Below are 41,012 nucleotides of genomic sequence, written 5' to 3'. Positions count from 1 at the left end.
GTGCGCCGTGCAAAGGCACGGTTTCTCAGCGGGTGCGAATCCCGCCCGGCAACTCTCGCTCCAGCCGGTAGCAATCGGAGCAGTCGTGGAGGTAACGAAGCGGCTGAAGCCTTCGATGTAGAGGGTCATGTAAGTGACTTGGCGAGTATGCAGGCCGTAACGTGAGTGAACGCTGAGCAGGCCTCGAAAGACGCAATGCGGAAGCCGACCCGTCGGAATATCGGGGAAGGCTGCCACCGTGGGGGAAGAGAGCGAAACATGCACCCCGCGGTTCCGCCGGGGTAGTGGCGACAGCATGCATACAAGAGGGAAACCGATGCAACACGGGAAGCCCCGTGCGTGGTCGAGCGCAACGACCAACCGGAAGCCGGTGACGGACAGGCCGGGCGCATAGGGGTGGCGGAGAGGCCCGTATTACCGAGGAAGCTGGGTAATGCCAGTGGAGGAAAGGGGCCTCAGTTCAGAACCAACGTTGAAAGTGGGAAAGGACAGGAGATTGGGAAACCTAGCAACTCCGATTAGCGTTCAGGGACTACGGACGGCGTTACATGCGAAAGCGAAGGAAGAACCCGAGTTTCGCTTCTATGCCTTGTACGACAAGATCTATCGAATGGACGTGCTAAGGCACGCCTATGCGTGTTGCCGCGCCAACAAGGGGGCACCGGGTGTAGACGGCCTGACGTTCGATGATGTTGAGCAGTATGGGCAGGAGCGATGGCTTGGGGAATTGGCGCAGCAGCTTCGGGATGGAACGTATCGTCCGGAAGCGGTAAGAAGGGTCTATATTCCAAAGCCGAACGGCAAACTCAGGCCGCTTGGCATTCCGCGACTGGCGGAAAGGGTGTGTCAGACGGCGGCGATGCTGGTCTTGGAGCCAATCTTCGAGGCCGATCTGCCGCCAGAACAGCATGCCTACCGACAAAACCGGAGTGCACAAAGCGCTGTGCGCGAGGTACACGGGCTACTGGCCAGTGGCCACAAGGATGTTGTGGACGCCGACCTGTCCGGGTACTTCGACACGATCCCGCACGTCGAACTCATGAAATCGGTAGCACGCCGGGTTGTTGATAGGCGTGTTCTGCATCTGGTGAAGCTCTGGCTGGATGCCCCGGTGGAAGAGGAGGATGAGCGAGGTCGCAAGAAGCGCACGACGTCCAATCGGGATACCAAGCGGGGCATTCCGCAGGGCTCGCCGATCTCACCCCTACTGTCCAATCTGTACATGCGACGATTTATCTTGGGGTGGAAGAAGGCTGGCTTGGAACAGCGGCTTGGTGCTCGGATCGTCAATTATGCCGACGATCTGGTCATCTGCTGTAAGGGCAGCAATGCCCAGAAGGCGCTCGCCGCCATGCGGCAGATGATGGGCCTGCTTAAGCTTACGGTGAACGAAGAAAAGACCCGGATTTGCCGCCTTCCGGATGGCGAGTTCGACTTCCTGGGGTACACCTTTGGTCGGCGCTACTCGGTCAAGACTCGGCGGCCGTACATCGCCGCTCGACCGTCGCGAAAGAGCATAAAGCGCATGACTGAAACGGTGCGTATCCAGACAGGCCGAAACATGGCATGGATGGATGCCGGGGAAATGGTGAAGCGTCTGAATCAGAAACTTGGCGGATGGGCCAACTACTTTAGCCTCGGCCCGGTCACTCCTGCCTATCGGTTCCTCGACAAGTACACCACAAACCGGCTCCGCCGATGGTTGTGCAAGAAGCACAAGCAGCGCAGTGGGGGAGTAGCGCGCTACCCCGATGAGTATCTCTACCAGCAGCTTGGACTCATCCGCCTGCCAAAGCTTCCGCAGAACCTTCCGTGGGCGAAGGCATGATGTTCTGTCCGAGAGCCGGATGCGTTAGTAGCGCACGTCCGGTTCGATGAGCGGGATGTGAAAACGGAGCCACGGTTCGGCTAATGAGGCACCGCCAAACGAAAGGGGCGGCTACTGATATGCAGAACCTAACGCCACCGCGTCACATCTCGACTCTACCCGTTTTCTGAAGCGACCCCACAAAGGGCGAACTGCTATTCGACGCGATGGAAGAGCGGACGTATCAGACGCTCATGAAAGCACAAGCCGCAAGCTTGGCGATGCAGACAGAGGCGAGCGACCCACGTCGCCCGGACGATCTGATTGATCGGGAACGAATGACTGTCCTGATTGTGACGGCCCATGTGGCAAAGGACGGTGAAATACCCCCCTCGTCAGTCAAGAACGTTGAGTTTGTTTCACGGCGCCCGGGCATGGAAACGAAGCACTTCTTCGACTACTGGCAAGATGTCCACGGCCCGATCGCAAGACAGATCGAGTACATCCGGCGCTACGAGCAGAATCACGCACGCCCCGAGTACTCTCCTGTTCGCCAGCCATATGACGGGCTGGCGATCACATGGTTCGCGTCAACTGCCGACATGCGCGCCGGTACACAGACCGATGCCTACCAGGTGACGAGAGCAGACGAGCCCAACTTTCTTCCTGACGGCCACTTACCGATAATTGTTTCGCGCGAGATTCTGGATTCGCGCGCATCGGCATAGTCATGTGAAGCAGCTTCGCACCTGGCGACAATTTCGACATCTGTGGCCAGGTGCTTCCGGCTGGGGCGTTAATCCTTACTTGTACTGCGCGCGATAGCCCCAAGATGTTCGAACGACTCATCCTGCTGCCTGGCGCGTCGCTTCAGCCACCAGCCATGCTGTTCAACCCAAGCCTCCCATCCCGAATTACCCTGCTCAAATAGGGCGGCATGGCTTGCCCAATTTGGGTTGAACAAAGCTTCGCGAGCAATCGCAATCAAGTCAGCGCTCTCGTCGTCCAGGACTTGTTGCGCGTGCGACGGATCACGAATCAGTCCAACCGCAACGGTCCGCACCCCGACTTCCTCACGAATTCGACGCGCGTACGGCACATGATATCCGGGCGTTCGACCCACTAGCTGCTTGTCCTTGGGAAGGACCATTCCCCCGGATGAACAGTCGACGGCGTCGACTCCAAGCTTGCGCAGTTCCGTGGCAAAACTCACGCTGTCTTCCACACCCCACCCTGCATCCAGGCCGTCTACACTCGATATACGAACGAACAGAGGCTTGCTTGCAGGCCATACCTTGCGCACCGCCTCAACGACTTCCAGGGGAAAGCGCATGCGGTTTTCCAGCGAACCGCCAAACCGATCCAACCTATGGTTACTTAGTGGCGATAGAAATGAGTGCAAAAGGTATCCGTGCGCGCAATGGAGCTCCAGCACGTCAAAGCCTGCAGCGTTGGCGCGTTCCGTGCTGGCCACAAATTCACTGATAATCTGATGCAGATCCGCCTCGGTAAGAGGTTGAGCGTCAGACGCTGTATTGCCCTCCTCGCTGACCGACACCCCAACGGTCGCCCAGCCTTGCTCGACAGCGTGAGCCGACTCACTAGCACTCAATGGCCCCCCACCCTCCCAGGGCCGCTGCGACGCTCCCTTGTCGCCGCTATGAGAGAGCTGGATGCCAACTGCAGCATCGAAACGATGCACAAAATCTGTAATGCGTTTAAGCGGCGCGACTTGTTCGTCAGACCATAGACCGAGACAACCGGGGGTAATACGCCCCTGCGCACTGACCGCCGTAGCCTCCACGAACACTAAACCGGCGCCGCCTAGCGCAAACCGGCCCAGATGTACAAGGTGCAAGTCATCTGCCATTCCCTCCTGCGCGCTGTACATGCACATCGGCGAAATCACAACACGGTTCTTGAGCTCCACAGTACGGAATTTGATTGGGGACCATAGAAGCGTTTTGTCCATGTGCACTCCGGAAACGTTTAGAGATATAGTCGCTTTAAGGGAAATGTCATTTCTCTTCGGGTGGTCGCCCCACAAGCCCGTAGAGAACAAACTTCATATAGGCATCCGCTGCCAAACGAGGAAGTTCGACGCTGCGGCCATCGGGGGACATATAGCGTTGAGACAGATAGCTACGGGCCGCCATCAACATGTAGGCAACGACTTCGAGTTCACCCTCCGAGTAATCCTGCAACTCACCGTTTTTCATGGAACGCTGCAGGAAACGGATGTACCGCTTCGATACGTTGTCGAGGTGCTTCTGAAACCCTGCCGGGGCGAAGCTTTCCGCTTCATTCAGAATGCGGGGAAACTGGGGAGTACTTTTAAGAAATCCGAAAAAGGCGCGGAAGCTCTTCTCCTCGAGATCACGGAATCCGCTTCCGCCCACAGCTTCATCGCGGACGTAGTCGAGCATCTGCTCGCCAAGATCTGGAAGAAGGGAGTCCAGCAAATCTTGTCGCGACTTGAAATAGTTGTAGAACGTGCCCTGGCCCACCCCGGCACGCTGCGTGATCATTGTTACGGAAGCTTCCGCATAGCCCACCTCGCCCACCACCTCGGCTGCGGCAGACAATAGAGCGCTTCGAATGCGCTCTGACCGCTCCGAACGGGAACTCGCGGTTTTCCAAGACGCTGCCCGCGCCACATTCGTCATGTGTTTCATAGTGCTACGCGTGCTTCAAGGCCGCCGCCTTGAAGAATCGTGAATCGTGAATCACTGTAGCACAATATTGTCGACTGTGAGGACTAAAGACCTAGAGGTTGTTGGCGGAACGCGAGAATACGCCTAAAAATGCACACGCCACGGCGATACCAAATTTCTGCTGCACTTCAGGTCGCATCAGTTTCTAAGCCGCCATGCGATCAGGGCGGCTTAGACCGGCAAATAAGGGTCGGCAAGAGACATTAGCAACCGGCGTAGAGCGGTCAAACGAATTTGCGTTTCCCTGATCGTGCTGCGGATCCTTGAAACTGTGAGTTCACGTCGACAGCAACCTTAGGAACTCCCAGTCAATCCCGGAGGCGCAGCGTGGTGAGGGCGAACAACTCACAGTGAGTACCGTTCAGAAGGTGTGCGTGCTGGACGACATTGGCCGCAGCGACTTCGAGCGGCTACAATCCCGTGCTCGGCGCCGGGGTTGGTACCGCGGCGCAGAACCGGTCGTCTACTGCGTATTCGACATACTGGTCGGCAACGGGAAGGACCTGCGCGGACAGCCGCTCCAGCGGCGCAAGGCCGCGCTGCGGAAGCTGCTGGGATCGCAGCGGGATGGGCTGCTGTATGTGGACAGCATCGAGGATGGCGCCTGGCTATACGGGCATGCGCTGGCGCTTGGACTGGAGGGAGTGGTGGGCAAGCGCACCGGATCGACGTACCAGGCTGGTGAGCGCTCGAGCGACTGGGCGAAGATTAAGCGACCCGGTGCGGTTCCTTATAAGAGGTTCACGCGGTAGCCCGGCTTCCATCGGTCCTATTTCCCGGCTTGTGATAGGCATCACCTGGTCAAGCAGTGGCAACTTGCATACTTCGATCCGCTAACGATGACCCCGTTGGCGTTCCCTTCTTGCCGAGCCGGTCCCCGCTGGCTTGGCACTTTTTTACCGTTTCATACCGAAGCGCTAAACCCGCGATTAACATCGATCCCGCGGCAATCGCGTCGCCGACTTCTCCAGTGTTGCTATGAGCCTTGTTGATCTTGCTGATGCCTTCGCCAAAGTTGAGAGATTGCCGCAGCATGAGCGGCTCTTGATCGCCGTCCTACTAAACGATCCTCCGCGTTGGTCCGCTGGCAGCATCTACGATCCAAGCGTCTGGTTGGGGTTCGACTCATCTATCCGTCAATTGATTGAAGAGTATCGAACCGGAGATAGGCAGCCCTCAGTTGCGCTCACCCCCTTTGGTCGCGGCCACGTCCTAGTCGCCATGGGCCATCAGACTGCTCAAGGCGTGATTGACACCTTGGAGGCTGGCATCGGGCTAATCCGCCAGCAGATCGGCAATAAATGAGTGCAACAGGAAGCCAGCCGCCACGGGTTTAATCCGTCGGCCAAGAGACGGGACCATCATCGAAGCTATCGAACCATTCTCGGATCGCATCGGCCACAAGACCCGGATCACACGATGGGCCGCCGGGCACGCAGGCGCGGATAAAGGCCTCCACATCAAAACCCAGCTGCTCATCTTGGGTCGGAATGTAACGCATATTCATAAAGACTCCGGGAAGGTGGAGTCTTGTTTAACGGCCCCTGCTGAACGTTGCTTTACCCCTCCCTTTGCAGGGGAAGCTACTTGGGCCAAGCCTCCACCGTCTTTCGGTGGCGTGCCGCGCAGTCGCCCAGCTCACCCAGCACCGTCACCATCCAGTCCTGCCAAACGTCATAGTCAGCCACCTCTGGCGCGTCCGGCACCACGCATGGGGCAGCCAGCGCGCTATCGAGCGGCGGCGGCTTGCTTGGCTGCGTCGACAGCGCTGGAGAGGTTGCGCACGCGGACATCATCAGGGCGGCAATCCACAGGCAGAGGCTTCGCATTTTTCAGATCCTTCCGGATGGCGTCCATCTTGGCGCCGAGATCCGATTTGATAACCAGGTAGTCGTCAGCGCTCTGGCGGATCCTGACTCCCGCCTCCTTGAGATCGCTGAGCGCGGTGTTGGCGTCGGCAAGGTCGGCCTGGGCCCGCGCCGCGGTGAGCTCCGCAATCTCGGCGCCCTTGCGCCAGCCGTTGACGGTCCAGCCGGCGGCAAACAGGCCAGCGGCCAGCACCAGGGCGCCGGCCCCGCGCCATAGGATGGCCATCGGCGTCATGGCAGCCCCCTTTCACAAACACTGCGCTCAATCGCACGACGTTTGACCAAGCCGGGCAGAACCTTACCGCCTGCAGTCACCCATTGAGGCCGTCCGCTGTCACTCTCGTTCATCGCCCTGCAGGCCCCGCGGAAGTTCCCGGCGTTGAACCGCGCCGCCGTCGCGCTGCCGCAGTAGGCACCGGCGCCCACGTTGATCGCGAAGCTTACGGCCGCCCCCAGTTGCCATGGCCTTCCCTTCAGTCCCGGCGTGCAAGCGAGCACCGGCTCTGCATGCTCGATCAGATCATCGACCAGCAGCTTTTCGCATTCGGCCTCCGTGTATGGCCTGCCAAGCACGGCGGTCTTCGTGTGTCCCGAGCAAGCGGTGACAATGCCGATCGGGTCCCTGTACCCGCGCAGCACCTTGCCCTCAAGCTGCGGCGTGATGGCGAGCAGCCAAGCCGCCGTTGGCGCGCCGACCAGCGCGATCAATTTGGCCTTGCTCATTTGATTCCGCCTCCCTTGATGGCCGTCCACAAGCCAATGACCGCCGCCAGCGCGCCCGCGATGTAGCCGATTGGCTTCGCAGCCCGCCCAAGCCAAGCGATGACCTTGAATCCACCAGAGAGGGCATCGAACAGCTCGACCAGTCCCTGTGTGTTGGCTTCCGTCCGGCGCGTGCACTCGGTGTTCTCCGCCACGCTTTCCTTAAGGGCCTTCACCTCACCGACCAGCTGCTCGAACTCTTCCCGGCTGACATGGTTTGCGTTATCCGGCATGTATTCCCCGTCAAATGAAAAAGCCCGCACGCGGCGGGCACAAAAAAAGCCGCACGAAGCGGCTTGTGATCTGCATCACAGAAACTTATGGCTGTCGGACTACAGTCAGTGCGTTCGGGGTCCTCTCCTCGAGCTTTGCCCGAATGCCAGGCTTCCTTCCCCCCGGCTGCCTGGCTCTTTGTAGGCTAGTCGTGGTCGGCGTCAACACCAGCTCGCGAGATTACCTCTCCAATTCCTTGGTGACAATTCCAGCAGTTACCTATGGCGTGCCGTAATACCTCGCGCCGAAACTGCTCCCATGCAGACACGGCAGCAGGAATTGGAGCAACACGGACGTGAGAAAGAGCTTCCGAAACGCGAAGGCGATAAGGACGCCGAATGGTTGGATCGTCGAATGGCCCATCCGAGGTTACACCCTGGTATTTAATACCCCATACCCGACACAACAGGCCGCGCTTTCCGCAGTGCACCGGATGTTGTGGGACCACAGTTGTGAGGAGAACGGCTGCGAGCGCCAGCTCACACCGGCCAGCCCACCTCAATCTCGTCGCAAAGTGCCTTGACTTCCGCGACGCTTGTGCAACCGCGCACCGCGTCCTGCTTTCGCCCACACGTGCCCGCAATGCGGGCTTCAAGTTTGGACAAGGCCGCCGCTTTGGACAACACCTTCGCCACCAGCTCGACCAAGGGTATGTCTCGCACCTGCGCCTCCATCGCCAGATTCGGCGATCGGCTTGGGTCTTGTGTATCCTGATACGTGACCGCCTCCCAACGCTTGATGCCCCAAGATGCCATCTCTGCCGGGCTGTAGTTGGAAACCACTGCATCGCGCTTGCTCTTGGCCAGCGCTTCGATCGCCTCGATGGCGATGGCCTGCGCCGCCTCCAGTGAGCCAACCATGGCGATCGACCAAGTCTGGTAATAGGTACTGTCAACCAGCTTGAAGCCGGCATCCTGGACGGACTCGAGCAGTCCGACGGTGGGCTTTGCCATATCCATCGCCGGAGCAAAACCATACTCGGCCGCCAGCTCGCCCGGAATCACCACTGGAAACGAGATTCCCGCCGGCAGCTGTTGTCGAAGTTGGTGCTGATTAATGATTGGGCCGGCCGGTTGGCCGTTTTCAATCTTCACATAGTGCATGTCGTGTCCTCAAAGGTCCGCAGCGTTATTTGGATAGGAGCGCCCACCTCCCCACAGGATGCGCACAGCGCCCTTGCCACCGACACCGCCATCCGTGCTGCCGCTGCGACCTCCAGCGCCGCCCCCACCGTAGTTGCCGCCGTTCTTGCCGATGCCAGCGGATCCGCCGGACCCGCCTCCACCGGGCAAACCACTTGAATAGGTGCCGTTCGGCCCTTGGCCTCTCAAGGCGACGCCACCTCCCCCATCCCCGCCCCCGCCTCCGCCTCCGGCGCCGCCCCCGCCCGCCGTACCGCTGCCGCTACCCTGTCCGTCGCCGCCTGCACCTGTGTAGCCACCTGCGCCTCCGCCTCCACCACCGAACGAGTACGAGGCACTGCTGCCGCCGCTGTAGACCGTGGCCGAACTGAACGCTCCCGATTTAACGCTCGCCCGCCCCGCATACACGTAGAGATCGCCAGCACCGTTCGGCAGCGAGACGCGACTGTAGATCTGCGCCCCACTGGATGAAAATTGGACAATGATCTTTGTGCCTGGAGTAACAGGGATTTCGTTTGCCCAGCCAAAATCGCCACCTTTGCCTCCTGTCGCAGTCGAGCCGCCCCAATCACCCCCATTACCCCCAGGCGACACAGCTGCAACGCAAACATGCGTGACACCATCCGGGACGGTCCAGCTATAACCATCAAAGCCGCCCGTTGTGGTGGATTCGAAGACCACCTGGCTTGGCGCAGCTTCTTGCGCGCCACACATCATCAGCATCTTCGTACTCATGAGTTCTGCCCTGCCTTGAAGGCGCGCCAGGTTGCGCCACCATCACGTGTGCGCAGCACGAACACATCTGCCTTGCCGTTGGCTGCAGTGAGTGAAGGGGACGTGCCCCCCGGCCACTTCACGGTACCTGGCCACGCAATCGTGCGCGCAGTGCCATCTGCAACGAATTCCAGGTCCATGGCGTAACTCTTACCAGCCGCCGGCGGATTCGCGATTGTCAGCGTGGTGATGTTGGCGTTCAGCGAGACCGTGAACTGGTTGCCAGCGCTGCAGTCAAGCACCAGCGTCCCGCCGCTGATAGCCGGCGAGGTCGACGTCTCACTCATGCTCGTCAGCTGCTTCCCGGTCATCACCGACGGCAGTCGCGCATCATCCAGCGAGCCGCTGGTCAGGTTGCTCGCGTTCGCGGCAGCCGCCGCGTTGTCGGTGATCTGCCGCTGCAGTTTTCCCAGCGCCGCCAGCATTGTGTCGGTCGCCGCTATTGCAGCGTTGACCGCCGTCGACAGTCCGGTCAACACAGCGGCGCGCACGCGTGCGGCTGTGAAGTACTGGTTCATCGCCCCTTCGGGGACCGCATCTGTGCTGCCCGGACTCGCACTGATCTCGACGTAGGCGGATCCAGACCAGCGATAGGTCTTGTTCGTGTCCAGCGCAACATAGATTCTTCCGCTCTCACCGACGGCCGGAAATGCGGCTTGACTGGCGTACTCGAGGACATCATCCACGAAGCTTGGCAGCTGCGCCGCAGGCACCTTGCCGCCGCCATCAAGCGTTGCAACGCCACCGACTGCACCCTTCTCCGCGAGCGGGATCTTGCCGTCCAGCGCGGCCTGCAATCCACTCACCGCGCTGATCGGCTCCTCTCCGGTGTGATTTGCTCGATCCAGTAGGTGCGAATCCGCCGCGTTGGCCGTCGCCCCCGCGGCCACGCCATCGAGCTTGCCTTTGTCCGCCGCGGGCATCAGGCCAGCTGCAGCGGCAGTCGCCTCGGGCAGCGTGACGTCGCCACCGCCGTCCGGCGCAATGCCTTGAACCGACACCACTGACCCGGAGCCGTCGATCCCGCGCCGAGCGAATACCCGCCAGTTGACGGGATCCGCGGCCGGGTTCGTTGGCGTGGTACCTGCCACGATGCGCTCCCAGGTGGCACCGTCGTCTGTGGCGAGATCCCCGACGGCGTAGGCCGCCGCCGCCGCCCATGGGCCACGCGAGACCAGGCCTGGGACACCCTGTGCACCGCGCCCCCCGACCAGAGCGATGTTCCAGTCGGCATGCTCGACTGCGCCCACGAAGTACTCCACCGCCAGAGTCAGGCTCGTGCCGGCGTAGGCGGAGACCGGCCCTTCGACGAACACGGACCCGTCGTCGCTCGCCGCGCGCAGGCGCTGGCCAAGAGTCCAAGCCTTGCCCGCCTGGGTGGCGAACACCGCAGGGCCGGCACCTGGAACCAGCGGCGTCACCGAGGATCCCGCCAGTGCCGCCGCGTAGTTCTGCGCGGCGTCCCGCGCCGCCTCGGCTTGGCCCTTTGCCGCAACCGCATCACCCTTTGCCGCAACTGCCTGGTCGCGCGCGGTATCAGCATCTGCCCTCGCCTGCCCGGCATCCGTGGCTGCCTGGACCGCTTCGTCGCGCCTCGCCGCGGCCGTTTCCGCGCTGGCGGCCGCCTCATCCGCTTTGTCGCCAGCAGACGAGGCACTGGCGGCCGCTGCACCGGCTGCCTCATCGGCGGCCTGTGCACGCTGACCAGCCAGTTGGGCGGATTGGCCAGCAGCCAGTGCGGCATCCGCTGCGGCCTGCGCATCGAGCTCCACCTGTTCGCGCAACGCCTCTAGGGCAGCCGTGACGTCGCCCTGCGGGCCCCGAATATCCACAGCCTGCGCGATATGGGCCACCAGGCCCGCGGCGCCGACGTAGGCCCCGGATGACGGCTTGACGCCCTGCCCACCGGCCCAGTCAATCACGCGCATGACGCGGCGTGCGCCGTCGACGATCACCGCGATCACCGGGCTCCAACCCTTATCGCCGACGGCTCCGGCCGGCCCACTCTGGCCGGACAGGCTGATCGTCCAGTTGGAGAACGTCCCTGCGCCGGAGGTGGCAGCAACCAGGACCGACATATCGCCAGTCTCGGCGTCGTAGGCCGACACCTGACCATCCATCCACTGCGTGACGTCGCTCGTGCGTGTGATACGCACCGGCATGCCGACGGCAAACTGCTTGCTGGCCTGCGTAAGCAGTACCTTGGCGCCGGCGCCAATTGTCAGGACCGTGCCACTGGTGCCGGCAATTTGCTCCGTCACGCGATCCCAGAGCTGATTCAGCTTCTTGACCGCGTCCGGGCCTTTCTGCTTGGTATAGAACTCCGTAGCCATTACCAGCCCTCAATTTCCAGTTGCGACGCGAACAAGCCGAGCCGGGCATGCGTGAGCGCCGGCATTGCCTTGATGCGGCCATAGATCATGCAATCCTGCTCGGTCAGCACATCTTCGCTCTCCGGATAGATGCTGATGAAGAGCGGGCGATACAGCCCGCAGCCGCGCAGGATGTGCGCGAGGCGTGCACGGTCCTCAGGATCAAGCCACGTCATATCGAACGCGAGCGCACTATGTAGCGTGCCGCGGTCCACCACAGGATCACCCGAATCGGCGCGACTCACCTTGCTGGTGTCGATAACGCTGACGCGCGCGCTGCCCAGCTCCGCGTTGTGCTCCGGCTCCCAGTACTGGCCGACCACCAGCCGCGCCTGATCGATGTAGCCGGCCGGATTGTCGAGATCGATCACCTCGATCTCCACGCGGCGCGCAGCTACATGGTCGGCGAAATAAGCTGTCGCCTTCACGTCGCCTCCATACAGCGCGGCGTTGGAATTGAGCGGCATCTCCCAATCCCACATCCCCAGATCGGCGCCCGGCGCCGCATAGATCGTCCCGGTATCGGCCAGTAGCGATCCACCGACCTCCGCATCCCACGCGCGCATGCGGACCGTGGCTGTCTCACTGGCGTTGGAAGATGGCAGGGCCATCATCCCAACGGTCTCCAGGCTCGGCCAAGTCACCTTGTAGGTGACGCTCGTTCCGGTGCTCCGATGGACTTCCACCTTGCGATCCGTCAACAGGTTTGATGCCGGATAGCCGGCTGCCGTACTGCTCGCCGTTACCGTGCCTCGATCCACCGCGTTGTCGTGGATGACGCGCAGGTTAGGCATCCAGGCGCTCCAGCTTCAGGCCAAGCACGGCCAGCTTCGCATTTAGCGCAGCCAGCAACTCAGGCGTAATGTCCTCGGGCTCCGCGGGGAACTGGGAAGGGGCAGGCTGGCTGACCGCCTTCCCGTTCTGGTCAACCATGACGCTCGCCACAGTCATGATCGCTGCGGAGCCGTAGGCTGCCGGCTGGACCGGATTGTCAAGCTGAACGGTGAACTGCATCGGAATGCTGATACGTGGCATGTGGGCCTCCTAGCCGCATTTGTAGAAAAGCGGAACCAGCTTCACCTGGTCCGGATAGTCGAAGGTCACGCCAACCCGCGACTTCGCAAGCGTGTAATTCCTGAAAACGTCGTCTCCCTGACGCTGTGCGATGCCTGGCATGTCGCTCGAGCACAGCCAATCGCCTGCCTCGATGTCGCCATTTCGACCGCATGCGAGCACCTGGCCGTCACCGAGCGCGTTCATCACCACTAGGTCATAGCGCTCACATAGGTCATCCCACTCATCGACAAGAACAGGCGTTATTGTTTTATCCTCTCCCTCCCCTTCTTCCCGGTACTCCTTGATCAGCGCCGCCGGCACGCCATCCCGCAGCGGCCGCCTACTGACGAGCACGCCCGCACTGCGCGGGCTTCGAGCCGAGCTGCTCGGCTTGGTCGTCAGCAGTGTGTTGCCGAGATCGCGCGCTGCGATAAGCTCGTCATCATCAAGAACCATCCCAACATCCGCGGCGGTTTCCTTCGGGATCAAGGCCTCATGTCCAGCCGTGAATGGCCCATAGCCGGTGGAGCCTTGGAAGGTCTCAGCGTAGAAAGCGAAGCCCCCGTTTTGTCCCACAATGCCGGACGATTGAATGGTTCCGTTTTTTACGTTTCGGCGAATGCCTCGGATGGCGTGATTGTTCCCGTTGCTGCCAGACGCCTCCGCCCAAAAAGTGGCGCGGTTTGCCGCATCGCGGGAATTGAGAGTCATGTAGCTGCCGAGCAACTCCACGTTGTAGCCGACCTGGCACCGGAGGCCCTCACGCCCAGCCGCCGAGTTGTCTTGGTTGACTGGGTCTCCAACATAGAGACCTTTATCGAATACCGCGCTCACTTCGAACTTCGCATAGTTCGTGCGCAGGGCCACAGAACCCGGAATCGAAATATCGGTCGATCCGGTGAAGAAAGCACCGACGAAGCTCCCGCCCGTGAATGTCTTACCAGTGAAATCGCCACCGTTGATCTGGTTGGCGTTCAGGGTGCCCGCATAGACGACACCCACAGGTAACTGCCCCGATCCCAGTTGCGACAGAAGCACCGTGCCCGCGTAAATAACCCCGACCGGAAACGTCCCAGAGCCAAGCTGGTTTGCGTAAAGCGTATTGGCAAACGCGAGCAGACCAAGGTTGGTGACTTGGGTGGAGCCGTTCACCGTGTTCTGCAGCGCAAGCTGGCCAAGGCCCTGAACGCTGCCGCTCTGCACAGTCACGCCAACGGGGATTTGGCCCGGCCCGAGATTGGATGGTGGCACAGTGACGTTGCCTGGAATCGTGATTTGATTCACTCGCGTTGCCGCCCCCTGGATAGAAATATCGCGGTCATTGCGGATTGCTGCCATTACGCCAGTACCTCCACACGAACACGCCCATCAAGCCAATTCGAATCGAGCGCCGTCACCATGCCCACCTTCCCCGCCTCCATCCCAAAGCGATTGCCGAACAGGCGCACTGGCTGGCCGAGCTCAAGCGTGAGCATGTGCGGCAGGCAAACGACCTCGTAGATGTGGCGCGGCACCTTCCAAAGATCGCGACGGCGATTCGCCTCCGACTGCGCCTCACTGCCGATATTGAGCAGGGTGTCCTCCTCTTCCGGATCCCCCACCAGCTTCCAGTCGCCGATCGTTCCGGCATCCGTCGCAGTAGCAGTCAAGTATTCCTTGCCGTACAACTCCTTGTGCGCTTCGGGAATGCCCGTTTGCAAATTGCTCTGTACTGCCCAGTTCCGGCAGTACCCCAGCTTTACGGCACCGCGGACCAAGCTGCGTGCTTTGATGCTCAGGCTGAACTGCTCATAGTCGGATCGCTTGATGTCGCGCGGCGCACCGCTTGGCGGCAGTTCCACCTTGTGTATCCTCAATTGCGAAGCACGCGACATGGCGATTTGCGCGCCCACACTGGCGGCCAGGATGTTGCATGCCTCCAGCACGTTCACGCGATCTCGGCTGTACAGGCCGACGCATTGAGGATTGGCCGCATTGAACGCGGTGAGGTTTGCGAGATCAAGGTCGGCATTGAGAAAGCGCTCCGTTGCCTTGCCGAAGCCCGTCACTATGCGCTGGATGATCGGCCCAATGCGATCGGTGTACACGCCCCCGGACTTGTCCCCCTGCACCGAAAGCGTGATCGTGCCGCCGTTGGTTGGCGACTGGAGCAATCGCACCTTCCCAGTCCCCAACAAGGTAGACGAGAAGTTCACTGGCACGCCGTTATCCCGCGCCTCGTTAATCACCTCTGCCTGGCCGACATGGAAAGCGTAGTCATGCGTGGCCGCGGCGGTCAGCACAGGCTCGGCGTTGTGACACTCCCCGAAGCAGACGGGCAGCAGCGTGTCCTTATCGATGCCGGCGCCTCCGATCTTTACCTCCGATATTGGGGAATTAAGGCGCTGCAGCTTGTCCGTCACCGTCAGCGACAGCGCTTCCCTCCCGGACGGCTTGATGTCATCGATGATGCCGTTGAAGATCGGATAAAAGTCGGCGCGGGACCAGGTCGGGTCCCCCATGTACACCCGGATAACCCGATTTGCCCAGACGTAGCCTAGCCAACCATCCAACGCGCCGTCCCTGTTCTGCAGGATGAACGCGCCCGTCGCGAACCGCGCAGCGCCGGCGCTACTCCCCGGACCATCGAAGCCCAGCACATTGAGGGCCTCATTGAAGGTCACGCCGCCGGTAATGATCGGCCTGTAGTGGGTGTTGGCCGGCGCATCAGCCGCACCCGTATTGTAGGCGCGGTTGGTCATGTAGAAGGTGGTCTCGGTGACACCAACCCGCGCCACCGCTTCCACCAGTACCGTCCGGCGCCCATGGCTCGACTTCAGCCAGGTTTCGAACTCCGCTTGCGTCGTCATGATAGTGCTGGTCCCTTGCGGGTGCGATTCGTTTCAACGGCCAACTTGGCGCTGTCCTCGGAAGCGTTCGCCATGCGATCGCCTGCATCGCGCGTGGCACGGACCTGCTCAGCCGACTCCTGAGCCTGTTGGGTGCGCAGCATGTCGACCACACGCGTCAACTGATCGACCTTGCCAATCAGCGCCTTGAGCAGGCCATCACCCCGGCCGAACTGCGACCAGTCGATGGCGGAGAAGACACGGTTGTCCTGTGCCGTCATTACCCGCTCACCCGCGTGCAGGATTGCCCTGTACCCGTCAAACGGGACGCTGGCCAGTCCGTCAGCGTGGCTGCCATGAGCCTTCGCCCATTCCAGTTCGCTTCGGATGTCGGCAATGCTCTTCCCGCCTTGCATCTGCTCGGCGTAGAACCGCAGCCCTGCCGCGTCCGCATCGCGCCCCATCACGTCCTGGTACGCCTTCTTGATCTGCTCCTCGTACGCGCCCCAGGCGAAGTCGTTGATGCCCTGACCGCCCGGCGTAGAGAACTGCTGCGACCAGTAGTCGAGCCCCGATGCATCCGGAGTTCGGCCAAGAAGATCCTTGTAGAGTTGCGTCGCCAACTGCGCGCCGCCCGCCACCGTGTTGATTAGCGGCGCGAGTTGCGCAGCGATCTCTGCCGGTAGTCCTTGCAGCAGGCCCGGGACCGTCGACTGCAATCCCATCGCCTGCTCCAACGCCTGCAGTGCGCTTAGTTCTGCAGCCAGCTTGGCCGTCAGGTCGTTGTAGTTGGCGTCGGCCGCCGCCTCGATACCTTGCACAAACTGCTGCAGGCGCGTCAGCTCCTCCACCTGCTGCGCACTCAAGCCCGTCTGTTGCTGGGCAGCGTTCAACTGCTGCTGCGCCGTATCGGCCTGCTGGCGAGCGACCGCCAGCTGCTGCTGGGCCGCCGCCTCTTGGGCCGCGCCCTGACTTTCCAAGCCGGCACCGAGCGAATCCAGCGAGCCGGTCACGCTGTTGAAAATCTGCGTGTACTGCTCGCCGCTGGCATAGACCGTGCGCGCGAGATTCAGGTATTCACTCGCTGCTCCTTGGAGCTGCCCGATCGCGGTTTGGTCTCCGCCGCGCGCCTTCGCCAGCGTCGCCTCGTAGTTCGCCTGCGCCTGGCCCAGCTTCTCCATGTTGGTGAGCGGAGACAGGTCACCGGTGCGCAGGTCGCTAACGTAATCGCGCAACTGGCGACCAGCGTCGCGTAAGCTCTTCCCGGCGTTCATCAGCTCCTGCGCCGCGCTCTGCTGCTCTTGCGCTGCACTCAGGTCTGCCTGATAGCCAGATGTGTCGACCGGGGACTGTGCCTGCGTGATCAACCCCATCAACTCGCCCGCAAGGTCCAGCTTCTGCTGCGGCGAAATGCCGGATTGGAGCATTCCCCACAGTTGGTCCTTACGGCCAGCAGTACTGCCGCCCTGACCAAGAGCCTGCCCGATCTGCGACAGCATCGACCGGGCATTGCCCCGCAGCGTGAATGCCGCTTGCACTTCGGCCGACAGCGAAGCCACGCGCCCACGAAGATTCTCCAACGCCACCATCTGCTGTGCCATGAGATCTGAAAGCCCGGTGCCAAGCTGCTTACCTTGTGCCTGCATTTGCTGCAGGAAGTTCGACATCTGCTGCGCGAGCGCCATCAGCCCATCCTTGAGCCTCAGGCCGCTCGCAGTGCTGGTGTCGATGCTGTCGACGAGCTGGGTATAGGCGATCGCGCTCATCGGCAGCGCCTGGCCCAGCTTGGCAAACTCCGCACTGAGCTGATCCTGTAACCGGCCCAGCTGCTCCTCCGGGGACTTGAACAGACTGTAATAGCTGTCCGTCAATTCGCGCGTCCTGGCCGCAGCCTCCTCCGCCGCCGCCGCGGCCTGGGCTGCCGCTGCCTCAACCTCCAGGAAGGCCGGCGCGACCCGCACCAGCGCCTGGTATGCCTGTTCGCCGGCCTCGGTGTTCCGGTCGAGGCCTCGGGCATACTCGAGTAGTCCGTCGCGCGTGGTGATGCTGGACAGGCCGAGCTTGTCGAGCTCCTCACGCATCGAGTTAATGCGGTTCTCCTGCTTCTGCTGATCGGTCAACAAAATGTTCTCGAGATCGACAATCCCAGTGCGCACTTCCGTCACGGTGCCGTTTAGGCCGCGCATTGCGTCCTCGAGCTGCTTGTACGCAGGCGTCAACGCCATGAGCGCAACCGCGTGCTGGGCCTCGTTCTCGCGGGACAGGTCCTGCTGCTCGATCCACTCCCGAAGTTGCGCAGTGCTCTCTGGCATCGAGAAGCCCAGCGCGGCAAACTGGTCCCCCAACTGCTTGGCAGCGTAGGTAACCTTCTCCTGATCGGAGAATGCCGCGTCCATATAGGCCGACGCGATCGAGTTAAGGTTGTCCACCCCACCGGCCGCATTGACCAGAGCCTCACGCTTGCCTGCGCCACCGATGCCCCCGATACCGAAAGCGGTGTCGAGATTCTTTCCAAGCGCCTCCGCGACCAGATTGGTGGACTTGAAGATGTCGGTCAGGCGCAGGGCCGTCTGCACCAGGTTCTCGCCCTCCTTGCGGAACGCCGCAATGCCCGGAATCATGTTTTCCGCAAGCGCATCGCTCAGGTCGCCCCACGACTTCTTGCGGTTCTCCTCGCTCCGCCAGTCATTGCGGATCGAGTAGTCGAACATGCCCAAGCGGCTATCCATCTCCCAACGATTGGAGACGGAATTGAGCCCCTTGAGGATGTCGACCATCCCAAAGAACTCCGTCTGGATGGCGGCCATCTCCTTGTCGCCGAACGGCTTCGACTCGCTGCTGTACCGATCGCTGCGGAACCATCCCCCCTTCTGCTTGAAGTCGGCGTACTGACCTCCGCTGAAGCCGGCACCAGTGAAGCGGCCCTCGATACCAGCGCTCTGCACTTCCTTCGGACCCATGCCAAAGGCACGGTTGACAACGCCACCAATGGCGCCACCAATCACACCGCCTATTAGCGTGCCCAAGCCTGGGACAATGGAGCCGATAGCGGCACCAATGGCCGCGCCGCCGCCAGACGCCCATGCCTGTGTGCCGCCAATTGCCGAGTATTGACCCGAGATCAATGAGCCCACGCCGTACCCTGCAGCGGTTCCACCCAAGAAGTTCAGGCCCGACGAAAGCGCTGCAACACCCGGCGTCGCGCCCGCAGTGCCTGCGCCCTTGAGCGCAATGAGGTTGCCCAGCACGTCGCCGCCCGCCATTTCCGCGATTGGAGTTGCTATAGCGCCCGGCAAGCTCACTGCACCAGCTTGCAGCGCCGAGTAGACGCTACGCCCTGCACTGAGCAAATTGACGCCGCTGCTGACGGCGCCCAGGCCACCACCACCGGTGGCGCTCGTGCCACCCAGACCGAGCATGCTCAGACCGGACTGCACTAGGCCAGCCACCGGTTGCATAATGGCCGAGATTACTGGTCGCAACACGAGCGTGTTGAACATGTTCTTGAGGGTATCTCGGAAATTCTCCGCGAAGCCCTTGCCGGACTCGAACCCACGCAGTAGCGCATCGGTCAGGGACCTGTTGATGTCGTCGCTCGCCCTCTTCCAATCGTCGGCAGCCTGCGTGGCCTGATCAGCGATTGCCTGTCGCCCTGCGTTTGCCTCCCTTTGGTTGGCGATGGCCTCTAGTAGCTCCGCCTCTTCGCGCAGGCTTTCGATATACGAGGCGGAAGTGCTAGTCCGCTCCGCCTCAGCCAGTTGCTGACGCTTGACGGCCGCCGCGTCGCGCAGGCGTGCGGCTTCCAGCCGCTCGGTTTGCTCCTTCGTCAGCCCAATGGCCTCGTACTCAAGCTTGAGCGCGTTCAGCTGTTGCTGCAGCTGGTCGACGCTCGCCGTACTCGCGTTGTAGCGTTCATCCTCGACGCGCTTAAGCTCCGCGCGCGCAATGGCCTCCAGCTCCAGCGTACGGAGCAGGTCGATCCGCTGGCGGATCTCCGACTCATGCAGCTTGATGCTTTTGTCTTTGCCGCCCGCCAGGTCGGCCTCAAGCTTGATGATCGTCTTCTGGGCTGCGCTCAGCTTGTCGGTACCGGCCGCTTGCTCACGAAGCGATGCAATCTCTTCGTCTGCGGACTTCAGATAGCTGTCAGCAAGGGTATTGCGCTCGGCGCGCACCTTGTTGCCGGCTTTCGTCTTCTTGGTGAAGTCCTCTTCGATTTTCGCGAGGCCCGTCTTGTGCTTCGCTTCGATCTCGACCAGCTTCACGGCGTCGCCACTGGCGCTATTCAGCGCGGCTTGGTATGCGGCCTCCTCTTTGGCGATAGCTGCGCGCTTCTTGTCCGCATCCGTCATGCGGTTCGTGTCTTTGACGTAGGAGTCAGACACAACGCCGCGCGTCGCCGCAATCTTCTGATCAAGCGGCTGTATGGCCGCTGTTGTTTGTTGCAGCTCATTGCGCCAGCCGGCTACCGCCTTTGCCCGGTCCTCAGCGGTGGCGGTGGTGTACGCACCGATGCCCTTTTCAGCTTCATTGAGCATCTTGAGGGCGAAGCGTTGCTTGTCAACGAGCCCTGTCTGCTCCTTCAGTACCGCGTTGTACTTCTCGTACGGGTCCAGCTCCAGCTTCTTGCCGAGCGCCTTGTTGACTTCATCCAGCGTGCCAACGAGGCGACCCACATCGTTTGAGATGCTGACCACGGCTTGCGACATTGCGTTGGCCGTGTTGTTGGCCATCTTTACGCCCGCAGCCTCCGCCTCCTGCGCACCATTGGTGAAGTACTTATAGGCCGTAACCGCGCCGCCGATTGCCAACGTCAGACCACCAATCATCAGCCCTACCGGACCCATGGCCATGACGGCCCCCCGCGCTGCCGCGCCAACACCCGCGAGCAGCGGCACCAAGCCGCCAGCAGCCGCAGCCGATCTTGAAAGCCACGCCACCAGACCTACGCCGACCAGCGTGCTCACGCCGCTCACAACGGCTGGCAGGTTGTTGCCGATTGCCAGGATTGCATCGGCCAGCATCTTGGACGCGCCGGTCGCATCATCGACATTGCCGACGAACTCGAGGAACTTGTTGTTGAGCACTTCGAGTGCCTGACTGACAGTCGCGTCCATTTTGCCGAACGCCTGATCGACGGCCCCGGCCTGGCTTTCCAATGCCGTGATGAGACCTTGCGCCGTGAGCTTGCCCTCCTCGCCCAGCTTCTTCAGCTGCCCGACGGTGACACCGAATCCCTTGGCGATGGCCTGCGCAAGCGCCGGCGCCTGCTCCAGAACCGAATTCAGTTCCTCGCCGCGGAGCGTGCCGGCCGCGAATGCCTGGCCCAGTTGCACCAGAGCAGCCTGCGCACCTTGCGCGCTCGTGCCGCTCACCACCATGGCCTTGGAGATCGTGGAGACCACCCCCGACATACGCTCGCCAGAGAGGCCCAGCTGCTCCTGATTCATGGCCAGGCGCTGATACAGCTCTGCGGTACCGGCGAGGCTTTGACGCGTCTCATTGGCGATGCTGATCACGCTGCGCTGTGCTTGCGCGAACTCGGCGGAGCCGTTCGTGACCAGCTTGAGCCGGTTATTCAGGTTCGTCCATTCATCAGCCGCACCAATCAGCTTCTGTACGGTCACCGCCGCCATGAGCGCGCGCACGTAACCGCCGATGCCAGCAGTCAGACCGGGAAGCGTGCTCTGCTGCTGCTTCATAGCGCTGACCTGCTCTTGCAGCGCCTTCACGCTCTCGCGCATCCGCGCAGTCTCGGCGGCCGAAGCATTGGCCTTCTGGAGCGCCGCCGCTGCGGCGTCCTTGGCCATCTTGATCTGCAGCGAGCTCTGCGCGTTGAGCGTGGCGAGTGCCTTCTCCATTTCGCGCGCGGCAGCCACCTGGGCCTTGGTGGCTGCCGTGTTTCCATCGGTAGCGCGACGCAGCATCTCCAGCTGGCGCTGGGCGCTCGCGCTTTCCGTGCTCACGCTACCCAACTGGCGCGACACGTCCTGCGACACTCGGCGGAAGCCGCCGAACTGCCGGTCAACTTCCGCCGCGGCGCTGCCCACCTTCCGCATGCCGGTGCTGCCGCGCGTGCCGGCCTGATCCAAGGCGTCCGCAGCCTTGTCACCGGCCTTTGCGACAGCGTCAAGCGAGCGCGTCCCCCGCTCGACGTCGGTCGTATCAAGCTTCAGGCCCAGTGCGGCAATATCAAGGGACATCGGTCTTTACCTTCGGTTTGTTCTCAAGCGCCACTTGGTCTAGCGCCTGGATGAGGTCGAGTTCCCACTGGGCCGGATGCTCTCGGCGCAGCAGGAAATAGCTGCGTATTTCTTCGAAGGAGGTTGGATTCGGACCGAAGCCGCTGCTCTGCCGCTGGCGGTGCAGTGCCTTGAACCAGTCCCAGACGTGCTGGGCGCCGTCCGGAAATTCTGGCCCGACTAGCTGGGGAGGCCGTTTGCCTGTCTGGCTTTCGACGGCCTCCAGGTGCGCCCGCAGAGGCTGGCCATCCTTCTGCGGGGTCGCGAGTGCGAACTCGTGTCGCGCAAAGTCGATCAGCTCTTGCGCGAGCTCGGCATAAAATTTCCCGCTTCAGCCGATTGGTCCAGCACTTGACGGCGCGCGCTCGGGTACTTGCGGAACAGCCTTTCGGCGTTCTCCGGCGTGCATTCCTCCTTCATGCCCTCCCAGCTCGCTAGCCTGACGACGCAGGACTTGATGAGGAATTCCTCATCGTCCTCGATCATGTCGACCGGTAGATCCTTCCCCTTCTTGGCCGCCATCGCAGCCCGGGTGCGGCGCTTGTTCAGGTTGTCACGGATGAACTTCTGCACTCGCTCCGACTGATCGCCGTACACCGAAAACTTGACGCCGGTGGGCTTGTCATCCGCGCCCAGCAGATCGAATGTAAAGGGAATCTCGCTCGCCTTCACGACGTCCAGGTCGTCGATGCTGATCAGGTTCTGTTCTGCCGTTTTCATGTGAAGCTCCATAGAAAAAAGAGCCCGCCGACACATGCCGGCGGGTAACGCCCTAGGGTGGAGCGAAGCTGCTCCGGGGGTAAGTAAATGCGCCCCTTCTGCGCGGGGCTCTGGATCAGACCAGGGTGGTGTCCTGGATCACGATTGTGGTCTTCTCGGTGGCCTCAGCCGCACCGCCGTGGACGTTCAGCAGCGCGGTGAACGGGATGGTCTGGACGATGCCGCCGGTTTCCTTGTCGTCCTTCGATGCGCCGCCCAGCTTGATGCGCGGCAGCTTGAACATCATCGACTCGCCGGGGTCGCCATCGAGGCGGAACACCAAGGAGGTCTCTTCCTCGTTGACGAACTTGGTGTATAGGTCGTTGTTCTCGAAGTACGCTGTCATCTGGCCCGAGACGCGGACGCGGCCGGCGAAGACGTCCGGCGTGGTCGGCGAACCGATGACCTCGCCCGTCTCCATCCCTCCTTCGATCGTGAAATTGAGACCAGTCACGACAGCGATGCTGGCACCGCCGGCGTACAGCGCGCCACGAGTGCCGGCCAAGATGCTGGTGTCAGTGGCCGGGCTCGGTGCCACGAAATAGGCTACATCGTCAGTCTCGACGTCCTTGCCCATCAGGGTCACTTCGACGGTCGCCATGCCGTTCGGCGGGAAATTCAGCGCGACGGAGCCGATTCGAACGCCGAGAGCAAGCTCACTGGCCAGAATATCGCTGTACCACTGCTCGATCGCGAAGCTGTCGTTGGTGTGCCCGCTCAATGGCACGGCGAGCTTCTTGCCCGCGACAGCAACGGTCACGTTGGCGCCCTCCGCCTCGGTAACCAACTCTTTATCGAGGGACAGATCGGTTGCCGTCACGCCCAGCACCACCGCCTGGCCGTTGTTCGACAAGGTGGCGAAGCCCGACACCGTCACCAGGTCACCGATCTTGAATCCCTCGGTCAGCCAGGACCCGGCCGACTTGACCAGTCTGTTGCCGGCGTCCGCTGCGGCAATGTCGGCGCCCGTATAAGTCTCGCCCGCCACCCACGCTGCGCGCAGGGCCGCAGCAAAGATCAGTTCGAAAGTCTCGGGCGACAGCTCGCCCGACAGCGTGCCGTTGACCGCCTTCGTGCCCAGGCGCATGTCCGCCGTTTGGTAGTCGGTGCGGATCTCGTTCGACTCGAACGTCGGGCGCTCCAGGTTGATTTCCGCCGTCACCCGGCGCATGTACCGGCCGGTATTCGCCGCGGGCTTAACGCCCCAGGCGGCTTCCTTACTGATGACGACCTTTTTCGCTACGCCGCTTGCAATGGTCATGATGTGTGCTCCAAACGAAAAAGCCCGCGTTCAGCGGGCCAAGGATGAAAAAACCCCGCTGGCGCGGGGCGGGGTCAGGTGAAGATGTCTGCCGAGTACTGGATCGACACGTGGATACACCAGCGATCGCCGTCCGGCACACCGGAGGAGATAGCAGGCGTCCGCTCAACACGCGTCGATATGCCGCCCTCAGGGATCAGAAGGCCACGCGGAAAGTAGTTTCGGACCGCCTCAGCGCGTGTCTGTGCCGCAGCCGGCCCGGTTCCTTGCGGGTAGTAGAGAGAGACCTGGAAGACGCCCACTTCTCGGTAGAAACCATCGCCCATCGTCGGATTGGCCGGTGTGGCAGGTAGCAGGTGCACCCTTTGGTATGGGGCCCCAGGCGTCGGGGTGAATGGCACATTCTCAGGCGCCAGGGGCAGTACTGGCGCCATTGCAAGGAGGTGTTTTTCCAAGGCGCGGCGGATCAAAGAGAGGCTCATTGCTTCAATTCCCCGACATGCTTGGTCAGATACTGGTCGAACTCAGCGATAGTGACGCGCACCATGCCCTGAGGCGACTTCGAACTCCAGCCGTACTCGAGGCGCTGGGCATAGGGCAAGAAGTTGACGATGTAGAGCACTCCGCCGGGCTTGAATTCCGCTATGCCAGCCTTCCCGCGCGCCAGCATCTGCTGACCGGTCGGGTCAGTCTCCTCAGTCGTCTGCTGGCTAATGCTCTCCTGCACGAACCAGTTGCCAAGGAATCGGCCCGTATCGACGGGCGATCGCATCTGGATTGACTGGAGGAGGTCTTCGGCGACTTCGCGGATGACCTTCTCTTGGTTGTCCTTGGCGCGCTGGACAAAGGCGGCAAGCTTGCGGCGGAAGTCGTCGTTGGCAGGCATGAAAAAAGCCGCCAATATGGCGGCCTCTCTTGCTTATGAGCTAGTCACAGGTCGGTGACTAGCTCAAGAAATTTGGCTGATAAAGTGTTTGCAAGATTCCGAGCGAACTGCATCGCATCGCCCTCATCTGGCGCTGCTATGTCCCAGTCCCAATCGAGCTCTTGCGTAGCATTTAAGCTCACTAAGCCGCGGTCGTTGAAAAGCAATCCATGCATCCGCACCATCTCGGTGGTGCCATCGAGCTTGCGGTCACGGCGAAACAGGTCAAGCACCCCAAACAGATTGTTGGCGTCTCGCTTGATACCAAAACGGCCCCAGACTTTCCCAAAGGGTGTTTGAAACACCAAATCCCTTTGAGAATGACCGATATCGATCTCCTGTAGCTCGACAAAGTGAGTTTGGACTCCATTTGCGAGCCGCTCTTGCAAATTGTGCGCAAGGGTGTTTGCCACGACGAGCAACCGTGATGTTTCCGCTGCTCGCCTCTGCGCCTCGCGCAGTTGTGCACCGCTGAATGGACTTGCCACTTCCGACTCCCGTTGTGGAAAGCGACAAATCTACCACGTTGGCATGTACTACCTCCGAAGTTGCAACTCATAGAGCACCGGCGTGCCGGCCGGGTTCACCGCCTTGACGTTCTGGACCTGCCACACGTCGGCGCCGTCGACCAGCTTGTCGCCGGTGGCAGGCAGTGGCATGCCCGTCGGCGACAGCAAGCACTGCTTGTCGCCGACCTCAATCAGCGTGCTGGGGATCCACGTCTGGCCGGAGCCCACCGACTCGTAGTCGAATAGCGCGCCGGTGCCCGGATATTCCACGGGAGCCTCCGGCACCGTGCCGCTGTCCGGATCATAGTCACCCGTAACCACCCGGCGCAGCGTCAGCGGCTTTCCGAACTCTGCCAGCAGCTCTTGCGCTAGCGCCGCCATCTCCTCGTAGAAGGTACTCATGCGTCCCACCATTCCGCTTTTCGCATGCGCTTGGTCATGCCGTGCTCGAAGATTAGGCTGGTGCCGTAGTCGTGGCAGACCAGGCGACCGTCATAGACGCCATAGTTCGTGCGTTTGAAATCGCACAGGAAGACCGGCATCTTGTCCGGATATTCGATAGCAGGCGTGGTACGCGCCATCACCAGCACGCCGCCGTTCGGGCTGATCCAGCGGCATGGTGCGAACCACTTCTCGATGTCGGTGCCTTGCACGCGCTGCCAGATCTCCCACTCAATCACGTTCTGGAACCGGCCAGCGTCCTCCTCGACCTTCACCACGCAATCCGGCAAAACGCGGCTAGAGAAAACAGATCTGCTCATGCCGTAGCCGATGCGGTCGGCACACAGCAGATTAAAGGCGTCCCGATGGATAAAGGCGTTGTCGCTCATGCGCGGACCAAACGAATCTGCCCGCCTCCACCCGCCACCAGCTGGCGCAGAAGCGAATCGACGTAGGCATACCGCTTCTGACCGCCATTGCGCTCGGCTGGAGCGAACTTTCGAGTGATCGGCCCTACCGTCTGCTCGACCACCTGCTGCGGTGATATGTCCGGCGAAAGTTCGCCGGTCCTCGTCTTCAGGGCGAGCTCGCACACCGCGTCTTTGACGCGCTGCGGGACCACATCGGGGTCGACCGGGTATCCATCCGTCCTAACGTCATACCTCGGCCAAGCGAGCGCCTGGCCAGCGGAAGCCCGTACTCCCTTCCACGAGTACTCCGCGTCGACGTAGCCGGTAGCCCGCACCAGGGCCGATTCCTTATCGTCCGCTGCCACACCAGCCCATGCCGTATTGCCGCGCTTGCTGTGATAGGCGTCCGCCTCGGCCACCGACACGTAGCTGTCGGCTGTCGGGCTGCCAGTGGTAGTGTCGATTGCCATGGATCAGGATTGCGGCTTGTTGGCGGCGTCCAGCAGGGCCTGCAGGTCTGCCTTTTTCGCCTTCGGATCGAAATTGATGCCCTTCGCAGTCAAGGCAATACGGATCTCTTCGATGCCGAGCTTGCCATCGCCGTTCGTATCGGCTGGCTTGTCGCCATGGATCGCCCCAAGGCCTTGGCCGTCGATCTGCACCCCAGCAGCGCTGCCGTCCGGACGCTGGCCACCCTCAGGCGCGATTGCGCTTGCAGCCGCGATGGCGGAAGCGATCTCTTCGGCAGTGCTGCGCGGCGCGTAGCCATGCGGTGGATACTCTGTGGGCGGGTAGCCGGCCGCAATGAACTCAGCAATGGTAGGCCCATCCGCCCACAACCCTTCCGCATTCCGGAGCGGAGGGTTCTCGTAGCCTTCTGGCTTGAAGACAGCGTCCACAACCTGCACTCCCATGGCGCGCAGCTCGGCCTTGCGTTGAGGCGACACCGGATGCGGCTCGTACCAAATCTCTCGGATATTCATATGCTCTCTCCATGAGGCGGTGAGGCCGAAGCCCCACCACCACAGCGATTTACGGCTTACTTCGAGGCGTCGCCGATGGTAATGACGCCGGCGGTGTGTTTGATGCTGGAAGCGGTTTGGTCCCAGTTGGCGCCGGTCGCCAGCTTCGCATCGGTAGGCGACTTGCCGCCGTTTGCTTCATCCCAGGTGTAGCCCTTCAGGCCAAGGCCGAAGGTGTAGTCCACCTGCATCGTGGTCTCGATCCGCTCCTTGCCGTTCGAGGTCTCGATGTTGCTGATGACGTCCGAGCCATCGGAGACGGTCGCCGCACCTTCAGCCAGGGACAGCACCCGCAGCTTTGCAGGTACGGCCGGCGGGCCGACCACCGCCGGAGTCGACAGCGCGGGCGAGTCGGTCACCACCACCGGCTTACCCAGGATGTCGACCACGCGCACGTTTTGCGCCTGGAACAGATGCTGGGCGTTGGCCAGGTTGGCACCGATCAGCTTGTGGAAGGTGACGCCGTTCATGATCTGCGCCACCAGATTGCCGCTGTGGTCACCGAACTTGCCGTGCGCCTCGTTCATGGCAACGTAGCTGATGCCGTTTGCGGCAGACACGTCGTTGACGGCGTCAACGTTGTTGCTGATCGCAGCCACCAGCGCCATGATCGCCGTGTTCAGCTGGTCGGCCAGCATCGCCTCGGCGAAGTTGCGGGACGCCACCTCGATGCCTTCGGCAGTCGGCTTGTTCAGCCAGGTAAGCTGTGAGGGCTCAAAGCGAATCGGACCGAAGCCGCCTGCGACCTTGACCGAGCTGTGCTTCAGCTGGGTCAGATCGGTGGGCGCTGCATTGCCATTGGCGGCATAGCGATCGACGCGACGCTGTGCAGAGTGGATGGCCGCGAAGAACGACTCCTGCAGGAAGTCGCCTTCGAAGCCTTCGGTGGTCAGCCGAATGGCGCCATTGCTGGCCTGGTTGAACTTGTCCACCATTTGCGCCAGCGTCTCGATGATCGCCGGCATGATGTACTTGTTGAACACCTGCATTTGAGAGAGGGACATTGCTTAGCCTTTCGAAAGTTCAGGGAATCGACTGGCAATGGCGGCGGTGCGCTCTTCCCGCGTTCCGCCGAGATTGCCCTTGAGTTGGTTGTTTCCGCCAGCGCCCGGGCCGCCGCCCGCCCCACCGCCAGACGCACCCGTGCCCTTCAGGATCTGCTCCTTGTAGGGGTATTGGTCGACCAGGGTTTCGAGGGCCTCATCGAAGTCGGCCAAGTCACCGGGCCGAGCGCGCGAGAAGATCTTGTTGCCGGCCTGGTCATAGGCCACGATCTTCCCGTCCTCGACCTTGAACGCCGATCCGAACCGGGCTTGCACCAGGTCTGCCGGGATGGCGAACTTTTCCGAGATGAGCTTGGAGCGGGTGAAACTGCCGCCGATCTTTTCGGCGTAGAGGTCCCCAGTCACATTGTCGAGCGCCTGCTTCGTGCGCGCCAATTCCTCAGCGTGCGCCTTGCTGGCGGCGGCGACTTGCTCTTGGGCGGCCTTCTGCGCCGCGGCCTTGATCTCTTCGACCTTGCCGGCGGCGATCAGCTTGCCTTCATCGATGTTCTTGATGGTCTCCAGCGCCTTCCGGGCTGCTTCGCCATCCTCGATTCCATCGAACGCCTTGAGCTTGGTCTCGGCTGCTTCCTTGGCCTCGCGGTGACTGCGGGCCTCGGCATTCAGCGCGGTGATCTTTGACACGGCTGAGGGGGCGTCGAATGCCACCTCCTTGCCGTCGTCGTGGATGTACACCGGCTTGCCGTCCTGGAGAACTACGTTGCCTTGTTCGTCGAGCTTCAGTTTCATGGTTGCTGTTTCCTTGGCTATCCAGCCTCAGTGCGGTTGCCGATTCCTCGGCGTTGCGCCCGGCGGCATCCACCGCTCGGGCAATGAAAAAGCGCCCGCAGACCGAAGCCCGCGGGCGCTGGAATAAATCGGTAGAGTCGAGATGTGACGCGGTGGCGTTAGGTTCTGCATATCAGTAGCCGCCCCTTTCGTTTGGCGGTGCCTCATTAGCCGAACCGTGGCTCCGTTTTCACATCCCGCTCATCGAACCGGACGTGCGCTACTAACGCATCCGGCTCTCGGACAGAACATCATGCCTTCGCCCACGGAAGGTTCTGCGGAAGCTTTGGCAGGCGGATGAGTCCAAGCTGCTGGTAGAGATACTCATCGGGGTAGCGCGCTACTCCCCCACTGCGCTGCTTGTGCTTCTTGCACAACCATCGGCGGAGCCGGTTTGTGGTGTACTTGTCGAGGAACCGATAGGCAGGAGTGACCGGGCCGAGGCTAAAGTAGTTGGCCCATCCGCCAAGTTTCTGATTCAGACGCTTCACCATTTCCCCGGCATCCATCCATGCCATGTTTCGGCCTGTCTGGATACGCACCGTTTCAGTCATGCGCTTTATGCTCTTTCGCGACGGTCGAGCGGCGATGTACGGCCGCCGAGTCTTGACCGAGTAGCGCCGACCAAAGGTGTACCCCAGGAAGTCGAACTCGCCATCCGGAAGGCGGCAAATCCGGGTCTTTTCTTCGTTCACCGTAAGCTTAAGCAGGCCCATCATCTGCCGCATGGCGGCGAGCGCCTTCTGGGCATTGCTGCCCTTACAGCAGATGACCAGATCGTCGGCATAATTGACGATCCGAGCACCAAGCCGCTGTTCCAAGCCAGCCTTCTTCCACCCCAAGATAAATCGTCGCATGTACAGATTGGACAGTAGGGGTGAGATCGGCGAGCCCTGCGGAATGCCCCGCTTGGTATCCCGATTGGACGTCGTGCGCTTCTTGCGACCTCGCTCATCCTCCTCTTCCACCGGGGCATCCAGCCAGAGCTTCACCAGATGCAGAACACGCCTATCAACAACCCGGCGTGCTACCGATTTCATGAGTTCGACGTGCGGGATCGTGTCGAAGTACCCGGACAGGTCGGCGTCCACAACATCCTTGTGGCCACTGGCCAGTAGCCCGTGTACCTCGCGCACAGCGCTTTGTGCACTCCGGTTTTGTCGGTAGGCATGCTGTTCTGGCGGCAGATCGGCCTCGAAGATTGGCTCCAAGACCAGCATCGCCGCCGTCTGACACACCCTTTCCGCCAGTCGCGGAATGCCAAGCGGCCTGAGTTTGCCGTTCGGCTTTGGAATATAGACCCTTCTTACCGCTTCCGGACGATACGTTCCATCCCGAAGCTGCTGCGCCAATTCCCCAAGCCATCGCTCCTGCCCATACTGCTCAACATCATCGAACGTCAGGCCGTCTACACCCGGTGCCCCCTTGTTGGCGCGGCAACACGCATAGGCGTGCCTTAGCACGTCCATTCGATAGATCTTGTCGTACAAGGCATAGAAGCGAAACTCGGGTTCTTCCTTCGCTTTCGCATGTAACGCCGTCCGTAGTCCCTGAACGCTAATCGGAGTTGCTAGGTTTCCCAATCTCCTGTCCTTTCCCACTTTCAACGTTGGTTCTGAACTGAGGCCCCTTTCCTCCACTGGCATTACCCAGCTTCCTCGGTAATACGGGCCTCTCCGCCACCCCTATGCGCCCGGCCTGTCCGTCACCGGCTTCCGGTTGGTCGTTGCGCTCGACCACGCACGGGGCTTCCCGTGTTGCATCGGTTTCCCTCTTGTATGCATGCTGTCGCCACTACCCCGGCGGAACCGCGGGGTGCATGTTTCGCTCTCTTCCCCCACGGTGGCAGCCTTCCCCGATATTCCGACGGGTCGGCTTCCGCATTGCGTCTTTCGAGGCCTGCTCAGCGTTCACTCACGTTACGGCCTGCATACTCGCCAAGTCACTTACATGACCCTCTACATCGAAGGCTTCAGCCGCTTCGTTACCTCCACGACTGCTCCGATTGCTACCGGCTGGAGCGAGAGTTGCCGGGCGGGATTCGCACCCGCTGAGAAACCGTGCCTTTGCACGGCGCACGGAATATTTCGTCGTGCTATTTGTCGTTCTGGCCGCCGGATTGCGGCAAGGGGGCAAGCTCTGCCGTGATGCGCAGTTCAACCAGATCGACGGGTCGCGCCGTCGCTGATGATCGTGATTCGCTCACTCATACTTCTTCCTCAGTTGATCGAGGGTCATCGGCCGCCCCCTCTGGTCAAGCAACTGGGACAGGGAAATCTTGCCATCTCTCCACATAGTGGCCCGCCCCGGGCCGAGCATTTCATCCTGGAACGCCACCCCCTTCTTCTCCAGAAACCTCTCGAAGGTGATGTTTGCGTCGACGTAGCCGTCAATGCTGGCGCGCACCGACGGCTTGAACCGCGGGATGTCAGTCCCAGAGTATTGCTCCGGAAACTTCGGCAGGATCCGGCTGCGGCAACGAAAGTGCCGCGGGCAGCCGTTGTTAAACGGTAGTTTGTGGCCGACCGGCTTGAAGTCCTTGTCCCACTCCTTGCCGCTGTAGGCCATGCAGATGTCCGATGTCCTGCCGTCAAGGGTCGAGAGTTGGAACCAGCCGACCAGCAGGTCAGGGTTCGCCTCGTACACCCTCATGCTCGCCCGCTGCGTGACCGTCTGCGCCGCGGTGATCACTAGCGCCTCAGCGTCGCGGCGGCTGATCTCCAGAATGCCCGAAATCCCAAGCCGTTTCGACCCAGCAATGCGCCGCACGATCTCCGCGTTTGTCTCGCTCTGGGCTATCCCGAGGCGCATCTGTTTGGTAACGCGGAATGCCGTGTCGCCGGACTGCTTGTCCAGCCAGTCTGACAACAGCGCCCCCTGGAACGAGCCGGCATCCACTAGGGCATTGAGTACTGCGGTAGGCGGCGCGGCCTTCAGCAGGTCCACGCCGACGGATCCGTTCAGGCTGGTCATCGCCCACTTTGCCTCTTGGCCAGCCAGATCCTTTAGATCGTCCCGCAGCTGCTCACCGAGCTCTGCGTAGCGGCCGGACACAAGCTCCTGAATCTCGTTGACGATCCGTTGCAGGCGGTCCCTGCGGAAATCGGTGAGTTGCCCCTCGCGGTCAAGCTTCCGATTGACGTCGTCGACCACGTTGGACAGCAGCTGAGCGACAAGGTCAAACTCTCGGGCGAAGACGCGGTTGAGGTGGAGCTGCCGCTCGATCGACAGCAGCGATATCAGAATCGATAGATCGCCCATAGCTATGCCGCCTCAGGCGCCGCACCAGGCCTTGGTTTTCCGATCCGCTGCTGCTCGTCGCCCCACCTCAGGTCGGGCCGTATCATGCCGCGGCGCTGGAACTCCTCAAACAAGGTCTCATCGGACAGCGTGCCGGCCACGTTCATCTTCTGCAGCAGGTCGGCAGAAGCCTCGGCCAATGTCGCAGCACCGAAGTCCTTGTAGACGGTGACGTGGCCGCCCTCCTTCTCGCCCACCCAATCCGCCATGAGTTGCAGGGCCGCATCAATGGCATCCTCAAGGTCGCCGGCAATTCGCTGCAGCGCGCAGGATCCCTGCTCGTTGTCGGCCACCGTCTGCGCCTCAGTGACGTTGCCGGGCTTGATGACCAGAAGTTCGGCACCGGCTTGGCGCATCTGGTCTTCCAAATCCAGCAGCGACTTTCGCCCGGCCTCGATGGCGTCGCCCTTGTGCTCGACGAACTTCATGTCGGCTTCGGGCGATTGAGCTTTCACCGCAGTATTGGCGCCAACCGTGATCTCGACCTCGTCGCCTAGCATCTTGGTGAACAGGATCGGCACCCGGGCGACGTGCAGGATGGTCTGCTGGTCGCTCTTGGACTGCCAGTGCTCGACGTTCATGAATGCGAGATCCAACAGCGGCGGCACCCCAATCATGAAGGCCTTGCGCTTACCGTAGACGGGAACAAGCGGGATCATCTTCAGAGTGGTGGTGCCCTCATCGTGCAGCGTCCAGTCGTCCTTCCCATCGACCTTTCGGTGTATTTCCCACCGCCCGGGGTACAGCACCCTGACCTGCTCGATCGCCTTCTCGCCGAAGTCACCATCTTCCTCGACTGCGGTCTCTAGAAAGCGGAACTGCGTCAGCGTCCAAACGCCATTCACACGCTTGCATCGCCAGCCCAGCATGTCATCCAGACGGATGTGCACGAAGTACGGTCGCACGCCGGCCTGCTGCTCGTCTGCCTGCGTTCGCAAGCCTTTGGTCGTCGGGTAATCGATCAGGATTCCGCAGAAGCCTGGGCCCAGCGCCTCCTCACACAAGGTCGCTGCAAAGGTGTGCAGGTTGCGCCCTTGCAGGTCGATGTCTTCGCACCAGGCCTTAAGCCTAGCAGGCACGTCATCGCTGAGCGTCAGCGGCTTGGAGAACGGCTTGCCTGCAAGGACCTCAACCGTACGGTTGTACGCTGGGAACAGCGTGGCGACAGCGAGCCGCGCGGCATAGCTTTCACTCTGTTCGTTCGGCCATTGCGGAAGATAGTCTTTCCCGGCTGCCCGCATGGCGGCCGTGCCGCCGAGCAACGCCCGGATGAGCGGCAGCGGCTTGTGCATCGCCTTCACTACAGCGGAGAGGGCTCGTACGTCTTTTGCCATGGTGTGGTCGGGTTATGCGCGAAGCAAAGTCACCTTCGCCGTGCGCTTGACGATCGGCCAGAGCTTGACCAGCGGGTAGCCACCAGCGTCGTTCACGTGGTCGTGGCCGCCCGATTTGTCCGGCTCGCCGTTCTTGTCGTAAGGCTGCTGCTCGAGCGCCTCCGTGTAGACCGGGCACAGGTGCGTGTTCACCTTGAACCGGCGCTCGCCCTGGTCGTTCAGGATCAGGGCGTTCACCGAGTTGAGCCGGTCCTTGACGGCCGGGTTAGTCGGGTTGACCTCGATCTGGAAGCCCGCGGCCCTCAGGATCGACAGGTCGGACTCGGACGCGTTCTTACTGCTGGTGTTCTGGCCACTGGCATCCGGGTACACCTTAATGTGGTGCCCCTTGTCCTTGAAGCGCTCCTTGAGCAGCTTGGCCATGGCCGGGGTATCCCGGACCTCGGTCAACTCGCCCACCGCGCGTGGCTCACCCTTTCGCACCACGAGGATCACCGCGGCCATCTTCAGCACGTTGAAGTCCATGCCGACGTGCAATGGCTCACCCGGCTCCATCACCTCGTCGGTGTGGTTCAACCGGCGGTCAAAGTTCGGGTAGACCGAGCCGCTGGTCAGGTTCACGAACATGCCGCGCAGGTAAGCGGCGATCAGCTGCGGCGGGTAACTGGCACGCAGCGAATCGATGTAGTCGTCCGGCAGGTTCTTGGCGTTCTGGTACGTGCTCGCCTGCACCAGGCCGTACAAGCTGGCCAGCTCGGGCTTTTCCCGGGCCGCCTTGACGAACTGCTCGTAGACGAACTTGAAACCCTCGGGCGTCGTCGTGACATCGATGCCGTTCAGCAGGCCCGGCGCCACCTGGCGCATCCGCGCGATGATCTTGCGCCAGGCAGTCTGCGCCTCGATCTTGCGCATGACGTCGAGCTCGTCGACCAGCGCCTTGCCGATCTTGAAACCCACGATCTTGCCCGGGTCGTCCATCGACCGGCAGATGATCGTCGTCCGGTACCGGCGCCCGCTGTAGAGGTGCACCTCCTTGTTGGAGGCATTCACCTTCGCCACCAACCCCCAGTCGTGGGCCACCTCCTCGATGGTCGGGAAGAAGATGTCCCGGATCTGGCCGTAGGTCGGCGCGAAGTAGCCGGCGTTGATGCGCGGAAACTCCCAGGCGTGCTTGCACAGCCCAGCGCCCCCCACCCACGTCTTGCCGGAGCCGAAGCCGGCCACGAACGCCTTGAACTTGTGCGGCAGAGCCAAGAACTGCGCCTGTGGCACGTTCAGGGAAGGCATCAGGCGTCGCTCTCAGGCTCGGGCCGGCTGGCGTCCTGCACGGTGACCGTGACCATCACCGGCGGCGGCACGTCATCCGCGTCCTTCGGATCGGTCTTGTCACGCCACTTGGCGGGCTGGCGGTTCTTCAGCCAGATGAACGCGGCCGCGGTGTCCGGCGGGTAGTACTTCCGGATCTTGGTCTTCCGGATCTTGCCGCCCACCACCCGGATATCGATGTCGTCGTGCTCGAAGCCACAGGCGCGCTGGTACAGCCGGTCCGCAACATTTGCATCCGCCAGCTGCTTGCCTTGTTTTTGGGCGAGCAGAAACTCCGGGAAGTCCGCCCCCCACTTGCGCAGAGTGGCGGTGCTGACGCCAAAGAAATCGGCCAGCTCTTGGTTTGTGGCACCCAACAGGGTGAGCTTTCGGACCTGCTCGGCAAACTCCGGCTGGTACTTGGATGGTCGTGCCATTGGCGCGGTCCCTCAGGGAATGACGCCTCAGGCATCGACTCTGCGGATTGAAATGTGCGGTCCCGCACAAAGAATCATCGAATTTCTTGGTTGATTCTGCGAATTCACGGTATTTCCAGTCACCAAACACAGGAGACCGTCATGTCCACACCCAACCCCCAAACCACCGCTGTCCAGTTGGCCAGCACGCCGACCCGGATGCCACACGGCACGCTCTGCACGGTCGCCCAGATCCTCTCGGAGCTTCGGCCAGACACTTGGCTAACCATCGACCTGTCCGTGCGCCAGCAGATCGGCATCGAGTTTCGCAAGGCGATCGAGCGCGGAGTTCAGCCGCCCGAATCGAGCTGGCGCCGGGTCGGCAAGAACGAGCGCGGCCAGACCGTCTACGAGGTGATCCGCCGCAGTAAGGCCGGCTTGTCCGGGAGGGATGCCGTGGTCGGTCAGCAGTGAGAGATGCCCGGGCTTTGCGTCAGCTCAGCCCACTCTTCGACGGTGGTCATAGGCGACACAGCAGCAGACAAGCGGCCGACACTGAGCTGGAACTCGCCAAGCGTGCCGACTGCAATGACGTCAGCCGTCAGACGCAAGCCGTCTAGCGTGCCTGTCGTGATCTGGTCCGCGTTCACCTGGTCCTGGTACTGGCGTTTCATCCGCGTTTCCTATGGCATCAGCCGTGGTTTTTCGGCCAGCACGCTCGAACCCAGACGCCCCACAACAGGAAGCAAATCACTGGCAGGAACATGTCTGACCTCAGAATGAAAAAACCCCGCGCCGGCCTACCCGGGCGGGGCGGAATCGGGCGGGATGCCCGAGGAGACAGCCGGATCGGCCAACCTCCAATAACTTATTTGTGTTGACAAAACTTATACTTATCTTATAATTCAACACATGAACACGATCACCTGGTCCATGAAAGCAACCCGCCAACTGCGAAAGATCGCTGATAAGGCTAAGCGCCAAGCGATCTATGCAGAAGCCCAGCAACTGGCGCACTGGCCGAACTGCCCCGGCAACATCAAAAGCCTGAAGAGCCGCGACGACTACAGGCTCCGCGTTGGCGACTACCGGGTGATCTTCGAGATCGACCAGACTGGAAACCCGCTGATCGTGACCATCACGCAAGTGGAGAAGCGCAATGAACGCACGTACTGACATTCAACTGATCAACGGGCCGGATGGGAAGCCGGCCTTTGTGGTCATTCCCTACGCCGATTACTTGGCCATGGAAAAGAAGGCGGAGCCGACCATCCCTAATGAGGTCGTGGGCCTGATGATCGATCACGACTACACGCCGGCTCGAGCATGGCGAGAACACCTCCGTCTCACGCAGACGGAAGTGGCAGAGAGACTAGGTATCAGCCAATCCGCCTATGCCCAGCAAGAGAGCAGCACGAAGCTGCGCAAGTCCTCGCTGGAGAAGATAGCAGCCGCACTGGGGATCAGCGTGGCGCAGCTCGACGTCTGAGGCCTCGCATCGGGATTCCCGCCGGGCGGGACCGAGTCTTCCCTCGGGGATGACGACCGGCTGCGCCTGGAACCTGCCTCCGTCCGCGATACTCCGGAGCGCGGGATTTACCCCACCGGCCGCCATGCGTGAGGGAGCCGGGCTTCCACCGGCACCGCACCGGCCAACCGCTCCGGCGCTCGTCGCGCATCCTTTTACGCCGGCCAAACGGCCAGCGCTGCGCGCCACGGTTCGCTGCCTACCTCATCGCGGGACTGCGCCACGGAAGAAGTGCGCGCCCATATTTCCGCCTGGGCGCCCCAGTGAGGATCCGGGATGATTCGGCGGTCCGCAAAGAGGGATTGCGCGTAGGTCATCTGGCTACGTCGCGCCGCCAAGGCGCTGACTCGCCAGTTCGTGGTATGCCGGCTCGATCTCGCAGCCGATCCAGTGAAGTCCAGCCTCCTGCGCCGCAAGTAAGAACGTGCCGGACCCTGCGAAGGGGTCGCACACCACGCCACCGGCTGGCGTCAGGCGGACGATGTCGCGCGCCAAACCGGAAGGTTTCTCGGTCATGTGCCGCTTGGGGTGCGGCAGCCGCTCCGAGAACACCCCGGGCAAGCAAACTCCGATATCGGTCTTCACGGCGCCCTTCGTTGCCCACACCATGAACTCGGCTTGCTGGGAGAAGCCACCCATACGTGGCCGCGCACGGCCCGGGGTCTTATCCCAAACCGCCACGCCGCGCCAGATGAATCCCGCGCCCTGGACCGCATCCGTCAAACTCGGAAGCTGGCGCCAGTCCGAAAAGCAGACCAGGTTGCCGCCGTCCTTAGCCACGCGGAATGCTTCCGACAACCAGGTCATGCACCAGAAGGTCCAGGACCGTTGGTCCTTGTTGTCATGGCCGAACTCGACGTACTTCGTCTTGACGTCGCCGCCGACATACTTCTGGCCAGGGGCCTGCGCCCGGGCACCGGAATGTAGGCCACCCGACGAATATGGCGGATCGGTAAAGAACAGATCCACCGACAGCTCAGGTAGCGTCCGAAGGATCTCCACAGCGTTCTCGCGATGAAGGGTGTTCAGCGTGCTCGGTGCCGTCATGGCCGCGATCTCCGTCTAGCGGAGCTCGCTGGCTCTCTGGTGCGGAGCTCGCGGCCCTCAGGTCGTTCATCGTCCGACAGCGCGGACACTTGATGGACAGGTGCGTGTACGCGCCCATCGCCAATTTGCGGTGGCAGTTACCGCAACGGATCTCCTGCATGGGGGTTAGATTCCTGCGCTGTGCTAGGATGCCCTCGCCTGTCGACAGGTGGCGCGGCCCTGGCCAAACTTGCAGGTTTACGCTGCTGGTGCGGGCCGCGGTTGGGTGTTAGCGCACCCACCGCGGCGCCGCGTCTTTCGCCCCGCTGGCAGCTCCAAAACGCAAAAAGCCCGCACTAGGCGGGCTTCGGGGACAACTGCTGCGAGTCTGGGCAAATACTATGCCAACTGTCCCAGAAACTCAAGCTGCTTGTAAGGATTCGTCCTCGATCACGCCGTGGGCACGGAAATTGGCGGTCAGCGTCTCGTCGGCCCGCTCCTCCAGAGCGCGCAGATGGGCGGTCAGCACCTTGTTCGCCCGCTCGTAGGTGCTCTTGCTCCCGCCGCACTCGGCCGCGATCTGCCGGAACGAGAAATCCTGATCTGCCCTCTCCTTCCCGGCGTACCGGCGCCAGACCAGCGCCAACATGGCCATGTCGTTGCCCACGCCAATCAAGCTCTGGTAGTAGCCGGCCAAGCCACGTACACCGGAAGCTCGCTCGGCCTGGTAGGCATAGCGCGCCCAAATGACATTGCGTTCGGGCTCCGGCAGCCGGTCGCGCACCGCCGCCGTGATCATGCTGCACTGGGCCCGGATCTCGTCCGGGGACAGGCCGCCGAAGTTGACGGTGCCGCTACCGGCAGTGCCGCGCAGCTGATCCAGCCACACCTGCTGCTGGTGGGTCAGGTCATCCAGATCCTCCAGCATGCGAACCAGCATGTTGCGGAACGGTGCCCCTTGCCGCGGCGGCATGCTGAGCACCAAATACGACACGTGCAGCGCCTGCGCGGTGTTCCTGAAAATCGCCTGAGTCATTGGGTCACCTCCGGTACTTCGCGGCCGAACTTCAGCATCACGTAGCAGCGCATTGCTGCCACAAGCGGGCTGTCTTTGTCGTGCCCGAACGCTCGCTTGCCGTCGACTCCAGCGTGCCAGGTGCAGGCAGACCAGAATCCAGAAGGCCCCCAACCTGCATTCGGTCCACCGTAACGATGCACAGCCCCGGTCGGCGGACCGATTTGGATGTTGTTAGCCTGGATGATCGGGCCGGCCTCATGCCAGGCAACGGTGGGCGAGAACAAGTGGAAATCAAAATCGGGGTGGAACCTCGACTCGCATTTACCATCCCGCATGCTGATCTCTCGATCGCCGAGTGCCTTGGCCACCCAGTAGTCAAGCAAGCCTTCCTGCAGTTCAGATACCTTCATTGGCTTTTTCCCCGTTGTTGTAGCTTTGGCAACGCTTGCCGTGATTCCTTCGCTTGCCGCCCGGCAGCAGCTTCTGGTCACGCCCTTTCCCATTTCTGCAATTTCGGGGTCCGCACCGCCTTTTCGATTGACCACCCGCGCTTGAGTCTGCTCTTGAGTAGCCCGACGGAGTGTCCGCATTCAACGGCCACATCCCAAAGCGGCCGAAGCATCCCAGCGAGAACCACGCGGGATGTGTCCCTTCTGTTCTTGTTCTGTTCCGCGACAGTCGCCCATCGACAATTCCCGGGCTCGTAGTTGCCATTGTTATCAATGCGCTCAATCGTTCGTTTTGGCGGCGGTTCGCCCATGTCTGCCAGGAAACTCTCAAACACCATCCACCGCTCACAGACCTTGATTCCGCGACCGCCATAGTCTGCATAGGCATGATGGTTCGCGTTCTGACATCGACTCTTCATGCCGCCCCAAATCCGATAAACCCGCGTGAGGTGCATCCCGTGTCGAACACGGTTTCGCCGAACCTTGCTCAGTTCGTCGCGCAAGCAACCACATGACTTGGTCATGCCAGAGCGCACGTTGTACGCGTCAAACTGACCTCTAAAGCCGCAGGCGCAGTTACATAAGAACCTGCGGCGCCCCTGCGAGTCCCGCTCCACGTTAAGGTCAAGAACCGTCAGACGCCCGAACACGTCCCCCACATTGGTTTCCGACAGTCTCTTCGGCATAGTGTTTGCACCGTCTGCCATAGTATTTCCCCTTCTTGCAAATGCTCTTGCCAAAAACCATGTCGACATGAACGCAGCCCTTGCACCCCATCGACTCAGTCCGTTCGTAGACCTCGGCGGGGTCACGGAATTTCCAGCTTGGAAGGGTCAAGATTCGCCCTCCCGGCGCTGCTGACGGCGACGCTCGTCAATCTGCTTGTTGACCGCTGACCTCCCGAATCCGTCCGTCGGCGCGATGCCCTCGCCGCAGTGCGGGCAGGTCGGCACCATGGTGCGGCTGCGCCATGCTCGCTCGACTTCCTGGGCGGCTCGGAGATGGATGGTCTTGCCCTCCACGTCTGCCTGCCGGCGCTCTCGACTCTGCAGCTTCGCCATGGCGCGCCCGTAGTTCTCCGACAACAGCTTCAGCGCCCAGAAGGCGGACACCTGAATGCCGCAGTCATCGCACTTCACGATGTCGCCGTCCTCGTCCATTGTGAGGTTCATGTGCTGACATTCGCCGCTCCGCCCCACATAGGAGCGGCTGCGCTGGGTCAGCCGCATTTCTTCGATCTGGATGACGTTGCTCACGCAGCCCTCGCGATAGCCGGCAGTGGCTTGTCGACTTCGTCCAGCGACTGGCTCACCTGCTTCAGCAGCCGCCGCAGGCGCTGGACCTCTGCGTCCTGTTCCAGGCGAAGCGCAGCCGAGCGCGCGGCACCGGCGATCTCGAAAGTCCGGGCGTCCGGCTCCAGTCCCAACGCCTCGGCAAGCTCGCGTCTGGCCGAATCGATGGTTGCAGCGTCGCGGTCGGCGTCCTTCCGGGCCCGCTCCATCAACTCGCGGTACTTGGTGTCGGCGGCCTTGGCGCCCTCTTCCAGTGCCGCTGTGGCCTGCTCATAGCGGTACCGGGCGGACCGACGGTCATGCAACAGCTCGGAGACCTCTTTTCCGAGCCGCACTTCGAGTTCGGC

At 61.7% G+C, this 41,012-nt stretch carries 45 protein-coding genes (1 of these 45 only partly in view); 7 read left to right on the top strand and 38 right to left on the bottom strand.

What is annotated here, in order from left to right:
* Positions 1-589: 589 nt before the first annotated feature.
* The gene (gene ltrA / locus A2G96_RS08085) at positions 590-1,828 is read left to right on the top strand and encodes a group II intron reverse transcriptase/maturase (protein ID WP_231909587.1); all 1,239 of its coding nucleotides are present in this window, start codon (positions 590-592) and stop codon (positions 1,826-1,828) included.
* 233 nt (positions 1,829-2,061) lie between these two features.
* The gene (locus A2G96_RS08080; RefSeq protein WP_167354351.1) at positions 2,062-2,535 is read left to right on the top strand and encodes an EthD domain-containing protein; all 474 of its coding nucleotides are present in this window, start codon (positions 2,062-2,064) and stop codon (positions 2,533-2,535) included.
* Between the two features lie 68 nt (positions 2,536-2,603).
* Here the strand turns inward: A2G96_RS08080 and A2G96_RS08075 are convergent, their stop codons facing one another.
* Together A2G96_RS08075 and A2G96_RS08070 are read right to left on the bottom strand one after the other, a co-directional pair.
* Entirely contained in the window at positions 2,604-3,779 is a 1,176-nt protein-coding gene (locus A2G96_RS08075) for an NADH:flavin oxidoreductase/NADH oxidase (protein ID WP_062798398.1), read from the bottom strand.
* Positions 3,780-3,825: 46 nt separating this feature from the next.
* Positions 3,826-4,482 carry a TetR/AcrR family transcriptional regulator gene (locus tag A2G96_RS08070; RefSeq protein ID WP_062798395.1) on the bottom strand — a complete coding sequence of 219 codons (657 nt, stop codon included), beginning with the start codon at positions 4,480-4,482 and terminating at the stop codon, positions 3,826-3,828.
* Between the two features lie 413 nt (positions 4,483-4,895).
* Here A2G96_RS08070 and A2G96_RS08065 point away from each other — a divergent pair, with 413 nt between their 5' ends.
* Both A2G96_RS08065 and A2G96_RS08060 read left to right on the top strand, forming a co-directional pair.
* A complete protein-coding gene (locus A2G96_RS08065; RefSeq protein WP_231909629.1) occupies positions 4,896-5,273 on the top strand; it encodes an ATP-dependent DNA ligase in 378 nt (125 codons plus the stop codon).
* 226 nt (positions 5,274-5,499) lie between these two features.
* Positions 5,500-5,826, top strand: a complete 327-nt coding sequence (locus tag A2G96_RS08060) for a hypothetical protein (RefSeq protein WP_062798393.1) — start codon at positions 5,500-5,502, stop codon at positions 5,824-5,826.
* Positions 5,827-5,854: 28 nt separating this feature from the next.
* On the opposite strand, the gene A2G96_RS33705 is transcribed toward A2G96_RS08060, so the two are convergent.
* From A2G96_RS33705 to A2G96_RS07935, 29 genes are all read right to left on the bottom strand, one after another.
* Positions 5,855-6,028: a hypothetical protein gene (locus tag A2G96_RS33705; RefSeq protein ID WP_154676081.1), complete on the bottom strand. Its 174-nt coding sequence runs from the start codon at positions 6,026-6,028 to the stop codon at positions 5,855-5,857.
* Positions 6,029-6,104: 76 nt separating this feature from the next.
* Positions 6,105-6,314: an Rz1-like lysis system protein LysC gene (gene lysC / locus A2G96_RS34510; protein ID WP_470290487.1), complete on the bottom strand. Its 210-nt coding sequence runs from the start codon at positions 6,312-6,314 to the stop codon at positions 6,105-6,107.
* Entirely contained in the window at positions 6,250-6,624 is a 375-nt protein-coding gene (locus tag A2G96_RS08055) for a hypothetical protein (RefSeq protein WP_231909628.1), read from the bottom strand. Before A2G96_RS08055 ends, lysC begins: the two co-directional genes overlap by 65 nt.
* Positions 6,621-7,112, bottom strand: a complete 492-nt coding sequence (locus A2G96_RS08050) for a lysozyme (protein ID WP_062798390.1) — start codon at positions 7,110-7,112, stop codon at positions 6,621-6,623. Before A2G96_RS08050 ends, A2G96_RS08055 begins: the two co-directional genes overlap by 4 nt.
* The gene (locus A2G96_RS08045; RefSeq protein ID WP_062798388.1) at positions 7,109-7,384 is read right to left on the bottom strand and encodes a hypothetical protein; all 276 of its coding nucleotides are present in this window, start codon (positions 7,382-7,384) and stop codon (positions 7,109-7,111) included. The genes A2G96_RS08050 and A2G96_RS08045 overlap by 4 nt, the downstream gene beginning before the upstream one ends.
* A 519-nt stretch (positions 7,385-7,903) precedes the next feature.
* On the bottom strand, positions 7,904-8,527 hold the full coding sequence (locus A2G96_RS08040) for a hypothetical protein (protein WP_062798385.1): 624 nt from the start codon (positions 8,525-8,527) through the stop codon (positions 7,904-7,906).
* Between the two features lie 770 nt (positions 8,528-9,297).
* Entirely contained in the window at positions 9,298-11,673 is a 2,376-nt protein-coding gene (locus A2G96_RS08035; RefSeq protein WP_062798383.1) for a hypothetical protein, read from the bottom strand.
* A complete protein-coding gene (locus tag A2G96_RS08030; RefSeq protein WP_150124077.1) occupies positions 11,673-12,506 on the bottom strand; it encodes a hypothetical protein in 834 nt (277 codons plus the stop codon). Before A2G96_RS08030 ends, A2G96_RS08035 begins: the two co-directional genes overlap by 1 nt.
* On the bottom strand, positions 12,499-12,747 hold the full coding sequence (locus A2G96_RS08025; protein ID WP_062798379.1) for a hypothetical protein: 249 nt from the start codon (positions 12,745-12,747) through the stop codon (positions 12,499-12,501). The genes A2G96_RS08030 and A2G96_RS08025 overlap by 8 nt, the downstream gene beginning before the upstream one ends.
* Positions 12,748-12,756: 9 nt before the next feature.
* Positions 12,757-14,106, bottom strand: coding sequence for a hypothetical protein (locus A2G96_RS08020; protein WP_150124076.1), 1,350 nt, complete (start codon positions 14,104-14,106; stop codon positions 12,757-12,759).
* Positions 14,106-15,617: a hypothetical protein gene (locus A2G96_RS08015; protein ID WP_062798375.1), complete on the bottom strand. Its 1,512-nt coding sequence runs from the start codon at positions 15,615-15,617 to the stop codon at positions 14,106-14,108. The genes A2G96_RS08020 and A2G96_RS08015 overlap by 1 nt, the downstream gene beginning before the upstream one ends.
* Positions 15,614-21,799: a tape measure protein gene (locus tag A2G96_RS08010; protein WP_062798373.1), complete on the bottom strand. Its 6,186-nt coding sequence runs from the start codon at positions 21,797-21,799 to the stop codon at positions 15,614-15,616. Before A2G96_RS08010 ends, A2G96_RS08015 begins: the two co-directional genes overlap by 4 nt.
* Positions 21,789-22,064 carry a phage tail assembly chaperone gene (locus A2G96_RS34505; RefSeq protein ID WP_470290492.1) on the bottom strand — a complete coding sequence of 92 codons (276 nt, stop codon included), beginning with the start codon at positions 22,062-22,064 and terminating at the stop codon, positions 21,789-21,791. Before A2G96_RS34505 ends, A2G96_RS08010 begins: the two co-directional genes overlap by 11 nt.
* A gap of 68 nt (positions 22,065-22,132) precedes the next feature.
* A complete protein-coding gene (locus tag A2G96_RS08005) occupies positions 22,133-22,558 on the bottom strand; it encodes a hypothetical protein (RefSeq protein WP_062798371.1) in 426 nt (141 codons plus the stop codon).
* Between the two features lie 115 nt (positions 22,559-22,673).
* Positions 22,674-23,858, bottom strand: coding sequence for a phage tail tube protein (locus A2G96_RS08000; RefSeq protein ID WP_062798366.1), 1,185 nt, complete (start codon positions 23,856-23,858; stop codon positions 22,674-22,676).
* A gap of 74 nt (positions 23,859-23,932) precedes the next feature.
* Positions 23,933-24,340 carry a DUF4128 domain-containing protein gene (locus A2G96_RS32270; protein ID WP_082818874.1) on the bottom strand — a complete coding sequence of 136 codons (408 nt, stop codon included), beginning with the start codon at positions 24,338-24,340 and terminating at the stop codon, positions 23,933-23,935.
* Positions 24,337-24,744, bottom strand: a complete 408-nt coding sequence (locus A2G96_RS07995; RefSeq protein ID WP_062798364.1) for an HK97 gp10 family phage protein — start codon at positions 24,742-24,744, stop codon at positions 24,337-24,339. Before A2G96_RS07995 ends, A2G96_RS32270 begins: the two co-directional genes overlap by 4 nt.
* 44 nt (positions 24,745-24,788) lie before the next feature.
* Positions 24,789-25,271, bottom strand: coding sequence for a hypothetical protein (locus tag A2G96_RS07990; RefSeq protein WP_150124075.1), 483 nt, complete (start codon positions 25,269-25,271; stop codon positions 24,789-24,791).
* A 48-nt stretch (positions 25,272-25,319) separates the two neighbouring features.
* Positions 25,320-25,694, bottom strand: coding sequence for a hypothetical protein (locus tag A2G96_RS07985; protein WP_062798360.1), 375 nt, complete (start codon positions 25,692-25,694; stop codon positions 25,320-25,322).
* The gene (locus A2G96_RS07980) at positions 25,691-26,122 is read right to left on the bottom strand and encodes a hypothetical protein (protein WP_150124074.1); all 432 of its coding nucleotides are present in this window, start codon (positions 26,120-26,122) and stop codon (positions 25,691-25,693) included. The genes A2G96_RS07985 and A2G96_RS07980 overlap by 4 nt, the downstream gene beginning before the upstream one ends.
* Positions 26,119-26,613: a DnaT-like ssDNA-binding protein gene (locus A2G96_RS07975; protein WP_062798356.1), complete on the bottom strand. Its 495-nt coding sequence runs from the start codon at positions 26,611-26,613 to the stop codon at positions 26,119-26,121. Before A2G96_RS07975 ends, A2G96_RS07980 begins: the two co-directional genes overlap by 4 nt.
* A gap of 3 nt (positions 26,614-26,616) precedes the next feature.
* Positions 26,617-27,126: a hypothetical protein gene (locus tag A2G96_RS07970; protein WP_062798354.1), complete on the bottom strand. Its 510-nt coding sequence runs from the start codon at positions 27,124-27,126 to the stop codon at positions 26,617-26,619.
* Positions 27,127-27,182: 56 nt separating this feature from the next.
* Positions 27,183-28,154, bottom strand: coding sequence for a major capsid protein (locus A2G96_RS07965; protein WP_257733694.1), 972 nt, complete (start codon positions 28,152-28,154; stop codon positions 27,183-27,185).
* An 18-nt stretch (positions 28,155-28,172) separates the two neighbouring features.
* Positions 28,173-28,958, bottom strand: a complete 786-nt coding sequence (locus A2G96_RS07960; protein ID WP_062798350.1) for a DUF6651 domain-containing protein — start codon at positions 28,956-28,958, stop codon at positions 28,173-28,175.
* 290 nt (positions 28,959-29,248) lie between these two features.
* Positions 29,249-30,487 (bottom strand): group II intron reverse transcriptase/maturase, encoded by a 1,239-nt coding sequence (gene ltrA, locus A2G96_RS07955; RefSeq protein WP_231909587.1) that lies wholly within the window; start codon positions 30,485-30,487, stop codon positions 29,249-29,251.
* A gap of 712 nt (positions 30,488-31,199) precedes the next feature.
* Entirely contained in the window at positions 31,200-32,258 is a 1,059-nt protein-coding gene (locus A2G96_RS07950) for a structural protein (protein ID WP_062798348.1), read from the bottom strand.
* Between the two features lie 2 nt (positions 32,259-32,260).
* Positions 32,261-33,631 (bottom strand): DUF4055 domain-containing protein, encoded by a 1,371-nt coding sequence (locus A2G96_RS07945; RefSeq protein WP_062798346.1) that lies wholly within the window; start codon positions 33,629-33,631, stop codon positions 32,261-32,263.
* Positions 33,632-33,643: 12 nt separating this feature from the next.
* Positions 33,644-34,918, bottom strand: coding sequence for a terminase large subunit domain-containing protein (locus A2G96_RS07940; protein WP_062798343.1), 1,275 nt, complete (start codon positions 34,916-34,918; stop codon positions 33,644-33,646).
* On the bottom strand, positions 34,918-35,373 hold the full coding sequence (locus A2G96_RS07935; RefSeq protein ID WP_062798340.1) for a helix-turn-helix domain-containing protein: 456 nt from the start codon (positions 35,371-35,373) through the stop codon (positions 34,918-34,920). Before A2G96_RS07935 ends, A2G96_RS07940 begins: the two co-directional genes overlap by 1 nt.
* A gap of 141 nt (positions 35,374-35,514) precedes the next feature.
* Between A2G96_RS07935 and A2G96_RS07930 the strand changes: the two genes are divergently transcribed.
* The gene (locus A2G96_RS07930) at positions 35,515-35,826 is read left to right on the top strand and encodes a hypothetical protein (protein ID WP_062798338.1); all 312 of its coding nucleotides are present in this window, start codon (positions 35,515-35,517) and stop codon (positions 35,824-35,826) included.
* On the opposite strand, the gene A2G96_RS07925 is transcribed toward A2G96_RS07930, so the two are convergent.
* The gene (locus tag A2G96_RS07925) at positions 35,817-36,026 is read right to left on the bottom strand and encodes a hypothetical protein (protein ID WP_062798336.1); all 210 of its coding nucleotides are present in this window, start codon (positions 36,024-36,026) and stop codon (positions 35,817-35,819) included. The genes A2G96_RS07930 and A2G96_RS07925 overlap by 10 nt on opposite strands.
* A 238-nt stretch (positions 36,027-36,264) precedes the next feature.
* On the opposite strand from A2G96_RS07925, the gene A2G96_RS07920 reads away from it, so the two are divergent.
* Positions 36,265-36,528: a type II toxin-antitoxin system RelE family toxin gene (locus tag A2G96_RS07920; RefSeq protein ID WP_062798334.1), complete on the top strand. Its 264-nt coding sequence runs from the start codon at positions 36,265-36,267 to the stop codon at positions 36,526-36,528.
* Entirely contained in the window at positions 36,512-36,841 is a 330-nt protein-coding gene (locus tag A2G96_RS07915; protein WP_062798332.1) for a helix-turn-helix domain-containing protein, read from the top strand. Before A2G96_RS07920 ends, A2G96_RS07915 begins: the two co-directional genes overlap by 17 nt.
* Before the next feature lie 360 nt (positions 36,842-37,201).
* On the opposite strand, the gene A2G96_RS07910 is transcribed toward A2G96_RS07915, so the two are convergent.
* From A2G96_RS07910 to A2G96_RS07890, 6 genes are all read right to left on the bottom strand, one after another.
* Positions 37,202-37,927 carry a DNA-methyltransferase gene (locus A2G96_RS07910; RefSeq protein WP_062798331.1) on the bottom strand — a complete coding sequence of 242 codons (726 nt, stop codon included), beginning with the start codon at positions 37,925-37,927 and terminating at the stop codon, positions 37,202-37,204.
* Positions 37,857-38,087, bottom strand: coding sequence for a Com family DNA-binding transcriptional regulator (locus A2G96_RS32260; protein ID WP_082818872.1), 231 nt, complete (start codon positions 38,085-38,087; stop codon positions 37,857-37,859). Before A2G96_RS32260 ends, A2G96_RS07910 begins: the two co-directional genes overlap by 71 nt.
* A 240-nt stretch (positions 38,088-38,327) precedes the next feature.
* A complete protein-coding gene (locus A2G96_RS07905; protein ID WP_062798330.1) occupies positions 38,328-38,942 on the bottom strand; it encodes a hypothetical protein in 615 nt (204 codons plus the stop codon).
* Positions 38,939-39,334, bottom strand: a complete 396-nt coding sequence (locus A2G96_RS07900) for a phage protein NinX family protein (protein WP_062798328.1) — start codon at positions 39,332-39,334, stop codon at positions 38,939-38,941. The genes A2G96_RS07905 and A2G96_RS07900 overlap by 4 nt, the downstream gene beginning before the upstream one ends.
* An 872-nt stretch (positions 39,335-40,206) precedes the next feature.
* Complete coding sequence (locus A2G96_RS07895) at positions 40,207-40,629, bottom strand: hypothetical protein (RefSeq protein ID WP_062798326.1); 423 nt, start codon at positions 40,627-40,629, stop codon at positions 40,207-40,209.
* Positions 40,626-41,012, bottom strand: the 3' portion of a protein-coding gene (locus tag A2G96_RS07890; protein WP_062798324.1) for a hypothetical protein. The gene runs 468 nt beyond the window's last position; only the last 387 of its 855 coding nucleotides appear in the window; its start codon lies beyond the right edge, outside the window; the stop codon is at positions 40,626-40,628. The genes A2G96_RS07895 and A2G96_RS07890 overlap by 4 nt, the downstream gene beginning before the upstream one ends.

This window comes from Cupriavidus nantongensis (assembly GCF_001598055.1).
Lineage (GTDB): Bacteria > Pseudomonadota > Gammaproteobacteria > Burkholderiales > Burkholderiaceae > Cupriavidus > Cupriavidus nantongensis.
The sequence above is the reverse complement of the archived record's forward strand: the minus strand, read 5'-3'. Positions and strand labels throughout refer to the sequence as shown.

Bases quoted from the DNA above. Each gene is read 5' to 3' on its own strand.
- A2G96_RS08080 (WP_167354351.1), top strand. From the start codon at position 2,062: ATGAAAGCACAAGCCGCAAGCTTGGCGATGCAGACAGAGGCGAGCGAC.
- A2G96_RS08075 (WP_062798398.1), bottom strand. From the start codon at position 3,779: ATGGACAAAACGCTTCTATGGTCCCCAATCAAATTCCGTACTGTGGAG.
- A2G96_RS08070 (WP_062798395.1), bottom strand. From the start codon at position 4,482: ATGAAACACATGACGAATGTGGCGCGGGCAGCGTCTTGGAAAACCGCG.
- A2G96_RS08060 (WP_062798393.1), top strand. From the start codon at position 5,500: ATGAGCCTTGTTGATCTTGCTGATGCCTTCGCCAAAGTTGAGAGATTG.
- A2G96_RS33705 (WP_154676081.1), bottom strand. From the start codon at position 6,028: ATGAATATGCGTTACATTCCGACCCAAGATGAGCAGCTGGGTTTTGAT.
- lysC (WP_470290487.1), bottom strand. From the start codon at position 6,314: ATGTCCGCGTGCGCAACCTCTCCAGCGCTGTCGACGCAGCCAAGCAAG.
- A2G96_RS08055 (WP_231909628.1), bottom strand. From the start codon at position 6,624: ATGACGCCGATGGCCATCCTATGGCGCGGGGCCGGCGCCCTGGTGCTG.
- A2G96_RS08050 (WP_062798390.1), bottom strand. From the start codon at position 7,112: ATGAGCAAGGCCAAATTGATCGCGCTGGTCGGCGCGCCAACGGCGGCT.
- A2G96_RS08045 (WP_062798388.1), bottom strand. From the start codon at position 7,384: ATGCCGGATAACGCAAACCATGTCAGCCGGGAAGAGTTCGAGCAGCTG.
- A2G96_RS08040 (WP_062798385.1), bottom strand. From the start codon at position 8,527: ATGCACTATGTGAAGATTGAAAACGGCCAACCGGCCGGCCCAATCATT.
- A2G96_RS08035 (WP_062798383.1), bottom strand. From the start codon at position 11,673: ATGGCTACGGAGTTCTATACCAAGCAGAAAGGCCCGGACGCGGTCAAG.
- A2G96_RS08030 (WP_150124077.1), bottom strand. From the start codon at position 12,506: ATGCCTAACCTGCGCGTCATCCACGACAACGCGGTGGATCGAGGCACG.
- A2G96_RS08025 (WP_062798379.1), bottom strand. From the start codon at position 12,747: ATGCCACGTATCAGCATTCCGATGCAGTTCACCGTTCAGCTTGACAAT.
- A2G96_RS08020 (WP_150124076.1), bottom strand. From the start codon at position 14,106: ATGGCAGCAATCCGCAATGACCGCGATATTTCTATCCAGGGGGCGGCA.
- A2G96_RS08015 (WP_062798375.1), bottom strand. From the start codon at position 15,617: ATGACGACGCAAGCGGAGTTCGAAACCTGGCTGAAGTCGAGCCATGGG.
- A2G96_RS08010 (WP_062798373.1), bottom strand. From the start codon at position 21,799: ATGTCCCTTGATATTGCCGCACTGGGCCTGAAGCTTGATACGACCGAC.
- A2G96_RS08005 (WP_062798371.1), bottom strand. From the start codon at position 22,558: ATGAAAACGGCAGAACAGAACCTGATCAGCATCGACGACCTGGACGTC.
- A2G96_RS08000 (WP_062798366.1), bottom strand. From the start codon at position 23,858: ATGACCATTGCAAGCGGCGTAGCGAAAAAGGTCGTCATCAGTAAGGAA.
- A2G96_RS32270 (WP_082818874.1), bottom strand. From the start codon at position 24,340: ATGAGCCTCTCTTTGATCCGCCGCGCCTTGGAAAAACACCTCCTTGCA.
- A2G96_RS07995 (WP_062798364.1), bottom strand. From the start codon at position 24,744: ATGCCTGCCAACGACGACTTCCGCCGCAAGCTTGCCGCCTTTGTCCAG.
- A2G96_RS07985 (WP_062798360.1), bottom strand. From the start codon at position 25,694: ATGAGTACCTTCTACGAGGAGATGGCGGCGCTAGCGCAAGAGCTGCTG.
- A2G96_RS07980 (WP_150124074.1), bottom strand. From the start codon at position 26,122: ATGAGCGACAACGCCTTTATCCATCGGGACGCCTTTAATCTGCTGTGT.
- A2G96_RS07975 (WP_062798356.1), bottom strand. From the start codon at position 26,613: ATGGCAATCGACACTACCACTGGCAGCCCGACAGCCGACAGCTACGTG.
- A2G96_RS07970 (WP_062798354.1), bottom strand. From the start codon at position 27,126: ATGAATATCCGAGAGATTTGGTACGAGCCGCATCCGGTGTCGCCTCAA.
- A2G96_RS07965 (WP_257733694.1), bottom strand. From the start codon at position 28,154: ATGCAGGTGTTCAACAAGTACATCATGCCGGCGATCATCGAGACGCTG.
- A2G96_RS07960 (WP_062798350.1), bottom strand. From the start codon at position 28,958: ATGAAACTGAAGCTCGACGAACAAGGCAACGTAGTTCTCCAGGACGGC.
- A2G96_RS07950 (WP_062798348.1), bottom strand. From the start codon at position 32,258: ATGGGCGATCTATCGATTCTGATATCGCTGCTGTCGATCGAGCGGCAG.
- A2G96_RS07945 (WP_062798346.1), bottom strand. From the start codon at position 33,631: ATGGCAAAAGACGTACGAGCCCTCTCCGCTGTAGTGAAGGCGATGCAC.
- A2G96_RS07940 (WP_062798343.1), bottom strand. From the start codon at position 34,918: ATGCCTTCCCTGAACGTGCCACAGGCGCAGTTCTTGGCTCTGCCGCAC.
- A2G96_RS07935 (WP_062798340.1), bottom strand. From the start codon at position 35,373: ATGGCACGACCATCCAAGTACCAGCCGGAGTTTGCCGAGCAGGTCCGA.
- A2G96_RS07930 (WP_062798338.1), top strand. From the start codon at position 35,515: ATGTCCACACCCAACCCCCAAACCACCGCTGTCCAGTTGGCCAGCACG.
- A2G96_RS07925 (WP_062798336.1), bottom strand. From the start codon at position 36,026: ATGAAACGCCAGTACCAGGACCAGGTGAACGCGGACCAGATCACGACA.
- A2G96_RS07920 (WP_062798334.1), top strand. From the start codon at position 36,265: ATGAACACGATCACCTGGTCCATGAAAGCAACCCGCCAACTGCGAAAG.
- A2G96_RS07915 (WP_062798332.1), top strand. From the start codon at position 36,512: ATGAACGCACGTACTGACATTCAACTGATCAACGGGCCGGATGGGAAG.
- A2G96_RS07910 (WP_062798331.1), bottom strand. From the start codon at position 37,927: ATGACGGCACCGAGCACGCTGAACACCCTTCATCGCGAGAACGCTGTG.
- A2G96_RS32260 (WP_082818872.1), bottom strand. From the start codon at position 38,087: ATGCAGGAGATCCGTTGCGGTAACTGCCACCGCAAATTGGCGATGGGC.
- A2G96_RS07905 (WP_062798330.1), bottom strand. From the start codon at position 38,942: ATGACTCAGGCGATTTTCAGGAACACCGCGCAGGCGCTGCACGTGTCG.
- A2G96_RS07900 (WP_062798328.1), bottom strand. From the start codon at position 39,334: ATGAAGGTATCTGAACTGCAGGAAGGCTTGCTTGACTACTGGGTGGCC.